Source organism: Croceibacterium salegens (assembly GCF_009827435.1).
Lineage (GTDB): Bacteria > Pseudomonadota > Alphaproteobacteria > Sphingomonadales > Sphingomonadaceae > Croceibacterium_B > Croceibacterium_B salegens.
Genome location: NZ_WTYM01000052.1, coordinates 57672 through 109929, shown reverse-complemented (window position 1 = coordinate 109929; position 52258 = coordinate 57672). Strand labels below are relative to the sequence as shown.

The 52258-nt window shown below is 66.7% G+C and carries 65 protein-coding genes (2 of these 65 only partly in view); 41 read left to right on the top strand and 24 right to left on the bottom strand.

Features of this window, described 5'->3' with window-relative positions; all coding sequences use genetic code 11:
• The 3 genes in view from GRI89_RS13210 to GRI89_RS13200 are tightly spaced (at most 41 nt apart) and all read left to right on the top strand, a layout consistent with a single transcriptional unit that may run on beyond the window.
• On the top strand, nt 1-620 hold the 3' portion of the coding sequence (locus tag GRI89_RS13210) for a dienelactone hydrolase family protein (RefSeq protein WP_159796445.1). It extends 82 nt beyond the left edge of the window; the window shows 620 of its 702 coding nt (coding positions 83-702); the start codon falls outside the window, past its left edge; it ends in the stop codon at nt 618-620.
• Entirely contained in the window at nt 617-2233 is a 1617-nt protein-coding gene (locus GRI89_RS13205) for an FMN-binding glutamate synthase family protein (RefSeq protein WP_159796442.1), read from the top strand. Before GRI89_RS13210 ends, GRI89_RS13205 begins: the two co-directional genes overlap by 4 nt.
• 41 nt (nt 2234-2274) lie before the next feature.
• Nucleotides 2275-2865, top strand: coding sequence for a hypothetical protein (locus tag GRI89_RS13200; RefSeq protein WP_159796439.1), 591 nt, complete (start codon nt 2275-2277; stop codon nt 2863-2865).
• Between the two features lie 12 nt (nt 2866-2877).
• On the opposite strand, the gene rho is transcribed toward GRI89_RS13200, so the two are convergent.
• The 3 genes from rho to hemE all read right to left on the bottom strand — a co-directional run bounded on the left by rho (nt 2878) and on the right by hemE (nt 5806).
• Nucleotides 2878-4134 carry a transcription termination factor Rho gene (gene rho / locus GRI89_RS13195; RefSeq protein ID WP_159796436.1) on the bottom strand — a complete coding sequence of 419 codons (1257 nt, stop codon included), beginning with the start codon at nt 4132-4134 and terminating at the stop codon, nt 2878-2880.
• A 173-nt stretch (nt 4135-4307) separates the two neighbouring features.
• Nucleotides 4308-4751, bottom strand: coding sequence for a CopD family protein (locus GRI89_RS13190; protein WP_159796433.1), 444 nt, complete (start codon nt 4749-4751; stop codon nt 4308-4310).
• Nucleotides 4752-4789: 38 nt separating this feature from the next.
• The gene (gene hemE / locus GRI89_RS13185; RefSeq protein ID WP_159796430.1) at nt 4790-5806 is read right to left on the bottom strand and encodes a uroporphyrinogen decarboxylase; all 1017 of its coding nucleotides are present in this window, start codon (nt 5804-5806) and stop codon (nt 4790-4792) included.
• Between the two features lie 306 nt (nt 5807-6112).
• On the opposite strand from hemE, the gene GRI89_RS13180 reads away from it, so the two are divergent.
• The 10 genes from GRI89_RS13180 to GRI89_RS13135 all read left to right on the top strand — a co-directional run bounded on the left by GRI89_RS13180 (nt 6113) and on the right by GRI89_RS13135 (nt 12560).
• Nucleotides 6113-6955, top strand: coding sequence for a pyruvate, water dikinase regulatory protein (locus GRI89_RS13180; protein WP_159796803.1), 843 nt, complete (start codon nt 6113-6115; stop codon nt 6953-6955).
• On the top strand, nt 6952-7530 hold the full coding sequence (locus tag GRI89_RS13175) for a Maf family protein (protein WP_159796427.1): 579 nt from the start codon (nt 6952-6954) through the stop codon (nt 7528-7530). The genes GRI89_RS13180 and GRI89_RS13175 overlap by 4 nt, the downstream gene beginning before the upstream one ends.
• On the top strand, nt 7527-8381 hold the full coding sequence (aroE, locus tag GRI89_RS13170; RefSeq protein ID WP_159796424.1) for a shikimate dehydrogenase: 855 nt from the start codon (nt 7527-7529) through the stop codon (nt 8379-8381). Before GRI89_RS13175 ends, aroE begins: the two co-directional genes overlap by 4 nt.
• Nucleotides 8378-8971: a dephospho-CoA kinase gene (gene coaE, locus GRI89_RS13165; RefSeq protein ID WP_159796421.1), complete on the top strand. Its 594-nt coding sequence runs from the start codon at nt 8378-8380 to the stop codon at nt 8969-8971. Before aroE ends, coaE begins: the two co-directional genes overlap by 4 nt.
• Nucleotides 8972-9016: 45 nt before the next feature.
• The gene (gene dnaQ, locus GRI89_RS13160) at nt 9017-9700 is read left to right on the top strand and encodes a DNA polymerase III subunit epsilon (protein ID WP_159796418.1); all 684 of its coding nucleotides are present in this window, start codon (nt 9017-9019) and stop codon (nt 9698-9700) included.
• A 42-nt stretch (nt 9701-9742) separates the two neighbouring features.
• Nucleotides 9743-10309, top strand: coding sequence for a ribosome hibernation-promoting factor, HPF/YfiA family (gene hpf / locus GRI89_RS13155; protein WP_159796415.1), 567 nt, complete (start codon nt 9743-9745; stop codon nt 10307-10309).
• Between the two features lie 106 nt (nt 10310-10415).
• Nucleotides 10416-10877: a PTS sugar transporter subunit IIA gene (locus tag GRI89_RS13150; RefSeq protein ID WP_159796412.1), complete on the top strand. Its 462-nt coding sequence runs from the start codon at nt 10416-10418 to the stop codon at nt 10875-10877.
• A 13-nt stretch (nt 10878-10890) separates the two neighbouring features.
• Nucleotides 10891-11343 (top strand): PaaI family thioesterase, encoded by a 453-nt coding sequence (locus tag GRI89_RS13145; RefSeq protein WP_235913356.1) that lies wholly within the window; start codon nt 10891-10893, stop codon nt 11341-11343.
• Nucleotides 11344-11688, top strand: a complete 345-nt coding sequence (locus GRI89_RS13140; RefSeq protein WP_159796406.1) for a DUF1491 family protein — start codon at nt 11344-11346, stop codon at nt 11686-11688.
• Nucleotides 11689-11897: 209 nt separating this feature from the next.
• Nucleotides 11898-12560: a cell wall hydrolase gene (locus GRI89_RS13135; protein ID WP_235913354.1), complete on the top strand. Its 663-nt coding sequence runs from the start codon at nt 11898-11900 to the stop codon at nt 12558-12560.
• Between the two features lie 131 nt (nt 12561-12691).
• Here GRI89_RS13135 and xth read toward each other — a convergent pair whose 3' ends face one another.
• Genes xth through GRI89_RS13120 form a run of 3 tightly spaced genes read right to left on the bottom strand, consistent with a single transcriptional unit; the run spans nt 12692 to nt 14265 of the window.
• The gene (gene xth, locus GRI89_RS13130; protein WP_159796403.1) at nt 12692-13465 is read right to left on the bottom strand and encodes an exodeoxyribonuclease III; all 774 of its coding nucleotides are present in this window, start codon (nt 13463-13465) and stop codon (nt 12692-12694) included.
• A 10-nt stretch (nt 13466-13475) separates the two neighbouring features.
• Nucleotides 13476-13802 (bottom strand): iron-sulfur cluster insertion protein ErpA, encoded by a 327-nt coding sequence (erpA, locus tag GRI89_RS13125; RefSeq protein ID WP_159796400.1) that lies wholly within the window; start codon nt 13800-13802, stop codon nt 13476-13478.
• Nucleotides 13803-13833: 31 nt separating this feature from the next.
• A complete protein-coding gene (locus GRI89_RS13120; protein WP_159796397.1) occupies nt 13834-14265 on the bottom strand; it encodes a CBS domain-containing protein in 432 nt (143 codons plus the stop codon).
• Between the two features lie 116 nt (nt 14266-14381).
• Here GRI89_RS13120 and GRI89_RS13115 point away from each other — a divergent pair, with 116 nt between their 5' ends.
• On the top strand, nt 14382-14663 hold the full coding sequence (locus GRI89_RS13115) for a hypothetical protein (protein ID WP_159796394.1): 282 nt from the start codon (nt 14382-14384) through the stop codon (nt 14661-14663).
• A 17-nt stretch (nt 14664-14680) separates the two neighbouring features.
• On the opposite strand, the gene GRI89_RS13110 is transcribed toward GRI89_RS13115, so the two are convergent.
• The 4 genes from GRI89_RS13110 to GRI89_RS13095 are packed head-to-tail and all read right to left on the bottom strand — an operon-like array spanning nt 14681 to nt 17601.
• Entirely contained in the window at nt 14681-15022 is a 342-nt protein-coding gene (locus GRI89_RS13110; protein WP_159796391.1) for a (2Fe-2S) ferredoxin domain-containing protein, read from the bottom strand.
• Between the two features lie 53 nt (nt 15023-15075).
• Nucleotides 15076-15537, bottom strand: coding sequence for a DUF2497 domain-containing protein (locus GRI89_RS13105; protein WP_159796388.1), 462 nt, complete (start codon nt 15535-15537; stop codon nt 15076-15078).
• Nucleotides 15537-17006, bottom strand: coding sequence for a TolC family outer membrane protein (locus GRI89_RS13100; protein WP_159796386.1), 1470 nt, complete (start codon nt 17004-17006; stop codon nt 15537-15539). Before GRI89_RS13100 ends, GRI89_RS13105 begins: the two co-directional genes overlap by 1 nt.
• Nucleotide 17007: 1 nt before the next feature.
• Nucleotides 17008-17601, bottom strand: a complete 594-nt coding sequence (locus GRI89_RS13095) for a protein-L-isoaspartate O-methyltransferase family protein (RefSeq protein WP_328598252.1) — start codon at nt 17599-17601, stop codon at nt 17008-17010.
• Between the two features lie 176 nt (nt 17602-17777).
• On the opposite strand from GRI89_RS13095, the gene GRI89_RS13090 reads away from it, so the two are divergent.
• The 3 genes from GRI89_RS13090 (at nt 17778) to GRI89_RS13080 (ending at nt 21338) form a co-directional block, all read left to right on the top strand.
• Nucleotides 17778-19304, top strand: coding sequence for a fumarate hydratase (locus tag GRI89_RS13090; protein WP_159796383.1), 1527 nt, complete (start codon nt 17778-17780; stop codon nt 19302-19304).
• 73 nt (nt 19305-19377) lie between these two features.
• Nucleotides 19378-20604 carry a sensor histidine kinase gene (locus tag GRI89_RS13085; protein WP_159796380.1) on the top strand — a complete coding sequence of 409 codons (1227 nt, stop codon included), beginning with the start codon at nt 19378-19380 and terminating at the stop codon, nt 20602-20604.
• Nucleotides 20601-21338, top strand: coding sequence for a LytR/AlgR family response regulator transcription factor (locus GRI89_RS13080; RefSeq protein ID WP_159796377.1), 738 nt, complete (start codon nt 20601-20603; stop codon nt 21336-21338). Before GRI89_RS13085 ends, GRI89_RS13080 begins: the two co-directional genes overlap by 4 nt.
• 88 nt (nt 21339-21426) lie before the next feature.
• Here GRI89_RS13080 and GRI89_RS13075 read toward each other — a convergent pair whose 3' ends face one another.
• On the bottom strand, nt 21427-21723 hold the full coding sequence (locus GRI89_RS13075) for a UrcA family protein (RefSeq protein WP_328598251.1): 297 nt from the start codon (nt 21721-21723) through the stop codon (nt 21427-21429).
• A gap of 174 nt (nt 21724-21897) precedes the next feature.
• Between GRI89_RS13075 and GRI89_RS13070 the strand changes: the two genes are divergently transcribed.
• The 6 genes from GRI89_RS13070 to GRI89_RS13045 all read left to right on the top strand — a co-directional run bounded on the left by GRI89_RS13070 (nt 21898) and on the right by GRI89_RS13045 (nt 27569).
• On the top strand, nt 21898-22209 hold the full coding sequence (locus tag GRI89_RS13070) for a hypothetical protein (protein WP_235913351.1): 312 nt from the start codon (nt 21898-21900) through the stop codon (nt 22207-22209).
• Between the two features lie 37 nt (nt 22210-22246).
• Nucleotides 22247-23095 carry a diacylglycerol kinase family protein gene (locus tag GRI89_RS13065; protein WP_159796374.1) on the top strand — a complete coding sequence of 283 codons (849 nt, stop codon included), beginning with the start codon at nt 22247-22249 and terminating at the stop codon, nt 23093-23095.
• Nucleotides 23088-23945, top strand: coding sequence for a metallophosphoesterase family protein (locus GRI89_RS13060; RefSeq protein ID WP_159796371.1), 858 nt, complete (start codon nt 23088-23090; stop codon nt 23943-23945). Before GRI89_RS13065 ends, GRI89_RS13060 begins: the two co-directional genes overlap by 8 nt.
• 67 nt (nt 23946-24012) lie before the next feature.
• Complete coding sequence (locus GRI89_RS13055; RefSeq protein ID WP_159796368.1) at nt 24013-25461, top strand: serine protease; 1449 nt, start codon at nt 24013-24015, stop codon at nt 25459-25461.
• Between the two features lie 174 nt (nt 25462-25635).
• A complete protein-coding gene (locus GRI89_RS13050; protein ID WP_235913349.1) occupies nt 25636-26223 on the top strand; it encodes a hypothetical protein in 588 nt (195 codons plus the stop codon).
• The gene (locus tag GRI89_RS13045; protein ID WP_159796362.1) at nt 26220-27569 is read left to right on the top strand and encodes a hypothetical protein; all 1350 of its coding nucleotides are present in this window, start codon (nt 26220-26222) and stop codon (nt 27567-27569) included. Before GRI89_RS13050 ends, GRI89_RS13045 begins: the two co-directional genes overlap by 4 nt.
• An 88-nt stretch (nt 27570-27657) precedes the next feature.
• Here the strand turns inward: GRI89_RS13045 and rpsI are convergent, their stop codons facing one another.
• The 5 genes from rpsI to GRI89_RS13020 form a co-directional block, all read right to left on the bottom strand.
• Nucleotides 27658-28182: a 30S ribosomal protein S9 gene (rpsI, locus tag GRI89_RS13040; protein WP_159796359.1), complete on the bottom strand. Its 525-nt coding sequence runs from the start codon at nt 28180-28182 to the stop codon at nt 27658-27660.
• A complete protein-coding gene (gene rplM / locus GRI89_RS13035) occupies nt 28182-28661 on the bottom strand; it encodes a 50S ribosomal protein L13 (protein WP_159796356.1) in 480 nt (159 codons plus the stop codon). The genes rpsI and rplM overlap by 1 nt, the downstream gene beginning before the upstream one ends.
• Before the next feature lie 141 nt (nt 28662-28802).
• Nucleotides 28803-29567 (bottom strand): hypothetical protein, encoded by a 765-nt coding sequence (locus tag GRI89_RS13030; protein WP_235913348.1) that lies wholly within the window; start codon nt 29565-29567, stop codon nt 28803-28805.
• Nucleotides 29531-29857, bottom strand: coding sequence for a divalent-cation tolerance protein CutA (cutA, locus tag GRI89_RS13025; protein ID WP_328598250.1), 327 nt, complete (start codon nt 29855-29857; stop codon nt 29531-29533). Before cutA ends, GRI89_RS13030 begins: the two co-directional genes overlap by 37 nt.
• Entirely contained in the window at nt 29854-30936 is a 1083-nt protein-coding gene (locus GRI89_RS13020; protein WP_159796350.1) for a COX15/CtaA family protein, read from the bottom strand. The genes cutA and GRI89_RS13020 overlap by 4 nt, the downstream gene beginning before the upstream one ends.
• 97 nt (nt 30937-31033) lie before the next feature.
• On the opposite strand from GRI89_RS13020, the gene GRI89_RS13015 reads away from it, so the two are divergent.
• The 4 genes from GRI89_RS13015 (at nt 31034) to GRI89_RS13000 (ending at nt 33362) form a co-directional block, all read left to right on the top strand.
• Nucleotides 31034-31420, top strand: coding sequence for a MerC domain-containing protein (locus GRI89_RS13015; protein ID WP_159796348.1), 387 nt, complete (start codon nt 31034-31036; stop codon nt 31418-31420).
• 19 nt (nt 31421-31439) lie between these two features.
• The gene (thiS, locus tag GRI89_RS13010; protein WP_159796345.1) at nt 31440-31649 is read left to right on the top strand and encodes a sulfur carrier protein ThiS; all 210 of its coding nucleotides are present in this window, start codon (nt 31440-31442) and stop codon (nt 31647-31649) included.
• Nucleotides 31650-31696: 47 nt separating this feature from the next.
• A complete protein-coding gene (locus GRI89_RS13005; protein ID WP_328598249.1) occupies nt 31697-32491 on the top strand; it encodes a bifunctional sulfur carrier protein/thiazole synthase protein in 795 nt (264 codons plus the stop codon).
• Nucleotides 32492-32837: 346 nt separating this feature from the next.
• On the top strand, nt 32838-33362 hold the full coding sequence (locus tag GRI89_RS13000; RefSeq protein ID WP_159796342.1) for a hypothetical protein: 525 nt from the start codon (nt 32838-32840) through the stop codon (nt 33360-33362).
• Here the strand turns inward: GRI89_RS13000 and GRI89_RS12995 are convergent.
• The 4 genes from GRI89_RS12995 to GRI89_RS12980 all read right to left on the bottom strand — a co-directional run bounded on the left by GRI89_RS12995 (nt 33359) and on the right by GRI89_RS12980 (nt 38531).
• A complete protein-coding gene (locus GRI89_RS12995) occupies nt 33359-33769 on the bottom strand; it encodes a hypothetical protein (RefSeq protein ID WP_159796339.1) in 411 nt (136 codons plus the stop codon). The genes GRI89_RS13000 and GRI89_RS12995 overlap by 4 nt on opposite strands.
• Before the next feature lie 106 nt (nt 33770-33875).
• Nucleotides 33876-35678 carry an AMP-dependent synthetase/ligase gene (locus GRI89_RS12990; protein ID WP_328598248.1) on the bottom strand — a complete coding sequence of 601 codons (1803 nt, stop codon included), beginning with the start codon at nt 35676-35678 and terminating at the stop codon, nt 33876-33878.
• 83 nt (nt 35679-35761) lie between these two features.
• Nucleotides 35762-37489 (bottom strand): gamma-glutamyltransferase, encoded by a 1728-nt coding sequence (gene ggt, locus GRI89_RS12985; RefSeq protein WP_159796336.1) that lies wholly within the window; start codon nt 37487-37489, stop codon nt 35762-35764.
• Nucleotides 37490-37499: 10 nt separating this feature from the next.
• Nucleotides 37500-38531, bottom strand: coding sequence for a quinone-dependent dihydroorotate dehydrogenase (locus GRI89_RS12980; protein WP_159796333.1), 1032 nt, complete (start codon nt 38529-38531; stop codon nt 37500-37502).
• Nucleotides 38532-38878: 347 nt separating this feature from the next.
• On the opposite strand from GRI89_RS12980, the gene GRI89_RS12975 reads away from it, so the two are divergent.
• From GRI89_RS12975 to GRI89_RS12930, 10 genes are all read left to right on the top strand, one after another.
• Nucleotides 38879-39337, top strand: coding sequence for an RrF2 family transcriptional regulator (locus tag GRI89_RS12975; protein WP_328598247.1), 459 nt, complete (start codon nt 38879-38881; stop codon nt 39335-39337).
• A 178-nt stretch (nt 39338-39515) separates the two neighbouring features.
• Entirely contained in the window at nt 39516-40997 is a 1482-nt protein-coding gene (gene sufB, locus GRI89_RS12970; RefSeq protein ID WP_159796330.1) for a Fe-S cluster assembly protein SufB, read from the top strand.
• Nucleotides 40998-41035: 38 nt separating this feature from the next.
• Entirely contained in the window at nt 41036-41245 is a 210-nt protein-coding gene (locus GRI89_RS12965) for a hypothetical protein (protein ID WP_159796327.1), read from the top strand.
• A complete protein-coding gene (locus GRI89_RS12960; protein ID WP_159796324.1) occupies nt 41245-41757 on the top strand; it encodes an endonuclease domain-containing protein in 513 nt (170 codons plus the stop codon). Before GRI89_RS12965 ends, GRI89_RS12960 begins: the two co-directional genes overlap by 1 nt.
• A 1-nt stretch (nt 41758) precedes the next feature.
• Nucleotides 41759-42514 carry a Fe-S cluster assembly ATPase SufC gene (gene sufC, locus GRI89_RS12955; RefSeq protein ID WP_159796321.1) on the top strand — a complete coding sequence of 252 codons (756 nt, stop codon included), beginning with the start codon at nt 41759-41761 and terminating at the stop codon, nt 42512-42514.
• Entirely contained in the window at nt 42511-43257 is a 747-nt protein-coding gene (locus tag GRI89_RS12950; protein WP_159796318.1) for a SufD family Fe-S cluster assembly protein, read from the top strand. Before sufC ends, GRI89_RS12950 begins: the two co-directional genes overlap by 4 nt.
• A gap of 170 nt (nt 43258-43427) precedes the next feature.
• Nucleotides 43428-44567 (top strand): aminotransferase class V-fold PLP-dependent enzyme, encoded by a 1140-nt coding sequence (locus GRI89_RS12945; protein WP_328598266.1) that lies wholly within the window; start codon nt 43428-43430, stop codon nt 44565-44567.
• Nucleotides 44567-45070, top strand: coding sequence for an SUF system Fe-S cluster assembly protein (locus tag GRI89_RS12940; protein ID WP_159796315.1), 504 nt, complete (start codon nt 44567-44569; stop codon nt 45068-45070). The genes GRI89_RS12945 and GRI89_RS12940 overlap by 1 nt, the downstream gene beginning before the upstream one ends.
• A 59-nt stretch (nt 45071-45129) precedes the next feature.
• Nucleotides 45130-45603 (top strand): GNAT family N-acetyltransferase, encoded by a 474-nt coding sequence (locus GRI89_RS12935; protein WP_328598246.1) that lies wholly within the window; start codon nt 45130-45132, stop codon nt 45601-45603.
• A 74-nt stretch (nt 45604-45677) separates the two neighbouring features.
• Nucleotides 45678-46073, top strand: a complete 396-nt coding sequence (locus GRI89_RS12930) for a HesB/IscA family protein (RefSeq protein ID WP_159796309.1) — start codon at nt 45678-45680, stop codon at nt 46071-46073.
• Between the two features lie 127 nt (nt 46074-46200).
• Here GRI89_RS12930 and GRI89_RS12925 read toward each other — a convergent pair whose 3' ends face one another.
• From GRI89_RS12925 to GRI89_RS12915, 3 genes are all read right to left on the bottom strand, one after another.
• Nucleotides 46201-47142 (bottom strand): hypothetical protein, encoded by a 942-nt coding sequence (locus GRI89_RS12925; RefSeq protein WP_159796306.1) that lies wholly within the window; start codon nt 47140-47142, stop codon nt 46201-46203.
• A 61-nt stretch (nt 47143-47203) separates the two neighbouring features.
• A complete protein-coding gene (locus tag GRI89_RS12920; RefSeq protein WP_159796303.1) occupies nt 47204-47629 on the bottom strand; it encodes a hypothetical protein in 426 nt (141 codons plus the stop codon).
• A complete protein-coding gene (locus GRI89_RS12915; protein WP_159796300.1) occupies nt 47619-48323 on the bottom strand; it encodes an EI24 domain-containing protein in 705 nt (234 codons plus the stop codon). The genes GRI89_RS12920 and GRI89_RS12915 overlap by 11 nt, the downstream gene beginning before the upstream one ends.
• 118 nt (nt 48324-48441) lie before the next feature.
• Here GRI89_RS12915 and GRI89_RS12910 point away from each other — a divergent pair, with 118 nt between their 5' ends.
• Entirely contained in the window at nt 48442-49434 is a 993-nt protein-coding gene (locus GRI89_RS12910) for an adenosine kinase (protein ID WP_159796297.1), read from the top strand.
• Here the strand turns inward: GRI89_RS12910 and GRI89_RS12905 are convergent.
• Nucleotides 49431-49943, bottom strand: coding sequence for a helix-turn-helix transcriptional regulator (locus GRI89_RS12905; RefSeq protein ID WP_159796294.1), 513 nt, complete (start codon nt 49941-49943; stop codon nt 49431-49433). The two genes, GRI89_RS12910 and GRI89_RS12905, sit on opposite strands and share 4 nt — an antisense overlap.
• 103 nt (nt 49944-50046) lie before the next feature.
• Between GRI89_RS12905 and GRI89_RS12900 the strand changes: the two genes are divergently transcribed.
• The 3 genes from GRI89_RS12900 to GRI89_RS12890 form a co-directional block, all read left to right on the top strand.
• The gene (locus tag GRI89_RS12900) at nt 50047-50811 is read left to right on the top strand and encodes a COG4705 family protein (RefSeq protein WP_235913346.1); all 765 of its coding nucleotides are present in this window, start codon (nt 50047-50049) and stop codon (nt 50809-50811) included.
• Between the two features lie 77 nt (nt 50812-50888).
• On the top strand, nt 50889-51377 hold the full coding sequence (locus GRI89_RS12895; protein WP_159796288.1) for a nuclear transport factor 2 family protein: 489 nt from the start codon (nt 50889-50891) through the stop codon (nt 51375-51377).
• Nucleotide 51378: 1 nt separating this feature from the next.
• On the top strand, nt 51379-52258 hold the 5' portion of the coding sequence (locus GRI89_RS12890) for an MFS transporter (RefSeq protein WP_159796285.1). It continues 344 nt past the right edge of the window; the window shows 880 of its 1224 coding nt (coding positions 1-880); it begins with the start codon at nt 51379-51381; its stop codon lies off the right edge, out of view.

The following is a 52258-nucleotide window of genomic DNA, read 5'->3' as shown; positions in this document are numbered from 1 at the left end:
AGGCCGCCATCATCGTGATCCAGGAAATCTTCGGCGTGAACGCCGGGATCCGTCGCAAGTGCGACAAGCTGGCAGAAGATGGCTACCTCGCCCTCGCCCCCGACTTGTTCTGGCGCATAGAGCCGGGCGTCGAACTCGATCCGGACATCGAGGCGGAGTTGCACCAGGCATTCGGCCTGATGGGCAAGTTCGACCAGAACGCCGGCATCCGCGATATCGAAGCGACGATCCGGTACGCGCGCAGCACCGGCGGATGCGAGAAAGTCGGCGCGGTCGGCTACTGCCTCGGCGGCCGTCTCGCGTTCATGACCGCGGCACGCACCGATGCCGACGCATGCGTCGGCTACTACGCGGTCGGCGTCGACGGGCTGCTGCGCGAGAAGCACGCCATCGCCAATCCGCTGATGCTGCATATCCCGACAGCCGACGGGTTCGTCCCGCCCGAGGTGCAACAGGCCATGCACGAAGGGCTCGACGACCATCCCAAGGTCACGCTGCACGACTACGACGGGCTCGATCACGGATTCGCCACCGAATTCGGCAAGCGACGCAACGAAGCGGCGGCGAATCTTGCCGACGAGCGCACCGCGGCGTTCTTCGCCCAGCACCTCGGCGCATGATCAACGTCAAGCGCTGGCACGCATCGGCGAACGTCGCTGCGCGCTTCGCGCTGCCGGTCGTGCTGTTTGTTTTCAGTGTCTTACTGGCCTGGGCCGGCGGGTTCTGGCGCTGGGGCCTGGTGCTCACCCTGCCCTTGCTGCTGACCGCGGTCTGGGACTTCTTCCAGCGCAAGCACACCCTGCGGCGCAACTACCCGCTGCTCTCCCGCGTGCGCTGGCTGATGGAGGACCTGCGGCCCTATGCGCGCGCCTATGTCGTCGAATCCGACCTCGAGGGGCGGCCCTTCAACCATGACGAGCGCGCGCTGGTCTATGCCCGCGCCAAGGGCGAACTCGACTCGCACCCCTTCGGCACCGAGCTCGACGTCTATTCGGACGAATACGAGTGGCTCGCCCACTCGATCGTGCCGAACGAGGAGGCGCCCAAGGAATGGCGCGTGAACGTGGGGACTTCGCAGTGTTCGAAGCCCTACGCCGCCGCCTTGCTCAACATCTCGGCGATGAGCTTCGGTTCGCTTTCGGCCAACGCGATTCGCGCGCTCAACAAGGGCGCGGCGCTCGGCAACTTCTACCACGACACCGGCGAAGGCGGGCTCTCGCGCCATCACCGCGAGTACGGCGGCGATCTCGTCTGGGAATTGGGCAGCGGTTACTTCGGCTGCTGCGACGAGAAGGGCGTGTTCGACGCGGGGAAGTTCGCTGACACCGCGCAGCTCGACCAGATCAGGATGGTCGAGATCAAGCTCAGCCAGGGCGCCAAGCCCGGCCACGGCGGCGTTCTGCCCGGCGCCAAGGTCAGCGCCGAGATCGCCGCGGCCCGCGGCGTCCCGCAAGGCAAGGACTGCGTCTCGCCCGCGGCGCATTCGACCTTTTCCACCCCGATCGAGATGCTCGAATGGGCGGCCAAACTGCGCGAAATGTCGGGCGGAAAGCCGGTCGGCATCAAGCTCTGCGTCGGCCAGCCACACGAGGTCTTCGCGGTGATGAAGGCCATGCTGAAGACGGGAATCCGGCTCGACTACATCGTCGTGGACGGGGCCGAGGGTGGCACCGGCGCGGCGCCGGTGGAACTTTCGAACCGGGTCGGGATGCCGCTGCGCGAAGGCCTGATTCTCGTCCGCAACGCGCTCGTCGGCTGCGGGCTGAAGGACGAGATCAAGCTCGGCGCCTCGGGCAAGGTCCATTCCGGCGCGGGCCTCGCAATGAACATCGGCCTCGGCGCCGACTGGTGCAATTCCGCGCGGGCGATGATGTTCGCGCTCGGCTGCGTGCAGTCGATGCGCTGCCACGAGGATACCTGCCCGACCGGTATCGCCACTCAGGACGCCACCCGCCAGCGCGGACTGGTGGTCCCCGACAAGGCCGAACGCGTCGCGCGGTTCCAGCGCCAGACCCTGCGCGCCCTGCGCGAGATCGTCGTCGCCATGGGACTCGAGACCCCGTGGCAGATCACGCCGGCCCACATCAACGAGCGCACCAACAGCGCACGTGCCGACCCGGTCGACCGTATCTACGGATTCCTGTCCGAGGGCATATTGCTTTCGGATCCGGGAGAGACGCACTACGCCCGCTACTGGGACGCCGCCAGCGCAGACAGCTTTCGCGCCAGCTGACCGTCTCGCCAGCGGGCCGACAGGACATTATGCTGCAAGCGATGCGCTTGTTCATCCTGCTCCTCCTGCCGGTGTTGCTGGCGTCCGGCGCGAGAGCTGCCGAACCCGTCCAGGCGGAGGACGAAACGCTCGACGCCCGGCTCGATGCCGACTTCGACGGCGACGGGATTGCCGACATCGCCTACATCGCCGGGAATGACGAAAAGCGCGCTCTCTACGTGAGCGTGACAGGCGCGGCGACCGAGTATCTCCCACTCGAAACCACGCCGCTCGGCCCCGGCACCCTCAGCTTCGCCAAGGGTGTCCTCATATTCGAAGACCTGACCGAGGGGACCACGGCCGTCGCCTCGACCCGGAGGTACCGCTACGATTCCGACAACCTGCGTATGGGCCTGATCGGGATCGACGCGACGCTTTACAGCAGGACCTACGCCCACGACGGCTTCGAGCTCAGTTGGAACCTGCTCACCGGGCGAATGATCACCCGCGAGCTGCACCTCAACGAGAGCGGCAGGGGCGACGCGGCCTACGACCCGATCGTCGAACGCAAACGGACGCGGAAATCCGCGCCCGTCTACCTGTTCGACACGCCCGACCCGGAGGAACTGATCGAGCGGGAAAGCGGGCATTAGGCCCGCCGACCCTTACTGGTTCATCGTCGCGAAGAAGTCTTCGTTGGTCTTGGAATCCTTCATCTTGTCGAGGAGGAATTCCATCGAATCGATGGTGCCCATCTGCATCAGGATGCGGCGCAGGACCCACATCTTGCTGAGCTGTTCCTTGGGGACCAGCAGCTCTTCCTTGCGAGTGCCGGACTTGCCGACGTCGAGCGCCGGGAAGATGCGCTTGTCGGCGACCTTGCGGTCGAGGACGATTTCCGAGTTACCGGTGCCCTTGAACTCTTCGAAGATGACCTCGTCCATGCGGCTGCCGGTATCGATCAGCGCGGTGGCGATGATCGACAGCGATCCGCCCTCCTCGATGTTGCGCGCGGCACCGAAGAACCGCTTGGGGCGCTGCAGGGCGTTGGCGTCGACACCGCCGGTCAGGACCTTGCCCGAGCTCGGCACCACGGTGTTGTAGGCGCGGCCGAGGCGGGTGATCGAGTCGAGCAGGATCACCACGTCCTTCTTGTGCTCGACGAGGCGCTTAGCCTTCTCGATGACCATTTCGGCGACCTGGACGTGGCGGCTGGCGGGTTCGTCGAAGGTCGAGGAGATGACCTCGCCCTTCACCGAACGCTGCATGTCGGTGACTTCCTCGGGCCGCTCGTCGACGAGCAGGACGATCAGGAAGACTTCCGGATGGTTGTCGGTGATCGCCTTGGCCATGTTCTGCAGCAGCACCGTCTTGCCAGTGCGCGGCGGGGCGACGATCAGGGCGCGCTGGCCCTTGCCCTGCGGGCTGATGAGATCGATGACGCGGGCCGACTTGTCCTTCACCGTCGGGTCGACGGTGTCGAGGACCAGCCTCTCGTCCGGATAGAGCGGCGTCAGGTTATCGAAGTTGGTCCGGTGGCGCACGGCCTCGGGATCGTCGTAATTGACGCTCAGGAGCTTCGTGAGGGCAAAATAGCGCTCTCCGTCCTTGGGAGCGCGGATCTCGCCTTCGACCGTGTCGCCGGTGCGCAGGCCCCATTTGCGGACCTGGTTGGGCGAAACGTAGATATCGTCGGGGCCGGCGAGGTAGTTCGCCTCGGGGCTGCGGAGGAAGCCGAAGCCGTCCTGCAGCACTTCGATCGTGCCCTGGCCGATGATTTCTTCGCCGTCTTCGGCCACTTCCTTGAGGATCGCGAACATGAGATCCTGCCGGCGCATGGTGCTGGCGCCCTCGACGTCGTATTCCTCGGCCATTGCGACGAGTTCCGCCGGCGCCCTTTTTTTCAGTTCTTTCAGATGCATGGGTAAAAATTCCAGATAATTCGATTGGGTGCCGGCAAGTCGTCATGGGCTTGGGGAAAGCTGACCTGGCCGCGCGGGACGGCGGCCTCTGCCGGTATCGGTGAAATAGGTTGCGCGGGCCAGCCCGTCAATTCGCAATCGGTGCGAGCGCAGGCACGGCTCGCCGCAAATCGTCAGAACGGCTTGACCACGACGAGCACGACGATGATCGCCGCGGCCACGCCCGGAACCTCGTTGAGCATGCGCAAGGTCCGGCCCTCGAGCGGGCGTTCGCCCCGCGCCAGCTTCTTCGCATAGCTCGCCAGCCAGCCGTGATATCCCGACAGCGCCAGCACCAGCAGCAGCTTGGCGTGCAGCCAGCCCTGGTCCCACGCGTGGAGCGAGGCGGCGAGCGCGAGGCCGAACACCCAGACCGCGATGATCGAGGGCGTGAGGATGATCTTGAGCAGCTTGCGCTCGCGATTGGCCCATTCGGCCGCCTCGGGCGATCCCTCGGGCGCTTCCTGGTGGTAGACGAAATAGCGCGGCAGCATGAACAGGCCGGCCATCCAGAAGATCACGAAGATGATATGACCGGCCTTGAGCCACAGGTAGGTCATCGCGAGAACATCCTGCATGGGCGCGATGTAGGCGGATGCGAGGCGCGCGTCACCCCTTAACCTCGTACGATTTCGAGCAAACGTTCGACATTTTCGATCGGCGTTTCCTTGTCGATGCCGTGGCCGAGGTTGAAGACGTGGGGGCGGCCGGCAAGGGCTTCGAGGATGTAGCGGACCCGCTGTTCGAGCGCGGCGCCGCCGGCGAGCAGCAGAAGCGGGTCGAGATTGCCCTGCACCGGGAGGCCTTCGGGCAGTTCGCGCGCCGCCCAGACCGGGTCGAGCGTCTCGTCGAGGCCGACCGCATCGACCGCGGTTTCGCGGGCATAACTCGCCAGCTTCGATCCGGCCCCCTTGGGAAAGCCGATGATCGGCACTTGTGGATGGCGCGAACGCACCGCGTCGGCGATTGCGGCGTTGGGCGCGACCACCCAGCGCTCGAACTGGTCGGGGGCGAGGCTGCCGGCCCAGGAATCGAACAGCTGCACCGCCTCGGCCCCGGCCTCGATCTGGCGGCACAGGTACTCGACCGTCACTGCGACGATAGCGTCGACGATCGCGCCAAACGCCACCGGGTCGCGATAGGCGAACAGGCGCGCCTCGTGATGGTCCTTCGAGCCCTGTCCCGCGACCATGTAGGTGGCGACCGTCCACGGGCTTCCGGCAAAACCCAGCAGCGTGACACCGGGATCGAGACGTTCGCGCACAAGGCGCACCGTCTCATACACCGGATCGAGCCGTTCCGGCACCGAACACAGCGTATCAAGCGCTTGATCGACAAGCGGCGGCGCCAGTCGCGGGCCCTCCCCCGGGCCGAACGACAGGTCCTGCCCCATGGCCCAGGGCACCATGAGGATGTCCGAAAACAGGATCGCCCCGTCCATCCCGAAGCGCCGCACCGGCTGCAGGGTCACCTCGGCGGCGAACTCCGGATCGGTCGCCAGTTCGAGGAACCCGCCCTTCTCCGCCCTCAGCGCGCGGTACTCGGGCAGATATCGCCCCGCCTGGCGCATGAGCCAGACCGGGCGCCGTTCGGACACCTTTCCGCGCAGGGTATCGAGGAGCAAGCCGGGCATCTCGGTAAGGTCCAATCCAAATAATTAGAGTCTTTAAGAAGGTTTGTTGGACTCTGTTGGTCCTGTGGATAGCGGGGATTGGCGCGCCCTGCCGGATTTCTTCCGGCTTGAACAGGGGGCGAATGGCCGTCCGACTCGCGGTCCTATCTGAGTCAACAAATCGTTTTCCCCGCTGTCAGACCGCTGTTCGAATCTCGCCTCTTGCCAAGGTACAGACCCGGTTCGAATCGACCGGTAGCGGTGAGCGATTGCCATGCCGAACTTGTCCGGCATTCCCTCCCGTGGTTTATGCCGGGAATTGTCCACATGACCCGGCTGCACCTCCACCTCCTTTCGGACTCGACCGGCGAGACGCTGGAGATGATCGCCAAGGCCGCGCTTGCCCAGTTCGACGATGCCGAAGTCATCCGCCATTTCTGGCCGATGGTCCGCAGCCGCCAGCACCTCGACCGTATCGTCGCCGAGCTGTCGAACAAGCCGGGACTCGTCCTTTATACCCTGGTCAACGAGGAGACCCGCCTGCGGCTCGAGGAGCGCTGCCGCGCCCTAGGCCTGCCGCATATTCCCGCGCTCGATGCGGTGACCGAGGCGCTCGAAAACCAGCTCGGCCAGGAAGCCAAGGGCCGGCCGGGCCGCCAGCACGCGATGGACGAGGCCTATTTCGCCCGCGTCGATGCGATCCAGTTCACCATCGCCCACGACGACGGGATCCTGTGGGAAGAATGGGAGGAGGCCGACATCGTGCTGGCCGGGGTCTCGCGAACCTCGAAGACGCCGACCAGCATCTACCTCGCCAACCGCGGCTACAAGGTCGCGAACATCCCGCTCGTGGTCGAGAGCCCGCCGCCGCCCGACCTTTTCAGCCTGCGCCACCCGCTCGTCGTCGGCCTGACCACCGCGCCGCGCCGGCTGATCGAGATCCGCCGCAACCGCCTGCTCTCGCTCAACGAGACGGTCGAGACGGCCTATGTCAGCGAGGACGAAGTGGCGCGCGAGCTGGCCTTTGCGCGGCGCATGTTTGCAGACAACGGCTGGCCGGTTATCGATGTTACCCGCCGTTCGATCGAAGAGACCGCAGCCGCGGTCATGCGCCTCAAGGCCGAACACGACGAGCGCGGCGGCAAGGACCAGGGGACCAAACCGATATGATCGTTCTCGCTTCGAAAAGCGCCTCGCGCCGGATGATGCTCGGGGCTGCCGGGGTCGAATTCGACGTCGTGCCTGCGGCGATCGACGAGCGCGCACTCGAGGCCTCGCTCGGCAATGTTCCGCCCGGATCGGTTGCCCTCGCTCTGGCCGAAGCCAAGGCGCTGTCGGTCGATGGCGAAGGCCGCCCGGTTCTGGGCAGCGATTCGGTCGTCTCGGTCGACGGGCGGCGCTTCGACAAGCCGGAAAGCCGCGCGCAGGCGGCCGAACACCTTCGGTTCTTCTCCGGCAAGACGATGGAACTCCACTCTGCCGCGGCCATCGCGATCGGCGGCCACCTGCGCTGGAGCAACGTGGCGGTGGCGAAGTTGCGCGTGCGTGAGCTGTCGGAGGATTTCATCACCCGCTACCTCGCCGCCGAATGGCCCGAAGTCAGCCAGTGCGTCGGCGTGTTCCGCATCGAGGCGCGCGGCGTGCAGCTGTTCGAGAGCATCGAAGGCGACATGTTCACCGTGCTCGGCATGCCCTTGCTGCCGGTCCTCGGCGCGCTGCGCGAACTGGAAGAGCTGCCGGCATGAGCAGGTACGCCGAGGTCATCGGCGACCCCATTGCGCAATCGAAGTCGCCGGCGATCCACGGCTACTGGCTGAGCAAGCTAGGCCTCGATGCGGCCTACCGCGCGGCCCATGTCACTGCGGAGGGCCTCGAGTCCTATCTCGTCTCGCGCCGCGCCGATCCCGAGTGGTGTGGGTGCAACGTGACGATGCCGCACAAGCAGGCGGTGATCCCCCTGCTCGACCGGCTCGATCCGCTCGCGGCGCGGATCGGCGCGGTCAACACCATCGTCCCCGAGGATGGCGGGCTGACAGGGTACAACACCGACGCAGCGGGCTTCATCGAACCGCTGAAGGGCCCGCTGGCGAAGCAGCACTACTTCCGCATGGCACGGATTCTCGGCACCGGCGGAGCGGCACGCGCTATCGTCGCCGCGCTGGCGGACCAAGGCTTCACGCTGGTCCTCGCCGGGCGCGATCCGGCCAAGGCGCGGGCCCTGATCGACGAGCTCGCGCCCAAGGGCGAACACCACGCCATCGACCTGGCGCACTTCGCCGATCCGACCGACTTCCCGTTCGACGACCGCGAGGGCTGTCTCGACCTGCTGGTCAACGCCAGCCCGCTCGGCATGGCCGGGCAACCGCCGCTGGCTTACGACTTTAGTCACACCCCGCCGGGCACGGTGGTCTACGACATCGTCACGCACCCTGCCTTCACTCCGCTGCTCGCCGAGGCGAAGCAGCGCGGCTTCGCCACGATCGACGGCCTGGCGATGCTGATCGGCCAGGCCGCCGAGGCGTTCGAGAAGTTCTTCGGCCGACCCGCCCCGCGCCGCGACGCCGACATGGGGCTGCGCGCGCTGCTGGCGCCATGAGCAGGCCCTTCATCCTCGGCCTCACCGGCTCGATCGGCATGGGCAAGAGCACTGTGGCGGCCATGTTCACCGCGCGCGGGGTGCCGGTGTTCGATGCCGATGCCGAAGTGCGCCGGATGCAGGGTCCGGGCGGCGCGCTGCTCGCGGCAATCGAACAAGAATTTCCGGGCACCACTGGCGCAGGAGGCGTCGACCGCGCGGCGCTCGGCGCACAGGTGTTCGGCGATCCTGCCGCCCTCGCCCGGCTCGAGGCGATCGTCCATCCCGCGGTGCGATCCTTACGCGAAGCATTCCTCATCGAGCACAGCGGTGCGCCGCTCGTGGTATTCGACATCCCGCTGCTGTTCGAAAAGGGCGGCGCCGGGGAGGTCGACGCGATTCTCGTCGTTTCCGCCCCGCCCGACTTCCAGCGCGCCCGCGTCCTCGCGCGCGAGGGCATGACCCCCGGACGCTTTGCCGAAATCCTGGCCCTGCAAATGCCCGACGCGGAAAAACGCGCCGAGGCGGATTACGTGATCGATACCGGGTGTTCGCTCGCGGAAACCGAAGCCGCGGTGGCGGCGCTCGTGGAGCAGCTGTCGCGGAACTGAAACACGCCCTTGCCAGCCGCGCCCGAGAGTCCGATAGGTAAGGCGATGCGGGAAGTCGTTTTCGATACCGAAACCACCGGCCTCGATCCCAAGACGGGCGACCGACTTGTAGAAATCGGTTGCATCGAAATGGTCAACCGCGTGCCCACCGGCCGCACTTTTCACGGATATTTCAATCCCGATCGGCCGATGCCGATCGAGGCCGAGCAGGTTCACGGCCTGTCCGAGGCCTTTCTTGCCGACAAACCGCGTTTTCACGAGAGCGCTGCAGACCTCCTTGAATTCCTCGGCGAGTCGCCGCTGGTTGCGCACAACGCGCAGTTCGACTTCGGCTTCCTCAACAGCGAACTCGCCGCCTGCGGGCTGGAGGAAATCTCGCTCGAACGGATGATTGATACGCTGGGCATCGCCCGCCGCCGCCATCCCGGGGCGAAGCACAGCCTCGATGCGCTGTGCACGCGTTACGGTATCGATCGCAGCCACCGCGTGAAGCACGGCGCGCTGCTCGACGCCGAATTGCTCGCTCAGGTCTATGTCGAACTCACCGGTGGGCGACAGATCGGGCTCGAGCTCGCGGCTGAGATTACCGAGTCGGTGGTCGAAACAGTCGTGATGCCGACGACGAAACACACCTTTCGTGAAGCGCGGCCACACGCCCCGAGCGCAGCGGAGCTGGCACGGCACAAAGCCTTCGTCGAAACGTTGGATTCACCGCTTTGGAGTAAATAGTTCGAGGCGGGAAGTCGGGGGAAAGACAGGAGAATCTACGCCATGGAAATTCGCGTGTCCGGCCACCAGATGGATACCGGTTCGGCCCTGCAGGAACATGCCGCCGATCGCCTCAACGGGATCATCGACAAGTACTTCAACCGCGCGCTCTCATCGCAGGTCACCTTTGGAAAGGCCCCAACCAGCGCTTTCGCCTGTGACATCGTGATGCACGTCAATCACGGCCTCATCCTCAAGTCCCACGGACAGGCGCACGACGCGCACCTCTCGCTCGACCAGGCCGCCGACAAGATCGAGAAGCAGCTCCGGCGCTACAAGCGCCGCCTCAAGGACCGGCACGAACAGGCGGACCACGTCGCGCGCGAGGAAGACGCCGCCTACACCATCTTCGCCGTCGACGAGGTGGAGTCGGAAGTCGAGCCTCCCGATGCGCCGCCGGTCATAGCCGAGACGCGAATCGACATCCCGCAGGTCTCGGTTTCGGACGCAGTCATGCTTCTCGACCTGCGCCATACGAATGCGCTGTTTTTCAAAAATGCTGGAACTGGGCGGCACAATATGGTTTACCGCCGCCCGGACGGCTCGATCGGCTGGGTCGAGCCCTCGTGAAGTGCAATTGGGAGCGCTTCTAGCCAATCGAATAGACGGCAACCGAGTTGCAGACGGGCGGCAATAACGCTCGCGCCCTCGGGCCGGGTACCATTCGGGTTGAATTATGAACGTGCACTTCTTTCTGGAACCCCAAGACGTGGCGATTGTCGCCGCGACCTCCAAGGACGCCATTCTCGAGATGCTCGCACGGCAATTTGCCGGCAGTTACGACCTCAACGCCGACGATGTGCTTGAGCGCCTGCAGGAGCGTGAGGCCCTCGGCAGCACCGGCTTCGGCCGCGGTGTCGCCATTCCCCACGCCCGTGTCACGGGTGTCAACAGGCCGGTGGCAGTCCTGCTCAAGCTCAAGGATCCGGTCGATTTCGGCGCTGCCGACGGCATGCCGGTCGACCTCGTTTTCGGACTTATTTCGCCCGAGCAGAGCGGCGCGGCTCATCTCCATGCCCTCGCTGCGATTTCGCGGCTGGTGCGCGACGAGCGGATTCACGAAGTGCTGAGCGAAGCGCCCGACGCCGAGGCGCTCTACAGCCTGATCAGCAATGCCGCGGACCGCGACGCCGCCTGACGCGTCCTCCGGCATGGTCGAAGGCGCCAGCCACCATTTTCGTGCGCTCGAGTCGCTCTACGCCTCGGCCCCGGTCAATGCGCTGTTCGAATCGCACCTGCACATCGTCTCCGAAGGGCATGCGCGGATCGAATTCGAGGTCGACGAGCGCGTCCATCATGCCGCCGGCGCGGCGCACGGGACGATCTACTTCAAGATGCTCGACGATGCGGCCTTCTACGCCGCCAACTCGCTCGTCACCGACCGCTTCCTGCTGACGACAGCCTTCAACCTGCATTTCACCGCCCCGATCCGGAGCGGCCCCGTCGTGGCCGAAGGCCGCTGGGTCAGCGGCCGGCGCCGGGTCTTCGTCGCCGAAGCGCACCTGCTCGATGCGGACGGCGAGGAAATCGGCCGCGGCACGGGCACCTTCATGCGCTCGAAGTTCGCCCTTTCCAGTCTTCCCGGATACCGACCAGGCGGTTGAATGACGGACGCGCGCCTGCCCGCCCACCTCGAAGTGGGAGCCCTGATCCGGGCAGTCGATGCCGCAGGAGGGTTCGGTACGGTTATCGCAAAAGGTGAACGCGACGCCGGGACTTTGCTCATAATCTGTGGCGAAAATGACACAAAGTTGCGGCTTTACGAACGAATGCCGCAGCTCGACGGCACCCGACAATGGACGCTCGTAAGGTCGCAAGACCCTGAAAATAAAATTGAATTCATGGAATATTGGCAGCGTCGCAAGAGCCAGGACAGCGACCTCTGGATCGTCGAACTGGACATCGCGAATGCTGAACGGTTCATCGGATTGCCCGGAACGATCGGTTGACCTTTGAAAAGAGGCCGCTATCTGGCCGCCATCTTCCAACAGCGTAGGCAGCCTCAAGGCGCCGGGTATCCGGTCGCCATGGCGAGCGCGCAGTCGGGTGACGGCCGGCAGGCCAATGAGAGCGAGATCACGTGCCTGCGGACTGTTCCGCATGGACAAGCGCGACCGCCAGCCTGCGCAGGACGTCAACCGCCCTGAGTTAGGGATCGATGAGCCGCAAGACTCACCGGGTCGCCGCAATCGCCGTGGCAGCCAGTATGATATTTACGCTTGCGAACACCGGTGGTTCCGGTGCCTTCGCGCAAGAAAGCAAAGCCGCCGTTTTCGAGGACGCTGTCCCGGCGGTAACCGAAACCGAAGATTCGACGAGTCCGCGCTTCGTGGCGAACGAAGTGGTGCAGCAGCTCCCCGAGGATGCTGTTCAGACCGTGACGGATGCCGACGGCGCCGCGCCGTTGACGCTCGGCGAACTCGTTGCCGACATGCCGATCGAGGGCGAATTGCCGCGCGACATGCGCTGCCTCGCCGAAGCGATCTACTTCGAAGCCCGCGGCGAGCCGCTCACCGGCCAGCTGGCTGTCGGCCGTGTGATCATCAACCGTGCCGAATCCGCCGCCTTCCCCGACGATTACTGCGGTGTCGTCACGCAGCGTGCGCAGTTCTCGTTCGTGAAGCACGGGGTCATCCCTGAGCCGCGCACGGGCACGATCGCCTGGAGGAACGCCGTCGCCGTGGCCAAGATCGCCCACCAGGAACTGTGGGACAGCGCGGCCGGCGATTCGCTCTATTTCCACGCCACGCGGGTCAAGCCGCGCTGGGCCAGCCACAAGATCGCCCGCGCTACGCTGGCGCGCCACGTATTCTACCGCTGACGGCTAGGCTCGCGCATCCGCGCGGGCATCCTCGCTGCTGTTCCCTACCCCCCGACCTGTCCGGGGTCCGGGGCAGCTGCAGGCGGCCGTTCGGCCTTGCGGACTGGCACGCCAGTCCGTCGGCTTGAGGGCTATTCCTTAAGCTCAACCCATACGGGCGCGTGATCGCTGGCTTTTTCCCGCCCCCGGTATTCCTTGTCGACGCCCGCCGAAACGAGCCGGTCGGCAGCCTCTGGTGAGAGCAGCAGGTGATCGATGCGGAAGCCATGGTCGCGCTGCCACGCGCCGGCCTGATAGTCCCAGAAGGTCCAGACTCCGCCGCGCGGGTTGAGCGTGGCGATGGCGTCGGTCCAGCCGTCGCCGAGGATCCGCGCATAGGCGGCGCGCGATTCGGGCTGCATCAGCGCGTCGCTGGCCATCGCCGCTACCGACCAGACGTCGCGGTCCTCCGGAATGACGTTGAAGTCGCCAACTACGACCGTGGGCACCTCGCGGGCAAGCAACTCCTTCATCCTGGTGCGCAGGCGCTCCATCCACGCCAGCTTGTAGTCGAACTTGGGGCCCGGCTGCGGATTGCCGTTGGGCAGGTAGAGATTGACGACGCGCACGCCCTTGACGTCGCATTCGATGAAGCGCGCCTGCTCGTCGTCGGGATCGCCGGGCAGGCCCTTCACTACTTCGGCGGGGTCTTCGCCGTCGGCGAGGATGGCGACGCCGTTGAAGCCCTTCTGGCCGTGCCAGATCGCGCGATAGCCGATCTTTTCGAATTCCTCGGCCGGGAAGCCTTCGTCCTGGCTCTTGATCTCCTGCAGGCAGGCGATCGCCGGGCGGGATTCCTCGAGCCACTCGAGCAGGCGCGGGAGCCGCGCCTTGACGCCGTTGATGTTGAAGGATGCGATGCGCATCCCGGCAGTCTTAGATGCCGAAGCTGGAACCGCAACCGCAACCGGCGGCGGCATTGGGGTTTTCGACCCGGAATGCCGCTCCGCCCAGCGATTCGACGAAATCGACTACGCTGCCGGCCACGAGGTCGAGGCTCACCGGATCGACCACCAGACGCACGCCTTCGGTCTCGCTGACAGCGTCGTCGCTCTCGGCGACTTCGGCGAGGTCGAACTTGTACTGGAAGCCGGAGCAACCGCCGCCTTCGACCGACAGGCGCAGGATGGCGGGCTTGCCCTGCCGTTCGGCGATCCATTCGACGCGTCGGGCAGCGGCGGGCGTAAGGGCGATGGTGCTCATGGACCCGATGTAGGGGGCGGTGGTCGCAGTCTCAAGCGGTCTGAATGTATTGGCGCATCTGCTCGGCTTCGGTGGTGATCTCGTCGAGTCGACTCTTGACGATGTCGCCGATCGAAATGAATCCGATCATCGCCGTCTCCTGCATCACCGGCAGGTGGCGGATGCGGCGCCGGGTCATCAGGCCCAGCGCCTCGTCCGCGGTGGCCGATGGTTCGATCGTCACTGGCGGCGCAGTCATTACCTCGCCAACTTCGCGATCGAGGCAGAACGCCCCTTCCTCGGCCAGCCGGTAGAGCACATCGCGCTCGGAAAAGATCCCTACGACCTGTCCGTTCTGAAGGACCGGAACCGCGCCGATGCGCCGTTCGGCAAGGAGTTTCACCGCATCGCGGACCCGATCGGTGGTCGAACAGCAGACGATATCGGACGGGTCGCGCCGAGCAATCAGGTTGGCAATGTCCATGGCAATGTTCCTCTTCCCCCGACTGCATTATGACACAGGATGTCGGAGCGCGCGAATCCCGCACCGGCTGGCGAAGGGACATTGATTGACGCGCGCGACAGGCGCATCAGGCGCCCATGGCAAAGCCCTCACCGCTCGACGCACCCGCAAACGCAACGCACGCCTGGGGACGCTATCGCCGGCTGATGCGCTGGATGGCGCTGTTCACGCTTTCTCTCGTGGCGATCGTGCTGGGCGTCTTGCGCTGGAAGTTCGGGCCTTCGCCGATCCACTTCTACATCGCCACCGGGCTCGGAATCGGCGCGGCAATCATGCTGATGGCGGCGCTGATGGGTCTCGTCTTCCTGTCGAGCGGTACGGGACATGACGAAGCCGTTTCCGACCTCGAGGACCATTAGCAATTAGCCTGGGAGGGCTAGACCTGGGCGGAGGCGTGCAGGCGATAGTCCTCGACCGGGATCCCGCCGATCAGGTGCTCCTTAATGATCCGTTCGAGCACCTCTTCGGTGCACGAATGGTACCAGACACCGTCCGGCCAGACGACGGCGACCGGTCCCGCCGCGCAGATCTGCAGGCAATCCGCCTTGGTCCGCTGCACCCCGCCCCCGCCGTCACGCCTGGGTCCGGCAATGCCGAGCTCCTTGAGCCGCCGCTTGAGATACTTCCATGCCCGTTCGCCAGTTTCCCGGCTGCAGCATTCCTGCTTTTCCGACATGGCGCAGAGGAAGATGTGCCGGGTGAGGGTTTCGCCGCCCATTTTCGCCAGCGCCGCTTCGGCACGGGCGAGGTCGGATGGCGCGGCGGGCTTGTTCAGCGCTTCTTGCCCGCGATCCGGGCGATTTCGGCCTGCACCATGCGGTCGACGATGGCCGGCAGGTTTTGTTCGAGCCACTGGGCGAGCATCGGCCGCAGCATTTCGCGGACCATGCCTTCGAGCGAAGTCTCGCCCGAACGCACGATTTGCGGCTGGGCCGGGGGTTCGGCCAGCATGGCAAGAGCGGCAAGCGATTCCCGCATCGCACCGGCGGTTTCGCGGGTGGTCAGCGCTTCTTCGGGGCTGTCGTCGTCCTCGTCATCGTCGACCAGTTCTGCGTCGGCACCCAGATCGAGCACTTCGATGGCATCAACGGAAACTTCGGGAATAGGGCGGGACATGCCGGCATTCTCGCGCCGCTGGCGTTCGGCCAGGGCGGATTCGCGGTTGTCGCGCGCAATCACCTTCTTGATCGACGCGAGGATCTCCTCGACCGAAGGTTCGCCGTCCTGACGCATCAATTTGCCAGCCCTGCCTGTTGATCGGCGGGAATCTCCGCATCTTGTGCAGGAATGTCAACGGTACGCGAACTCCGGGTCACCGGGTCGGGATCGAACGTCCAGTCGAAGACCTTGCCCTTCACGCGGTCGTAGTTCTCGACCGGGTCGTAGAGCGCGCCATTGTCGTCGATGCCGAGATCGCGCGCTTCGGCGCGGCCCATTGCGGCGAGCAGGTTGAAGCCGGCCACGTAGGCGTTGCGCCGAGCGGTCACGAGTTGGACCTGCGCGCGTAGCAGTTCCTGCTGGGCGTCGAGGATGTTGAGGATCGTCCGGTTGCCGACGCTGTTCTCCGCCCGCACGCCTTCGAGGCTCAGCGCCGCCGCATCGACCGCCGACTGGCTCGAGGTGATGATCGCGGTTGCCGCCTGCCAGTTCGAATAGGCCGAGCGAACCTGTGCGATGATGCTCCGCTCGGTCGCGACGACCTGTTCGAGAGCGGCCGAGGCATTGGCCTGCGCCTGTCGCTCCTGCGCCGCGACGCGGCCGCCCTGGAACAGCGGCAGCGTGACGCGTACGCCAGCCTGCGCAGCAGTTGAAACCTGCTGCGCGGTTCCCGCGCCTATTCCGGTACCGAGCGTTCCGAGATAGTCCTGCCGACTGCCCGATCCGAAAAGATCCACCTTGGGCAGGCGCCCCGCGCCGGCGGACTCGATATCGTAGCCGCTCGCCTTGGCCCGCTCGCGTGCGGCGAGCAGGTCGGGATTGTTCATCAGCGCCGCCGAAACCGCGTCATCGACGCTCGACGGCATGCCGGGCAGCGGGGGTGGCGGCTGGAGGTCGTTCGGTGCCAGGCCGACCAGCGCGATGTAGTTTTCGCGCGCAGCGACGAGACTCGCCTGCGAGGTCCGCAATTCGCCCTCGGCGAGCGCCAGTCGGCTTTCTGACTGCGCAACGTCAGTCCGCGTCAGGTCGCCGATCTCGAAACGGTCGCTGGTCGCCTGCAAGTTGACCTTGAGCACGTCGACGTTGTTCGCCGAAAGGCTGGTCACCGCTTCGTTGCGGATCACGTCCATGTAGGCGGCGACGACCTGGGCGAAGAGCGAGCTTTCCGTGCCGCGCAGGCCCGCCCGTCCGGCCTCGACCCGCGTCTTGGCGGCCTTGATCCCGTTCCTGACGGCACCGCCCGAATAGATCGGGATGGTCAGGTCTCCGCTGGCGCTGAACAGGCGGTCGGGGGAGATGAAGCTCGACGAACTTTTCTTGAGGTACTCGGTGTAGTTCGCCGAGGCGCTGAGCGACGGCAGGCCCGCGGCCTGCTGGATCACCACGGTCTCGTCGGTCGCGCGCTGCTGGGCGCGCGCGGCTTCGAGCGAGGGGTTGTCGGAATAGGCCGCGGTTAGCGCGTCCTTCAAGGTATCGGCCTGCGCCGGCACTGCGGCGAGGCAAGCGCCGGTAAGCATTAAAATGCGCAGCGAACGGCCGGTCATGTCAGAAGCTCCAGCCCCTGGCCTTGGCGAATTCGGGCAGGACGGGCATGCCGACTTCGGCGAGCGCGCGCAGCGCCACGTCGTCCCCGGCCATGCGGCCGATAGCGAGCCGGGTGAGCCCGTTCCGAACGAGGCCGCAGACGACCCGTCCATCGCTTGCCAGCCGCTTGGTCAGAGTCTCGGGCAGTTGTTCGACCGCCCCGTCGATCAGGATCAGCGTATAGTCCTTCTTGCGCGAGGCCTTGAGCGCCTCGTCGGGCGTGACGACGTCGAGCGAACCCGCGAGCGGCGCGACGAGCGCTGCCAGGTAGCCGCTGCCGCCGTCGACCACGAGGGCCTTGTCGTCGAGCGTCGGCACCGCTTCCTGCAGCATCATGCCCTGCACCACCGGCGCGGCGAGCCAGCGCCCGTCGCCGAGCGCGATCGCACGGTCCATGTAAGCGACGCCTTTCGCTGCGGCAGGCACGAAGTCCTCGCGCGCCACGGCGGACATGCGGCGCAGCACGAATTCGGCGTTCACGCCGCTGGTGCGCAACTGGCTGTCGATCATGGCCTTGCGAGCGGCGGTTATCGGGCGGTCTTCAACGACAGTCACGGGACCTCGAATATTCGTCGTTTGGGCGTTCGGGGGAGCCTTAGGGCCTGCATCCGGCGCGGGCAATGCCGTGCTTTGTCGCAAGTTGTCTTTTGAAACCCGTGCGAAGCGCTTTGACCACACCCGCCCGGCGCGACTATGGCGCGCGCAAATCGCCGGACAGGAGTCACCACCCGATGAGCGACATGGTCACGATCCGCGAGGACGACCTGATCGAGAGCGTCGCCGACGCGCTCCAATACATCAGCTACTATCACCCGATGGACTACATCCGCGCGCTCGGCGCGGCCTACGAGGCCGAGCAGGGCTCGGCGGCGAAGGACGCCATCGCGCAGATCCTGACCAACAGCCGCATGTGCGCCGAGGGCCATCGCCCGATCTGCCAGGACACCGGCATCGTCAACGTCTTCGTCGAGTGGGGCCAGGACTGCCGGCTGGAATCGAAGCGCAGCCTGCAGGACGTGATCGACGAGGGCGTGCGCCGGGCTTACGGCAATCCCGAGAACAGGCTGCGCGCATCGGTGCTCGCCGATCCCGCCTTCACCCGCCGCAACACCCGCGACAACACGCCCTGCGTGCTCTCGGTCGAGATGGTGCCTGGCGCGAAGGTGTCTATCGACGTTGCCGCCAAGGGCGGTGGCAGCGAGGCCAAGTCGAAGTTCAAGATGATGAACCCGAGCGACAACATCGTCGACTGGGTGCTCGAAATGGTGCCGCAGATGGGCGCTGGCTGGTGCCCGCCGGGCATGCTGGGAATCGGCATCGGCGGTACCGCCGAACACTGCGTCAAGCTCGCCAAGCAAAGCCTGATGGAACCGATCGACATGGGCCAGCTCAAGCAACGCGGGCCGCAGAACGATCTCGAGGCCCTGCGGATCGAGATTTTCGACAAGGTCAACGCGCTCGGTATCGGTGCGCAGGGCCTTGGCGGGCTGGCAACAGTGCTCGACGTCAAGATTCTCGACGCTCCCTGCCATGCGGCAAACAAGCCGATCGCAATGATCCCGAACTGTGCCGCCACCCGCCATGCGCACTTCACGCTCGACGGTTCGGGACCGGCCTACCTCGAAACGCCCAGGCTCTCGGACTGGCCCGAAGTGCACTGGAAGCCCGATGCCGCGGCGCGAAGGGTCGATCTCGACGCGCTCACGCCGGAGGAAGTGCAAAGCTGGAAGGCCGGCGACCGGCTCCTGCTCAACGGCGCCATGCTCACCGGGCGTGACGCCGCGCACAAGCGCATCAAGGACATGCTCGACCGGGAGGAAGAGCTGCCGGTCAGCTTCAAGGGCCGGGTCATCTACTACGTCGGCCCGGTCGACCCGGTGCGGGACGAGGTCGTCGGTCCGGCCGGCCCGACCACCGCGACGCGGATGGACAAGTTCATGGACACCATGCTCGAACAGGGCCTGCTCGCCTGCGTCGGCAAGGCCGAGCGCGGTCCGGGTGCGACCGAAGCGATCGCCCGGCACAAGTCGGCCTACCTCATGGCGGTCGGCGGGGCGGCCTACCTCGTCTCGCGGGCGATCAAGGCCTCGCGGGTTGTCGCCTTCGAGGATCTCGGCATGGAAGCAATCTACGAATTCGCCGTCGAAGACATGCCGGTGACCGTAGCGGTCGATTCTGCGGGCAACAACGTCCACACGCTCGCCCCTGCCGAGTGGAAAGCGCGAATCTCCGCCGAAAAACTCCTCGAGGGGGCTTGAGGTTCGACCAAGCGCCGATTCCGCTCGACATCGGCGCTGGCCGAATATCGCCATCCGCGTATATGTCGGCCGGATGGACATTGAATTTGAAGAGAAAGCGCCCGTGCGGGTGCCTTTCCCCACGGTGCTGGCGTCGATCGTCGGTCTGTGGGTTTGTTATTTCGTACTGATCACGCTGCGCTCGCTGTCGCTCGAATTCAATTTCGAGGACGAGATGGTCTGGCGCCGGGCGCTGGTCTGCCTCGCGGGCGCGGTCACGATGCTCGGGTTCTGGCTGATCCTGCGCCTGTTCGACGACCGGCCGCTCTGGACCAAGATTGCCGCCGCGCTGGTCCTGTCGCTGCCGGTTTCGCTGATACTGGCGCAGACCAATGTGCTGGTTTTCGCCTCGGTCGAGGAAAAGGCCTACCGTGCGATGGCCGAACAGCAGGGCTTCGAGGTGCGGCGCGATTCCTCGGGCGACCTGCTGGTCGAGGTCTCGGTTCCCGACGCAAGCGGCGATGCCAGCAAGGCGCGGGCGGTGACTATCGGCCGCAAGTCGACCGACATGAACGTTTGGCAGAGCCTCGCGGAGATCGGTTTCGGGCGCTATTTCATGCTGCTCGCCTGGTGTGCGCTCTACCTCGCCTTCCTGACCGGCGAGAAGGCCCGCACCGCCGAGCGCCGCGAGGGCGAATTCCGCCGCGCCGCCAAGGCGGCCGAGCTGCGATCGCTGCGCTACCAGGTCAATCCGCACTTCCTGTTCAACACGCTCAACTCGCTGTCCTCGCTGGTGCTCACCGGCAAGACCGCCGCGGCCGAGCGGATGATCCAGACGATGTCGACTTTCTACCGTCGTAGTCTGGCGGACGATCCGACGGTCGATGTGTCGCTCGACGAGGAATTCGCCCTGCAGCGGCTCTACCTCGACATCGAAACCGCGCGATTCCCGGAACGACTCGAAGCGAAATTCGACCTGCCCGAGGCGCTCGGTGACGCGCACATTCCCGGCATGATCCTCCAGCCGCTGGTCGAAAATTCGGTGAAGCACGCCGTCGCGCCGAGCCACGGCAAGGTGACGATCTCGATTTCGGCGCGCGAGGAATACGGCCGCCTGGTGGTGACCGTGGCCGACAACGGCGGCGGCCTTGGCAAGAACCACGAACCGCGTCCGGGCTATGGCATCGGCTTGCGAAATGTCGAGCAGCGGCTTGCCGCGCGCTTCGGGGATGAAGCGACCATCGTCTCCGGCCCCTCTTCAGGAGGGTACGCCACCCACTTGCGCCTGCCGCTGGTCGGTGTAGCCAAGGCTGCAGCATGACCGAGGAAATTGCCCAACCGCTGCGCGCCCTGATCGTCGACGACGAACCGCTGGCGATCGAGCGCATGCAGGTGCTCTGCGCCGAGCTGGACGACCTCTCGGTGGTGGGCACGGCGAGCGACGGCAGGTCGGCGCTGCGCCTCGCCGAAACGCTCAAGCCCGATCTCCTGCTACTCGACATGACCATGCCAGGCATGGACGGCCTCGCTGTGGCCAAGGCCGTTGCCGAGGGCGACGCGCCGCCGGCGGTGATCTTCGTCACCGCGCACGAGGATTTCGCCGTCGAGGCGTTCGATCTCGATGCGGTCGATTACGTGCTCAAGCCGGTTGCCACCGACCGGCTTGAGCGCGCCGTGTCCCGGGCCCTGTCGCGGCGCGGCGCGCGCAAGACCGGCGATGGTCGCTGGCTGCGCGAATTCTGGGTGCCGCACCGCTCCGAATTGCTGCGCATCGAGGCCGACCAGGTCGACCGCATCGACGCCGAGCGCGACTACGTCCGCCTACACGTCGGTGAGCGCAGCTACCTGCTGTTGCAGACCATTGCCGGGCTCGAAGCGAAGCTCGATCCTGAGGAATTCATCCGCATCCACCGCTCGACTATCCTGCGCCGAGAGGCGATCCGCGGGCTGCGGCACGAAGGCCTTGGCGTCTGGGCGGCCGAAATGGCCGATGGCGAGGTGCTGCGGATCGGACGCACCTACCTGCGCCGGGTCAAGGAAATGGCCGGCCGCTGAGTGCGGCAATCAGGCTTCAATATACCGTCCGCAAAATGAAAGGGCGCCCTCTTGCGAAGGCGCCCTCCAGCGTGGTGGATGGGGACGGTCAACCGCCGCGCTGGAAATCCGAAGTCAGGTAGGCAACCTGCACGTCGACCTTCTGGCGGGTCGCGCGGTAGCAGGCGTTCTCGTCGGCCGGGGTCGAAACCTGGCCATTGTCTTCGAAACGGCAGACCTTGCGGGCCGCCTTGTCGAGCCGGGCCTGCAGTTCTGCCTGGCCGTCTGCGCTGCTCAGGTCGAGGTCGTTGTAGGCGACATGGGCGGCGCGGTCAGCGGCCAGGGTCGGGGTGGCGGACAGCGCAGCGGCAAGCGCGCAGCCGATGATGAGAGTGCGGGTCGTCACGGGTTTATCTCCTCCTTCAGTGCGCGCCACGGTCCTAGGGGACTGGGGGAGGACCGTGGCGCAGTTGTACTAATAGGCCTCCTGACGGACCGTTTCGCGCAACCTTCGACCAGCATGCTCGCCCCGCCGACCAGCGGCCGCTCGGTCCGACCAACGACAATCGCGGTCCGCCGAATGGCTGATTGCATTCGGCCATGGAGCGCCCAGATTGGAACCATGCTCCCGGTCCTGATCGTCTTTGCCCTCGGCGTGGCGAACTTCGCCCTGCACAAGGCGGTGCTCGAAAGCGGCCACCCGATGCTCAAGCAGATGCCGTGGACCGGTCGCGGGATGGGCGGGCGCGCGACTTTGGTGATGGAATTCATCGTCCTGCTCGGAGCACTGCTGCTGGCGGCGACCGGGTTCACCGGGTGGGGCTGGGTCTATGCCGGCTACACGGCGATGAACGCCTTCGGCGCCTGGCTCGTCCTGACAAAGCGCATATGAGGCGGGAACCGCCGCGCCGGACAGGCGCTGTGGCGCTATGGGCGCCGCGCCGGACATCTGGCTGATCTGCAACCCGGCCAGCGGCAGCAACGACGCCGCTGGCCTTGCCGCGCTCGAGGACCGTTGCGGCGACCTCGGATTCAGGATCGCCGGCAAGACCGTCTTTCCCGAAGAGGACCTGCCCGACGGCGCGGCGCTTGACGCTGCGGGCGTGGGGCTGGTCGCGATCTTCACCGGCGACGGCACGATAAACGCCGTCATCGGCCGCCTCGACGGCTGGGGCGGGCAAGTGCTGATCCTGCCCGGCGGGACGATGAACCTTCTCTACCACCGCCTGCACGGCGACCGGCCGTTCGAAGAGGTCCTGCGCCTGGTTGCCGCGGGCGAGGCCGATGTTCGGCGGCCGGGCGTAATCGGCTGCAACCGAGGCGTGGCGCTCGCGGGCCTCCTCGCCGGTCCGGGAACGAGCTGGTTCGACGTGCGCGAGACGATGCGTGACGGCGATGTGCTTGGCGTGGTCGAAAGCGCCGCGCAGGCCATCGGCGAAACGCTCGCCGAACCGGGCATCGCCTGCCGCGAGGCGGGCAGTACCGAGGGTTACCCGCTGATCATGCTGACCCCGCACGACGAGGGCATCGAGGTCGCCGCCTACCATGCCGAAACCACGGCCGAGTTCCTCAGCCAGGGCTGGGCACTTCTGCGACGCAGCTTTCGCGAAGGACCGCACGACGTGCTCGGCACGTTCGACCGGCTCATCCTCGCAAGCACCGATGGCGCGCCCTTCGGCATCATGATCGACGGCGAAAAGCGTGAAGCGGAGGCGGTGGAGGAATTCAGGCTGGTCGCCTGCGGGGTGGACCTGCTAGCCACCGCCACCGATGACTGACCGCAAAGTCCTGTTCCACCTCAGCGATATTCACTTCGGCCTTGCCGACGAGCGCGCCCTCGCCTGGGTGAAGCAGGAAATCGCCGAGAGGCGCCCCGATGCGGTCGCCATTACCGGCGACCTGACGATGCGCGCCCGCCACCGCGAGTTCGCCGCGGCGACGGCATGGATCAACGACCTCGACGTGCCGGTCACCGTCGAGGTCGGCAATCATGACATGCCGTACTTCAACCTGGTCGAGCGCTTCGCAACGCCTTATCGTCGGTTCCGCGGCATGCAGGACAAGGTCGAGCGCGAGATCGACCTGCCGGGCCTCGCCATCGTCCCGCTCAAAACCGTGCGCCGCTGGCAGCCGCGCTGGCCCTGGTCGCACGGCTGGATCACCGAGCAGGCGCTCGAACGCACGCTCGCTGCCATCGATGCCGTGCCGCCGGGCACGAGGGTTGTTGTCGCCTGCCACCATCCGCTCGTCGAGGCTGGAACGCGCGGCAAGGCCTGGACCCACGGCGGCGACCACGCCCTCGCCGAACTTGCACGGCGCAACGTGCTTGCGACGCTCAGCGGTCACGTGCACGATGCCTTTGATATCGTTCGCGAAACTCCCGAAGGCCCGATGCGGATGATCGGTGCGGGCACGCTCTCGCAACGCATCCGCTCGACCCCGCCGAGCTTCAACGAGCTGACATGGGACGGCGAGAGGATCGCAGTGAAAGTCCGCAACCTCTACGATCTCCCGACCAGCGCGATGCAGGTCGATGCCGTCCCCGAAGATGCGATGCCCCCGCGCAAGCCGGGCGAGCCCGTAGCGCCCGTCGGCGCCGTCCCCCCGGTCGACCCGCCGGTGCACTGAGGCTATCCGGCTCGCGCCTTGCGTCTGTGCTCGCATGGGTGCAGATCGCACGCGGAGGTGTCGTGGCATGAGCCGCACGAAAGTCCTTCGACGGATCTGCGCCGCGCTGGCCTTCGCGGGAATTGCGCTGCTGTCCCGCCCGGCAGCGGCGCAGGAGACCGACGGCACGGCCTACAACGCCATGATGATCGAACTGGCGCCCGAGGAGCGTGACGGTTTTTCGCGCTTGATCTCCGCGCAGCCGCAGCCCGCGCGTCAGGCGATTTACGACGTCAGCGACGCGCTGCAGCCCTACGAACACGGCATTTGGGCGGCGCTGCTGGTCGAATATGCAGACGGGCAGGGCGGGCCGTCGCTGGTCGATTTCATCCTCGCCCTCGACAAGCCGGAACGCGCGCGCCTGGCCGGCCTGCTTTCAGAGCGCCAATCATGGTCCTGGGCCGCACTGCCCGTATTCCTGCGCCAGCGTCCGATCGAAGAGGCGCGTTTCGCCACACTCCAGCTCCCCGACCTCCAGCAGGATGCCGCGTTCGATGCCGATGCGCAGATCGACCTATTCTGCCGACCAACCGGAGAAGCAGGTGAGCGGCCGGTACGCATCATGTCCGGCGACGAATGCCTCAAGGCCTGGGACGATTTCCTGGTCCGATGGGAGCCGCCCCGATCCGTCAGGGTCGTGAGAGGAGACATGGCCGGCCGGAACGGGACCGAGAACGCCTGGTGGCAGCTCCAGCTCCACCAGAAGGGCCGGCCGGTCGACTGGGCGAAGAGCCACATCTGCGGCGCGGTCTACATCGGCGAGAAGTGGGCGCTGACCGCGGCCCATTGCGTCGCCGATTTCTGGCCAACGGACTTCGGCCGGGTCGATATCCGCTACGCCTTGCACGACCTCACGATTGCAGGGTCGAGTGTCGAGATTGCCGCCATCGTAAAGCATGCCGGGCACACGAGGAGCGGCGACAGCGGCGATATTGCCCTGCTCAAGCTCGCAGCGGTCCCGGCTTCGCGCGAGCTTAAGGCTGCCGGGGTTCCCGACAGAGAGGCGGCTAGGGCCGGCTATCCTCCGAATGCGGCCTTGCTCGTTTCGGGATGGGGGTACACCGGCGAAACCGATCGGACGTCCAACCCGAAGGACAAGTTCGGAAAGCCCCAGCAAACCTCGCGAAACCTGCTTGTCGGTGAGGTGAATTACCTGCCCGCCGCCGAGTGCGGTCCGCTGCTCAGGGCCGGCGCAGTCAAGCCGGGCCAGATGTGCGCCTACTCCGCCGGCCAGGTCGATTCCTGCCGGGGAGACAGCGGCGGCCCGTTGGTGCGCAAAGCTGGCTCACAGCCGCCGGTCCTTGTCGGGCTGGTATCGTTCGGCGAAGGCTGCGGTCAGGCCGGCAAGCCCGGCGTCTATGCCGATGTCGGGTTCTACGAAAGGAACGGCTGGATCGACAGCGCCAAGAGGAAGGCCCTGGGTATCGATCGGCAAATCGTCGACCTTGGCGATCCTGTGCCAGCCGCGCGCCGATAACCTCCGCGGAATCTTGCCTGATTGCTCGCCGGACGTACCGATCCGGAATGACGAAACTCGAGTCTTGATGTATGAGGGACTTCGTCTTCACGAAGTGACCGGAGCATCCGGATGGACGAGCAAACAGCCCTTGTCCGCTGGCAATATCGACTGTTGCCCTGGGCAATAGGGATGTTGATCGGGCTCACAGTGTTCTTTTTCATATCCTCGTGGATTCAGTTCGATCGGCTTTCGGCTTCGATCAACGCCGCGCAAGACGACCCCATCGCAACGGTCTTCTCCGACTACGAAGCGAAGAACCCGACCCCCGATATCGACTATCTCAAGTGGAAGACGCGCACCCTGCTCGAGAGGGACGTGATCGGTCACCGCTACCGGCAGGTCAACGCCACTCTCCTGTTGCGCGCATGGACTTGCCACCTCGGTTTCCTCACCGGGATGATTCTCTCGTTCATCGGCGGAATATTCATCCTGACGAAGCTGAGCGAGGATGTGACCCAGATCGGCGCCGAGGGCGGGGGGCTGAAGGGCAGTCTGGCAACCAGTTCGCCGGGTATAGTCCTGACAGTCGTGGGAGGGGTGCTCATGGGCATCACGCTCGTCGCCGACTACCAGTTCACCACGCGCGACATACCCGCCTATATCGGGCCTGAAGGCCACGGCGGCGCTGCCTTGCCGCAGGACCTGCCGGACCTGAGCGACGAGACCTCTCGCAAGGAGGAAGAAGCCGATCTCTTCAAATCCCAAGGGGAAGCAAAGTGAGACGGACTGTCGCGCTTGCTGCGAGTTCATGCCTGCTGGTCGTGCCGACTGCGCCCGCGGTTGCGCAGAGCGACTACGAGATCGGCCGCACCGAATGGCAGGAAGCGCATTTTCCTCAGGCGCGCCCGCCACTTCTCTCACACCGGAGCATGCGCGGCGGACGCACGGCCGAGGTCGACTACATGCTAGAAACCAGCGGCTGCCGGATCTCGGGCAAGCGCGAATGGGGCTCCCGCGTGCTCAACTACATACTCTATTCCTATCCACTCAGTCGGGCCGGCCGGCAGATTGTGGAGCACGAGCTTGGCCGGTGCCGTGACAGCAGCGAATTGACGCAGCCCGAAACCGAGCTGGCCATGCTGGCTCCTGGCGCCACGGCCTCGGGAAAGCTCTGGTATTCGGGTGAAGCCAATCCGCTTCCCGCTTACCCGGCCCGCGCCGTCAGGCCGGTCGATGATGTTCTCTCCGGTGTTCACCGGGTGCAGCTCGACGATCCGGATGCCTACAGGACCGTACTCGACCGGACGGCCATGCCCGGCGCCAAGGTCAGGGTCGCGGGTCGTTTCGGGGTGGTCAGCACGGGCGGGCAATCCGAACAGCAATTGCAGGAGATCGGAGCGAGGCTCGAAAGCTACGTCGACTTCCTCCATGACTCTTATGGCCTCGAACTCCCCCCGACATTCATTTCGATCTACCTAAGCCCGACCAATGCAGAACTGACCAAAGCGGCGCTCGAACTGCATGGACTGCAAATTAGTCCTTCGACGCTCGGGTATGCGTACCCTGAGGATTCGTCCGTTTCGGCAATGGTCGGCGGCACCGGCATCGGCACGATACTGCACGAACTCTTCCACCTCATACTTCGTGACCAGTACGGCGACATGCCGCAGTGGCTCGATGAAGGAATTGCCTCGCTTTACGAGGTCTCGCGCGAAGAGAACGGGGCTTACTTGGGTGTGCCCAACTGGCGCGGAGCATTGCTGGCCAACGCGGGCGACAAACGTCCTTCGCTGCGTGAAGTCATCACCAGCCCGTGGTTCGATTTCGATGGCGTGTCCGGGGGTGATGAAGTTGGCGAGAAGGGCGCGCGCCAACTGGCGCTTGCGCGCTACTTCGCGCTCTACCTCCAGCCGCGCGGCAAACTGGCAGAAGTCTTCGGGGCGTTCCGCGATCGCGACCCCGGTGCGGCCGACGATCCTGCCGAGGAAGCGGTGGCGATTGTCGAACGCGTCGCGGGTCCGCTTGCGCGGCTCGAGCCCGACTTCTGGGAGTGGTTCGACACGATCGGTGCGCGCGACGACAACAACCTGCCCGGAGTCATCTCGAAGCAGCTGCCCCCGCACTGATCGTGGGGCCCTGTCATGCAAAAAGGGCGGCCCTTCGTGGGGGCCGCCCTTCGCATTTTCCCCCGTCGGGGAAACTGGTCGAAAACGATTAGCGCTTCGAGAACTGGAAGCTGCGGCGTGCCTTGGCGCGGCCGTACTTCTTGCGCTCGACCACGCGGCTGTCGCGGGTGAGGAAGCCGGCGGCCTTCACCGCGGCGCGCAGTTCGGGTTCGAACTTGGCCAGCGCCTGGCTGATGCCATGCTTGACCGCACCGGCCTGGCCCGAAAGCCCGCCGCCCTTGACGGTGGCGACGACGTCGTAGGAGCCTTCGCGGTCGGCGACCTGGAACGGCTGGTTGATGACGAGACGCAGCGACGGACGCGCGAAATAGACTTCCTGCTCGCGGCCGTTGACGGTGACCTTGCCGCTGCCCGGCTTGATCCACACGCGGGCGACGGCGTCCTTGCGGCGGCCGGTGGCGTAGGCGCGGCCGTGCGCATCGACTTCCTTCTCGCGCAGCGGGGCGCTCGAGACCGGAGCGAAGGTCGCTTCGGTGCCGGTGGCGACCGGAGCTTCGCCGGTGATGTCCTTGAGGTCGGCGAGATCCGACACGGTGTTGTTTTCGTCAGCCATTACTTGGCCACCTTGTTCTTGCGATTGAGCGAAGCGACGTCGAGCACCGCGGGCTGCTGCCCGTCGTGCGGATGCTCGGTGCCGGCGTAGAGGTGCAGGGCGCGCATCTGGTCGCGGCCGAGCGGGCCGCGCGGGATCATGCGCTCGACAGCCTTCTCGAGCACGCGCTCGGGAAAACGGCCGGCGAGGACCTTGTCCGCGGTCACTTCCTTGAGGCCGCCGGCGTAGCCGGTGTGCTTGTAGTAGGTCTGGCTCTTGAGCTTGTTGCCGGTGAAGCGGACCTTGTCGGCGTTGATCACGACGACGTGATCGCCGCAGTCGACGTGCGGGGTGAAGCTCGGCTTGTGCTTGCCGCGCAGGAGGTTGGCGACGATCACCGCAAGGCGGCCGACGACGAGGCCGTCGGCATCGATCAGGTGCCAATTCTTTTCGACCTCGGCCGGCTTGATCGACCGGGTCTGCTTGCTGAGCGCCTTCATGGCTGGGTTACTCTCGTTGACGAAACACATTCGCGTGGGCGATTCGTTCGGCCCGTTGCGGAAGGGCGCATTTGTGCGGGGAGGGGCGCGAAGTCAAGGGATTCCGCGGGATTGCGGAGAGGTAAAATAATACCTCCAGCTTCAGAACGGACCCAGCGTCCAGTCCTCGCGGGTCGTGCGGCTGTCGCCCTCGACCGTGGTGACGATGTCGCGCTGGGCGCGGCGCATCAGGCGGGTGAAGGGGTCGCTTTCGGCAGAGAAGGTCACGGTGACCTCGCCGCTCTCGTCGTTGGGCAGGGCGATCGCCTGCCGGTCGACGCGCTCGCCCTCGGCCGGGGCGAAGAGATCGCGCGGCAACTGCGCGCCGAGCCCGATGCCGACGCGGTGGACCATTTGCACGAACTGCTCGGCTGCGGCCTGTTCGCCTTCGTCGCGTTCCTTGTCGGCAAGGAGCCTGCGCGCCTCGGCCACGGCCCGGTCGAGCTCCGCCGAAAGGCGCTGTTCTGGACCGCCCGCGATCATGCCCCCGGCGTCGAGGACGATCGGGAACAGCCCTGTCTCGATCCGCTGCCGCTCGATCTCGGCCAGCGCCGCGATCCTTTCGGGAGCGGAGACGTCGACCGCAATCTGGCTGCCGTCGAGAACAAAGCCAGAGCCCCGCGACGCGAATGTCACCGCAAAGCTGCGCGTCGCCGCAAAACTGTAGCCACCGGCCAGTTCGCGCACGATCCGCCGGGTGTAGCGCAGTGGGGTGACCGGCGGGCGAAACCCACCGGGGCTCGCGGCGCGCACACCGAAGCTCGCGGAAACGCACGAACCAAGCGCGGCAACGCCCGCCAGCCGCAAAAGAGACCGGCGATCCGCCAGGTTCACAATCCCGGCCCCCCGGCCAGTTCGCCGAGCCATGCGGCGGTCGGCGCGGCCGTAGCGTCGGCAAGCCAACCACTTACCGCCGGCGTCTCGTAGGGATGCAGTTCGGCCAGCCGCGCGCAAGCCCTGTCGAGCAGGCTGGCGTCGGTCTTGAACAACACCGCGCATTCCTGCGCCTCCCCGCGTTCGCCCCGCCATGTGAACAGCGAGCGCACCCCCGGCACGATATTGGCGCAGGCGATCAGCCCTTCGTCGAGCAGCGCGGCTGCCGTGGCCGTCGCGCTGTCCTCGTCGGCAAACGCACTCCACAACAAGGCGGCGCTCACTTCCGCCTCCCGGCGCTATGCGCGGCCCAGACGGTCGCGGCGACAAGCAGAGCCCCGGTCAACTGGTGCAGCACCGCCAGCCACAGCGCCACGCCGCTCCACACGGTGGCGATGCCGAGCAGGATCTGCGTGCCGAAGGCGCTGTGCACCGCGATCGAGGCGCCGCGGCTGCGCGCGCGCACCTTGCGGGCGAGCACGATCAGCAGCGCCACGACCACCCAGGCCCACCAGCGGTGGACGAAGTGGACGAGGAAGGGATCGTTGGCCAGCGCGTGCAGCGCGCCCGCCGCCCAGTCGACGCCGTCGGGAAAGAACTCGCCCTGCATCAGCGGCCATGCGTCCCAGCTGAACCAGCCCCCACCGGCAACCACGCCCGCGCGCAGGCCGGCGAGCCACGCCCCGAACAGCAATTGCAAGGTCAGCGCGCCGAGCACCAGCCCCGAGAAACCCGTCATCCGAGCCGGACGCGCGGAGGGGTTCATCGCCAGCCGCAACAGGTCGAGCGCGGTCCACACCAGCCCGCCGAGGAAGAACAGCGCGGTCAGCAGGTGCACGGCGAGCCGGAAATGGCTCACCTTGACGTCGTTGACGATGCCGGATTCGACCATCCACCAGCCGATCGCGCCCTGCAGGCCGATCAGCGCGATCAGCGCCAGCAGGCGAGGCTTGTAGCCCGCCGGAATCTGCCGCTTGACCCAGAACCATGCCGTGGCGGCGATCAGCACCAGTCCGACGCCGCGCGCCAGCAGGCGGTGGACCCACTCCCAGAAGTAGATGAACTTGTAGGTCGCCAGCGTCATCCCGGAGGGGCCGTTGACCTCGATGAACTGCGGGGTCTGGCGATAGGCGTCGAATTCGGCCTGCCACTGCGCCTCGCTCAGCGGGGGCAGGGCACCGGTAACCGGCTTCCATTCGGTGATCGAGACCCCGGATTCGGTCAGCCGGGTGATCCCGCCGACCGCGACGATCGCCACGACCAGAGTGGCGAGGACAAGCAGCCATATCCCCAACGCGCGAGGACGCGGCTGCGCCGTCCGGGAGACCGATTTCCCGCCCAAGGTGCCTGTGGTTGCGACCATAGCGCGCCCGTTTGCGCGTGAAGCGTGCGAAGCGCAAGACCGGTTGCACAATGCCACCTTGCGAAATGTTACACCGTCACATACATGGGCCGCGCAGATGGGCTCGTCGCTTCAATCGATTCGCCACCGGCTCGACCGGGTGGGACTAACGCTCTCGTGCTTGTGCGCGGTGCATTGCGTCGCCAGCCTCGTCGTCATCGCCGGCCTCGGCCTTGGTGGCACCTTCCTGCTCGACCCGGCGATCCATCGTTACGGCCTCGTCGTTGCCACCGTTGTCGCGGCGGTCGCCATCGGCCTCGGCGCGCTGCGCCACCGCCGCCCGGCACCCTTCGTCACCGCGATGACCGGCCTGTCCTTCATGGGCGGCGGCCTCGCCGTGCCGCATGGGGTGGAAGAAGCGGTCCTGACGGTGATCGGCGTCAGCCTCGTCGCCGCGGGCCACGTGCTGAACTTGCGCCAGACCCGGTTGCAAGAGGCTCGATAGCCGCTATCTCGCTGGGCGCATGTCCGCCCAGCTCTCTCTAACCGTCAACGGCGAATTGCGCCGGACCTCGGCCGCCACGATTGCCGCGCTGGTGACCGATCTGGGGCTGAAACCCGAAAAGGTCGCGGTGGAACGCAACGGCGTGATCGTCCCGCGCTCAACGCTGGCCGAGGCCGCGCTGGCCGACGGCGACGTGCTGGAGATCGTCCACTTCGTAGGCGGGGGCTGACGCTCCCCCGCTTGCACCAAGGGGACACGGGGCCTACCTCGCCCCGCATGGACATGCAGGCTACCAATCCCGATTCCGACACCTGGTCCGTCGCCGGGCACACCTTCCGCAGCCGCCTGATCGTCGGCACCGGCAAGTACAAGGATTTCGCCCAGAACGCCGCTGCGCTCGAGGCGAGCGGAGCGGAGATCGTCACCGTGGCGGTGCGCCGGGTCAACATCTCCGACCCGAGCCAGCCGGTGCTGATGGACTACATCGATCCGAAGAAGGTCACCTACCTGCCCAACACCGCCGGGTGCTTCACCGCCGACGAGGCGATCCGCACGCTGCGGCTGGCGCGCGAGGCGGGCGGCTGGGAACTGGTCAAGCTCGAGGTGCTGGGCGAGGCGCGCACGCTCTATCCCGACATGCGCGAGACGCTGAAGGCGACCGAGGTGCTGGCCAACGAGGGCTTCAAGCCGATGGTCTACTGCGTCGACGACCCGATCGCCGCGCAGCAGCTCGAAAGCGCCGGCGCGGTGGCGGTCATGCCGCTGGGCGCGCCGATCGGCTCGGGCCTCGGCATCCAGAACCGCGTGACCATCCGCCTCATCGTTGAAGGGGCCAAGGTGCCGGTGCTGGTCGATGCCGGGGTCGGCACGGCGAGCGATGCCGCGGTGGCGATGGAGCTCGGCTGCGACGGCGTGCTGATGAACACCGCCATCGCCGAGGCCAAGGACCCGATCCGTATGGCCCGGGCAATGAAGCTGGCGGTCGAGGCGGGGCGCGATGCCTATCTTTCGGGTCGCATGGGCACGCGGAAATACGCGGATCCGAGCTCGCCCTTGGCCGGGCTCATTTGATTTGCGAGCGCCCATCCGGGCGCTCGTCCTCGGTTCTGTACCCTCCGTCCTTCGGACTGCGGGGCACCTGCGGGCGGCCGTTCGGCCTTGCGGCTCCCTTGTCGGGAGCCGGACCAGCGCGCACCATTCAGGACAGTCCCTGTTCCGGATCGCGGCAGCCATAGCGCGACTGCGCACCCGCAGCGGCCCCGAAGTGGACCCCGGACTTGTTCCGGGGGCAACGTAGGGAATAGCCGCGAGGATGCCCGCAAGGATACGCGGGCGTAACCACAAAACCCCATCCCTTCCTTACGACTCCTTAACCAAGTTCGGTGACATTCGCTCCTATCACCACTGGGGGCGTACGATGGCCAAGACCGGTACTGCATCGCTGACAATCGCCGAGCTGCGCGAGTTCGCCAGTTTCTCCGAAGGCGAGCAGCTGTTCATCGAGCGCAGCCTCGATATCGCCATGGGCCGTGGCGATGCCTTCAAGACCTGGGGCGAGTGCGGCGACAGCGCGGCGATCCGCGGACAGTACCTTGCCTACCGCGAGCTCAAGACCTTGCGCGATGCCGTTCCCTGCGAAGCGACGATGGACGGGCTCGAGGCCTTCATGGGCCCGCTGATGCGGATCACCGCGCTCGACCTCGCACAGGAGAAAATCGAAAGCTTCTCGGCCTACCGTTTCCTCTACGAACGCCTGCTCGGCGCCCGCTCGCGCCCGTGGCTGCCGGCCGCCTTCTGCTCAGCTGCCGCACTGCCGCAGATCCGCCCGGCACGCCGCAAGATGCTGCTCCAGAGCCTCAGCGAAGCCGCCGCCACCGCACCCGGCTGGTCCGAGCGCGAGCCACTGTTCTATCCGGAACGGGTGGAAGCCGAAGCGGCCTAGGGCCCGTCTTGCGGGGGTTGAGCGCAATCCGACTGCGGGAGTTCATTTGCTAACGCATCGCGCATTTCTTGCAGATGATCGAGTAGTGCAAAGTCAGCTTTCGCTGCGTCACCTCCTGCCGCTAGTGCGTTATGCCAAGTCGCTTCGAGTTCGTCCGCCTGCTCGTTGGTGCAGACAAAGTTGCGCGCTGGATTGCCCACCACTTCAATCCGTTCGACGACACATGCCTCCTCACCGATTTGCGGGAAACAAGTGATTTCCGAACTGAGTGGGTCGCTCGCCGTTCCGTAGCCCTCTACCGTCAGGCCGGCAGTTAATTCTTCAAAACGGCGCGTTACCGCGCTCGCGTCGCGCCCTGCCATCTGACAAAGGCACGCACGTTCGGCGAGGGCGTTGAGCGTCTCCATGGATGGCAGGTCAACCGGCGCATCGGGCGAGGCATCACCTGATCCGCAAGCGCCAAGAATTGCAAGAAAGGCAGCGACACAAGACAACCTCGCCCTCACGGAGCCATCATCCCTTGTAAAGCGCATCGATACGCGACTGGTACTTTTCGCGGATCGGGCCTCGCCGGATCTTCATGCTCGGCGTCAGCATGTGATTGTCGATGGTGAAGCCTTCGTCGGCGAAGGTGAACTGGCGGATCTTTTCGATCACCGAGAGATCGAGGTTCACGCGGTCGATGGCCTGGCGCATCGCCGCGCGGAAGGCGGGCAGGTCCTGCAAGGCGGCCATGTCGAAATGTTCGCCGTTGGCCTGCGCCCAGGCGATCGCCCAGTCGGTTTCGGGAACGATCAGCGCGACGATATAGGGCCGCTTGTCGCCGCTCACCATCGCCTGGGCGATCTCGGGCTGCAGGGTCAGCATCGATTCGAGCCGCTGCGGGGCGATGTTGTCGCCCTTGTCGTTGACGATGATGTCCTTCTTGCGGTCGGTGATGACGATGCGGCCCTTGTCGTCGAAGTGACCGATGTCGCCGGTGTGCAGCCAGCCGTCGACCACGGTCTTGGCGGTCGCCTCCGGGTCGCGCCAGTAGCCGAGCATGACCAGTTCGCCCTTGATGAGGATCTCTCCGTCCTTGGCGATCCTGATCTCGACACCGCGCAAGGGCGGCCCGACGGTCGACAGCTTGATGCCCGCGCTGGGGTAGTTGCAGCACGCCACCGGGGCGCTCTCGGTCTGGCCATAGCCCTGCAGCGTCACCAGCCCCATCGACTGGAAGAAGGTGCCGATCTCCGGGTTGAGCGGCGCACCGCCCGAGACGAGCGCCTTGATCTCGCCGCCGAAGCGCTCCACCACCTTGGGGGCCAGCGTGCGGTTGAGCAGCGCCTGGACCGGCAGGTCGGACAGCCTGCGACGGCCCTCGGCGCGGTTTTCGGCCAGGCTGAGCGCGCGGTCGAGCAGCCAATTGGCGAGCTTGCCCTGCTTTTCGACCTGCTTGACCAGCCGTCCGCGCAGCATCTCGAACAGCCGCGGGACGACGACCATGAAGGTCGGCCTGGCCTCCTCGAGGTTGGAGGCGAGCTTGTCGAGGCCCTCGGCGTACCAGATCTGCGCGCCGAGCCCGATCGGCAGGTGCAGTCCGGCGGTGTGCTCGAGTGCGTGGGACAGCGGCAGGAACGAGAGGAAACGCTCGTCCTCCCAGCCGAATTCGGAGGCGAGGATGCGGGCGGCGGCGTCGACGTTGTGCAGGATCGCCCCGTGGTGGAGCATGACCCCGCGCGGTGCCCCGCTGGTGCCGCTGGTGTAGATGATGCAGGCCATGTCGCGGCGGCCGATATCGGCGATGCGCGCATCGACCGCGGCGCGCGCCGCCGCGGCGTCTCCGGTGGTGAGGTCGCTCCACTGGTGGGTGTCGAAAGCGCCGTGCTGGCCGGTGCTCAGGGCGTCGATCCCGACGATATGCTCGCCGAGCCCGGTCTGGATCATCGCCTTGATCAGCGGTGCGCCGAGCTTCTGGGTCGAGACGATCGCCGCGCGCGCGCCCGAGTTTTCGAGGATGTGCTCGTGGTCGCGCTGGGTGTTGGTGGTGTAGGCCGGGGTGGTGACGCAGCCGGCGGCCATGATCGCGAGGTCGGCGATGGCCCATTCGGGGCAGTTCTCGGCCACCAGCATGACCCGGTCGCCGGCGTTGAGGCCCATGCCGCGCAGCGCCTCGGCGAGCAGGCAGACCTGGTCAGCCGCCTCGCGCCAGCTGACCGGCTGCCACTTGCGGTTGTGCTTGGCGAACAGGAACGGCTTGTCACCAAGCTCGTCGGCGCGCTGCAGGAACAGCGCGACGAGGTTTTGTGCAGCATCGAAATCGTCCAGTTGCACGGCTCGTGCATCTCCATCCCGGTCGCCGGTTTGCCCGGCCTGTCCCCGCCTCTCGCTTAGGGCCGTGGCCGATTCCCGGCAAGCTACTCGCTGACGGCAACCCCGTCGCTACGCGGGTCGGCTGCGCCGATCCAGCCACTCGCGGTACGAATCGCCCCGTTGGCCTTGAGCGGCAACCCGCGCGCCGAAACCTGCGCATGGCCGAGCGCCTGAAGCTGCGGGATCATGTCTTCGAGCCAGGTTCCCTGCTCAACCGCGACGGCATCGCCCGGACTGAACAGCACCGGCAGCGCGATGGCCTGGTCGAGTGGCAGGCCGAAGTCGATCACCCCGATCAGCACGCGCGCGACCTGCGCCGGGATGGTCGAACCTCCCGCCGCGCCGACCGTCAAGTAGAGCGAGCCGACGGGCGCGTAGACCAGCGTCGGCGCCATCGACGAGCGCGGTCGCTTGCCGCCCTCGACCCGGTTGGCGACCGCCTTGCCGCCGTTTTCGGGCACGAAGCTGAAGTCGGTCAGTTCGTTGTTGAGGTAATACCCGCCTACCATGATGCCCGACCCGAACGAGCCTTCCACGGTCGAGGTCCAGCTGACCGCATCGCCCCACTTGTCGACAGTGACGAAGTGCGATGTGCCGTGCTCCTCGGGCTCGTCCCCGTCGGCCATTGCCAGCGAGGCGCCGGGCGGCGTCCCGGCCTGTGCGGACGGCAGGGTGCTGTCGACCGAGATCAGCGCACCGCGCGCCGCGAGGTATGCGGGATCGAGCAGCCCGGCGACCGGCACCGAAACGTAGTCGGTATCGCCGAGGTAGAGCTCGCGGTCGGCATAGGCGAGGCGCTGCGATTCGGCGAAAAGGTGCCAGAACGTCGGCGACTTCGGCCCGAGCGCGTGCAGGTCGAAGCGCTCGAGCTGCTTGAGGATGGCGAACACGGTCGTCGCCCCCGAAGACGGCGGTCCCATCCCGCAGACCCGGTAGCCGCGATAGGTGCCGCACAGCTCTGGCCGCGGCTTGGCGCGGTAGGCGGCGAGGTCCTGCACGGTCATCGCGCCCGCCCGCGGCGTCTCGGCATCGACTTCGGCAGCGATCGCCCCCGCATTGGCGCCCGAATAGAACCAGTCGGCGCCGTGTTCGGCGATCTGGGTCAGGGTATTGGCCAGCTCGGGATTGCTCAGCATGGTACCGACCGGCTGAGCCTCGCCCGCCGCGTCGTAGTAGAGCGCGAGCCCCTCCGGCTGGTGCCCCGCGCGGTTCTTCGCCCTCAACAGGAACTCACGGCCCCGCTCGGTCAGCGTCCAGCCGCCACGCGCCAGCGCGATGGCCGGCTGGAACAGCTCGGACCACGCCAACTTGCCGTATTTGCGATGCGCTTCCTCGGCGAGGCGCAGGTTGCCCGGCACGCCGACGCTGCGGCCCGAAACCACCGCCTCCATGAAGCCGAGCGGCTTGCCGTCGGGCCCGAGGAACCATTCCCCGTCCGCCCCGCCGGGCGCCGTCTCGCGTCCGTCGAGCGTCTCGACCGTGCCGCCGGGCGTGCCGTGGAGAAAGAACCCGCCCCCGCCGATCCCCGAACTTTGCGGCTCGACCACGGTGAGCGCGAGCATCGTGGCAATCGCAGCATCGGTTGCGCTGCCGCCGCGGCGGAGCATTTCCGCCCCGGCCTCGGCGGCGCGGGGGTCGGCGGCGGAGACCACGCCATGCGCGGTTTCGGTTGCCGCAGCGGCAACCGGGACTTCGGCCTTGGTGGGAACGGAAGCGCAGCCCTGCAGCAGCAGCAGCGACGCGGCGATATGCGACAAGCGGAATTGGACCATCGCCATGCGGCTATTCGCTTCCGACCGCCTCCGCAAGCGATGCAAAGCCGTCGCGCCGCATCAATCGTTCAAGCCCGCGCACGATTCGCCTGGCGATGCCCGGCCCTTCATAGACCATCGCGCTGTAGAGCTGGACGAGGCTCGCCCCGGCGCGAATCCGCGCCCAGGCATCCTCCGCCGTTTCGATGCCGCCGACCCCGACCAGCGGAAGGGCGCCGCCGGTGGCGCTGCGGAAATCGCGCAGCCGGGCGAGCGCGAGGTCGCGCAGCGGTGCGCCCGACAGGCCGCCGGCCTCCCCGGCATGGCGCGATTCGAGCGGCGGGCGGGTAATCGTGGTGTTCGAGACGATCAGCGCGGCGAGCTTGCGGTCCATGGCGATGCGCGCGATCGCGGTGATGTCCGGCGGTTCGAGGTCGGGCGCGACCTTGAGGAACACCGGTGGGCCCTGCTCGCCGCGCGCTTCGAGCACCGCGTCGAGCAGCCCGGTCAGCGCACTTTCGTCTTGCAGCGCGCGCAGGCCCGGGGTGTTGGGGCTGGAGATGTTGACCGCGAGGTAGCTCGCCAGCGGCGCCATCATCCGGGCCATGTGGGCATAATCGGCGATTCGGTCGGGCGAATCCTTGTTCGCGCCGATGTTGATGCCGACGATACCCGGACGGCCCCTGCGCGCCGCGAGCCGTACGGCCGCCGCTTCGCCGCCGCGGTTGTTGAAGCCCATGCGGTTGATGACCGCGCGATCCTCGACCAGCCGGAACAGCCGCGGTTTCGGGTTGCCGGGTTGCGGCAGCGGGGTGATCGAGCCGACTTCGGCGAATCCGAACGCGAGGCCGAGCAGGGCATCGGGCACTTCGCCGTCCTTGTCGAAACCTGCGGCCATGCCGAGCGGATTCGGGAAGTGGAGACCGGCAACCGTGCTGGCGAGCGGCCCGGCGCGGGGTGGGGATACGGGAAGAGGATTGGCCTTGAGCGCGGCAAGCGCCAGCCCGTGCGCCCGTTCGGCGTCGAGCGAAAACAGGGCGGGGCGGATCAACGGGTAGAGCATCGGACCGCGCTATGGCAGCGCGCCGTAGCGGTGTCGATTGGCAACACTTTGTTAGCAATCGAACCGAATGTGAACGAAAACATCCGTAATTCCGCCGATCCTGTCGCATTTCTACAAGCCGGAATCACTCGACCGCGCCTATCCGGGCCCTGCGACCCGAAGGGCTCGGTCCAGTTTCGACTAACCGGGTTCTCGACTTCGAAGGGGCGGCTCCTAAGTGGGCCGCCCCCTTTTTTCGCCGATTGATTGAGAACGACTCGCAACAATCGGTTTTTCATTGCAACGCGCGCATGGATTCCTAGGTGAACCGGAGCGATTCGTTCCGATTTAACCGAAGGACCCCAGGCGTGCGCCTTTCGAGCATGGCCGATTATGCCGTCGTCACGATGAGCGCGCTCGCGCGTCATTGCGGCTCGGCATCGCTTGCCGATGCCGCTACTGGAAAGCGCGCGCGCACGTCGGCGACCGAACTGGCGGCCGAGACCGGCCTGCCGCTGCCCACGGTGCAGAAGGTCGTCAGCCTGCTGTCGAAGGCCCACCTGCTGCGCTCGGTGCGCGGTGCCGGCGGCGGCCTGCAACTGGCGCGCCCGGCGGCGGCGATCACGCTGGCCGACATCGTCGAGGCGGTGGAGGGTCCGATCGCGCTGACCTCGTGCGTCGAGGCCGGGCGGCACGACTGCGCGCTCGAAGGCAATTGCAACGTCCAGCCGCATTGGGGGCTGGTCAACGAAACGATGCGCGGCGCGCTGGCGGGAATCCCGCTGACGCAACTGGCCGAACGCCAACCGGTGGAGGCGGCGCAGTGATTCGTATCGCGCAAAGGCGCATCCTTCGAGACGAGCCTTCGACTGCGGGCCCAAGGCCCTTCGCTCAGTCTCTCCTCAGGATGAGCGGCCACCTTTTCCTTTCCGCCCAACCTGAGGAGCGGCTGAGGAGCCGCGTAGCGGCGTCTCGAAGCCGCGTCTCGAAGGACCGGAGTTTCGCATGACCGACGAAGTCGAAATCCAGGACCGCGCAGCGCGCGAGGCTGCCGCCAAGGCGGCCGACTACGAATTCGGCTGGTCGAGCGAGATCGAGACCGATTTCGCGCCCAAGGGCCTGAACGAGGACACCGTCCGCTTCATCTCGGCCAAGAAGGGCGAGCCCGAGTGGATGCTCGAATGGCGGCTCAAGGCCTTCCGCATGTGGCAGGACATGGTCGAGCCGGAATGGGCCAAGCTCGGCTATCCGGAAATCGACTACCAGGACGCCTATTACTACGCCGCGCCGAAGAAGAAGGAGGCGCTCGGCTCGCTCGACGAGCTCGATCCCGAAATCAAGGCGGTTTACGACAAGCTCGGCATCCCGATCGCGGAGCAGGAAGTGCTCGCCGGGGTCGAGGGCGCGCGCAAGGTCGCGGTCGATGCCGTGTTCGACTCGGTTTCGGTCGCCACGACCTTCCGCGAGGAGCTGAAGAAGGCCGGGGTCATCTTCCTCTCGATCAGCGAGGCGATTCGCGAACATCCCGAGCTGGTCAGGAAGTGGCTCGGCAAGGTCGTGCCGGTGCGCGACAACTTCTTCGCGACGCTCAATAGCGCGGTCTTCTCCGACGGGACCTTCGTCTACATCCCAGAAGGGGTGCGCTGCCCGATGGAGCTCAGCACCTATTTCCGCATCAACGCCGAGAACACCGGCCAGTTCGAACGCACGCTGATCGTCGCCGAAAAAGGCAGCTACGTCAGCTACCTAGAAGGCTGCACCGCGCCGATGCGCGACGAGAACCAGCTCCACGCCGCGGTGGTCGAGCTGGTCGCGCTCGAGGATGCCGAGATCAAGTATTCGACGGTGCAGAACTGGTACCCGGGCAACGCTGAGGGCAAGGGCGGGATCTACAACTTCGTCACCAAGCGCGGGCTGTGCCAGGGTGCGCGCAGCAAGATTTCGTGGACCCAGGTCGAGACCGGCTCGGCCGTCACCTGGAAGTACCCGAGCTGCGTGCTCAACGGCGAGGACAGCGTGGGCGAGTTCTACTCGGTCGCGGTGACCAACAACTTCCAGCAGGCCGACACCGGCACCAAGATGATCCACAACGGCAAGGGCAGCCGCAGCACGATCATCTCGAAGGGCATCTCGGCCGGCAAGTCGAACAACACCTACCGCGGGCTCGTCCGCGTCGCGGCCAACGCCGACGGGGTGCGCAACTTCACCCAATGCGATTCGCTGCTGCTCGGCGACAGGTGCGGGGCGCACACCGTGCCCTACATCGAGGTCAAGAACCCGACCGCGCAGATCGAGCACGAGGCGACCACCAGCAAGATCAGCGACGACCAGCTGTTCTACGCCATGCAGCGCGGGCTGGGCGAGGAAGAGGCCGTGGCGCTGATCGTCAACGGCTTCGCCAAGGAGGTGCTCAAGGAGCTGCCGATGGAATTCGCCGTCGAGGCGCAGAAGCTGCTGGCGATCTCGCTTGAGGGGAGCGTGGGGTGAGCATCGCAGTTAGCACTTCTTGGAGGCAGACAGCTCTCATGCTCGCACCGACAGCATTTTTGATCCCGCTCACGATGTGGGATCGAGACGTGATCTTCTTGATCCCCCTTACGTTTATCGCATCGGTGTTTGTCGGCGGGCTGTCAGCAGCAGGTGATTCAAGTCGCCAATGGGGCCTTCATGGCTTGATCGCCGGAGTTGTCGCTCTGGCGGCTTCGATTTTCGCTATTTTCAGGATGGTCGACTGATGACCGACCGCAAAAAACTCTCCCTCGGCAATGTCGCTGCGCGTTCGGAAGAGCGCGAGGCGGCGGACGCAACCAAGGCGTGGAACATCTCGCCGGCGCGGGCCGGGCAGCTCAAGGAGCGCGCGCGCGACATGCGGCGGCATCCGTCCGAGGCCGAGCAGGCGTTGTGGGCGCGGATCGGCGACAAGCAGCTCGGCTACAGCTTCAACCGCCAGGTGGTGATGGGCAGCGCTATCGTCGATTTCGCCTGCAAGACCCGCTGGCTGGTGGTCGAGACCGGCGGAACCGGCGACGACCCCGAAGCCGCCATCGCCGCTTTGAGCGACCGCAAGCTGACCGACGTCGGCGTGCGCGTCCTGCGCTTCGCTGAAGAGGCGATCCTTACCGACACCGACACGGTGGTTGAAGCCATCAAGGCCGAGCTGGACAAGCCGTTCGAGCGGCCCCGCATCGGGGGCTCGGCCCCGCGCAAGCCCGAAGGCGAAAAGCGCTTTCACCGGAGCAAATACTGAAATGCTGAAAATCACCGACCTCCACGCCACCGTCGGCGAGACCGAAATCCTTCGCGGCCTCACGCTCGAAGTGAACGCGGGCGAGGTCCATGCGATCATGGGCCCGAACGGCGCGGGCAAGTCGACGCTGGCCTATGTCCTCGGCGGGCGGCCGGGGTACGAGGTGACCTCCGGCTCGGTCGAGTTCATGGGGCAGGACCTGCTCGCCATGGACCCGCACGAGCGCGCCGCGGCCGGCCTGTTCCTCGGCTTCCAGTACCCGGTCGAGATTCCCGGCGTTTCGAACGTCCAGTTCCTGCGCGAGGCCCTGAACGCCCAGCGTTCCGCGCGCGGTGAAGCGCTTCTTTCGGGGGGCGATTTCCTCAAGCTGGCGAAAGAAAAGGCCGCGCTGCTCAAGCTCGACATGGACATGCTCAAGCGCAACGTGAACGTCGGCTTCTCGGGCGGCGAGAAGAAGCGCAACGAGATGGTCCAGATGGGCATCCTCGACCCGGCGCTGGCGGTGCTCGACGAGACCGATTCGGGCCTCGACATCGACGCGCTGCGCGTGGTCGGCGAGGGCATCAACGCGATCATGCGCCAAAGAGAGGGTGGGCCCGGCAAGGGCGTGCTTCTGATCACCCACTACCAGCGCCTGCTCGACTATGTGCAGCCCGATTTCGTCCACGTGCTGTCGAAGGGCCGCATCGTGAAGAGCGGCGGCGCGGACCTCGCGCTCGAACTCGAACGCGAGGGCTACGAGGCTGTCGCCGCATGACCCACATGCCCACCATCCGCGACGAGGACTGGCGCTATGCCGACGGCGACGCGCTGGCGTCGCTGACGCCGTCGGACCTCGACGTCTGGCATGACGTCGTGCTGGAGCCCGGCGAGACGCGTGCGAAGGACCTGGTCCTCGACGACTCGCACCCCGGCATCCACCGCGCCCGCCTGACCGTGGGAGAGGGCGCGCGGGCGGAGATTTTCGCCATCGCTTCGGCGGCGGCCTATACCCGGCTAGAACTCGAGGTCCGGCTGGCGAGGGGCGCGCACTTCCAGTTCGGCGGCGTCACCATCGGCGGGGGCGAGGCGACGCGCGAGTTCGTCACCCGCGTCACCCATGCCGAGCCCGAGGCGACCAGCGAGCAAGTCGTGCGCAGCGTCCACTGGGGCCAGGCGACCGGCAACTTCCTCGGCCGCATCGAAGTCGCGCGCGATGCGCAGAAGACCGACGCAGTGCAGGATTTCAAGGGCCTGATCCTCGAGAAGGGCGCCAGCACCAACGCCAAGCCCGAGCTCGAGATCTTCGCCGACGACGTGAAGTGCGCCCACGGCGCCGCGATCGGCCAGATGGACGAGACCGCGCGCTTCTACATGGCTGCGCGCGGGCTTCCGCCCGAGGCCGCGAGGAAACTGCTGGTCCGCGCCTTCATCGCCGATGCCTTCGCCGCGCATTCCGACGCCGAGGCGCAGGAGAGCCTGCTCGACAACGCGCTGGCGACGCTGGGGGACGCGGTGTGAACGAAGCGGCAAAGGTTCCTCCCCGGGACGGGGAGGTGGCAGCGCGAAGCGCTGACGGAAGGGAGTTTCCTCCCGAAGCGGCGGTGCGTGCGGCGAATCCCCTCCACCATCCTGCGGATGGTCCCCCTCCCCGTGTCGGGGAGGAACTCAAGCGCGACTTCCCCGGCCTCGTGACGTCGTCGGGCAAGCCCTGGCACTACCTCGATTCCGCCGCCACGGCGCAGAAGCCGCGCGCGGTGATCGATGCCGTCACGAAGGCGCTCGGCACCGACTACGCAACCGTCCACCGCGGCGTCTATTCGCGCTCGGCGGAGATGACGCTGGCCTACGAGGCGGCGCGCCGCCGGGTCGCGGAATTCATCGGCGGGAGCGAGGACGAAATCGTCTTCACCCGCGGCGCGACCGAGGCAATCAACCTCCTCGCCTACTCGTATCCGGACAAGCGGCGGGTCCTGCTCAGCCAGCTCGAGCACCATTCGAACATCGTCCCCTGGCAACTCGCCGGGTGGCAGGTCGACGTCTGCCCGCTGACCGATGACGGCAGGATCGACCTCGATGCCGCCGCCGACATTCTGACGCCGGACCATGCCATGGTCGCCTTCGCCCATGTCTCGAACGTGCTCGGCTCGGTGGTCGACGCCAGGCAGGCGGCCGAGCTGGCGCACAATGTCGGCGCCAAGCTGCTGCTCGACGGCTGCCAGGCCGTGCCGCGCCTGCCGGTCGATGTCGCCGCGCTCGGTTGCGATTTCTACGCCTTTTCAGCGCACAAGCTCTACGGCCCGACCGGGATCGGCGCGCTCTGGGGCCGCCGCGAGCTGCTCGCCGCGATGCCCCCGTGGCAGGGCGGCGGCTCGATGATCGACCGCGTGACCTTCGAAAAGACGACGTTCGCCCCCGCGCCGCAGCGCTTCGAGGCGGGCACTCCCGCGATCGTCGAGGCGATCGGCTTCGCCGCCGCCTGCGACTACGTGGCGAATATCGGTCTCGACGTCATTCATGCCCACGAGGCCAGGCTCGTCGCCATGACCCGCGAGGCGCTCGGGCGAATGAACGACGTCACACTCTACGGGCCCGACGACAGCGCCGGGATCGTCAGCTTCACCATCGACGGCGTCCACCCGCACGACCTCGGCACGATCCTCGATGAGGAGGACGTGGCGATCCGCGCCGGGCACCACTGCGCGCAGCCGCTGATGGACGTGCTCGGCGTGCCCGCTACCGCGCGCGCCAGCTTCGGCGTGTATTCCGACGAGGATGATGTCGCCGCGCTGCTGCGCGGAATTGAAAGGACCAAGAGGATTTTCGGCTGATGGACGAACAGCACGATAACAAGGACTACGTGGCCGCGTCGCCGCCCAACGAGGTGGTGACCGGCGTCGACAAGCCGCCGCGTGCGCGCGTCGATGATGCCGTCGAAGAGACTCCGGCGGAAAAGCTTGAGAGGAAGAAAGACTACCTCGAAGGTTTCCTCGCCCAGAAGCCCGTCGCCGCATCGTCCGGCGCGCCGGGTGGCGAGCTCTACGAGGCGGTCGTCGACGCGCTCAAGGAAATCTACGACCCGGAAATCCCGGTGAACATCTACGACCTCGGACTGATCTACGGCGTCGAGGTGGACGACGAAGGCTCCGCGCAGGTCATCATGACGCTGACCACCCCGCATTGCCCGGTGGCCGAATCGATGCCCGGCGAGGTCGAACTGCGCGTCGGCGCGGTGCCCGGAATCCGCGATGCCGAGGTCAGCCTGGTGTGGGACCCGCCGTGGGGCCCCGACAAGATGACCGACGAGGCCCGCCTCGAACTGGGCATGCTATAAGCGTTCCCATGCACACTGTTATCGACCCCCGCCCGGCTCCGTCCGCCCAGCATCTTAGCGTGCAACTGGCCAACTATGCCGACCCGCTGCACGCCGCCGACGTCGTGCTGCTGACCGACACCTACGCCCGCGACCCGATGGGCGGCGGCGAGGCGCTTTCGGCCGATGTCTGCATGCGGCTCGTCGATGGCCTCGCCGCGACGCCCGGCGCCTTTTCGTTGATCGCCCGCGTCGACGGGCGGCCCGCCGGGATTGCCAACTGCATGACCGGGTTCTCCACCTTCGCGGCCAGGCCGCTGGTCAACGTCCACGACCTTGGCGTGCTGTCCGACTATCGCGGCCGCGGCGTCGGCAAGGCGCTGCTCGCGGCGGTCGAGGAGGAGGCGGTCAGGCGCGGCGCGTGCAAGGTCACGCTCGAGGTGCTGGCCGGCAACCGGCCCGCGATTGCGCTCTATGCCGCGACCGGTTTTGGCCAGTATACCCTTGATCCTGCGTCCGGCACTGCCCAGTTCTGGGAGAAGAAACTGCCATGATCCTTCGAGACGCGCTTTCGACTTTGCCCTCCGGGCGCCGCTCAATCGCTCCTCAGGATGAGCGGGAGTAGATTATGACCGATACCAAATCCGCTCATGCTGAGGAGCCGCTGAGTTCATCGAAGCGGCGTCTCGAAGCGCCGGCCGCCGTCATCCTGACGCCCGCGGCCGAGGAGCGCATCGCCGAGCTGATGGCCAAGGCGCCCGAAGGCACGATCGGAGTCAAGCTCTCGACCCCGCGCCGCGGCTGCTCGGGCCTCGCCTATTCGGTCGACTACGTCAGCGAGGAAGTGCCTTTCGACGAGAAGATCGTCACGCCCGGCGGCACGTTCTACATCGACGGCGCTTCGGTGCTTTACCTCGTCGGCAGCACGATGGACTGGGTAGTGGACGATTTCGCCGCCGGGTTCGTGTTCACCAACCCCAACGCCAAGGGCGCGTGCGGGTGCGGCGAAAGCTTCATGGTCTGAATTCCGCCCGGGCGGGCTGCGAACGGCACCGCCCTGCGCTTCCGGTGCTCACGGACCTTTGGTCCGCTGCGCGCCGGTTCTCGTGCGGCACCATTCTCGCTCCACCCAAGCGAACTTCGGCGTGAAATCAGGCGTGCGAAATCTCTTCGCTCACGAAGGCGAGTAGCGCCTGCTCCAGTTCGTCGACACGGTCGTCGGCGATGATCCGGTCCTCGAGCCACTGCTGCTCGTCGGGGGTCACCGCCTCGGCTTCGATCGCCAGCTGGTCGCGGCTGGGTTCGGCGCCCTTCTTGCCGAAGACCACGCCGAACGCGTTGGGCGCGCCCTTGGCCATGCGGCCGATGAAGCGGCCGACGTTGCTCTCGCTGTCGTTCATGAAGGCTTCGAGTTCGGCGGCGCGTTCGCGCGAAAGCTGCGCCGAGAGCGCGACGTAGCCCTGCAGGTAATTGCCGACGCCCTGGACAAAAAGCTGCTTCCATTCGGGAGCGTTCGGCTTGTCGAGCGTCGCGTCCTTGATGCGGAAGAGCATTTCCGCCTCTTCGCGGCTCACCGCCGCCGGGCGATCGCCGCCAGGGGCGAAGATCGTGCGGCGCAGCGTGCGGCAATCGGCTTCGGTGACCACGTGCGGCTTCAGCTCGCCGCCCTTGCGGGTTGGGCCCTGGCCGGACATCACCGCGCGCTCGACCTCGTCGAGCACCAGGTGCTTGAGCTGGTCGGGAACGTTCTTTGCCCGCTCGACCACGCGCACCAGCAGCTCGAGCTCGGTCATCGAATCGATCCTGCCGTCGGCGGTGACCTTGGCCGCGAGCCATTCGCCCTGCTCGTCGGTGACGTAGCCCCTGGGTTCCCAGGTGTTGAGCACGTATTCGCCGATCGCCTTGACGAGGAAATCGCACCAGGCGGCCGGACGTTCGGCCAGCGCGGCGTCGATGGCGAAGATCGCCTCGGCTTCCTCGTGGATCATCTGCCCGTCGCCCCAGCCTTCGCGGCGCAGGGCAAGGATTTCATCGGGCGTGATCACGCCGTCGGCAGCCGCCTGTGCGGCAATCTCGGTAAAATGAATGCTCATGGGCGCAATCGTCCCCCCGGTTAGTCGCCGGGAGGTATGCCGCGATAAGCTTAAATCCGGGTTACTTCTGCAGTGCCCGTGCGCAGGCCGCGCGGTCGACGTCGAGCCCGTCGCTCGCCCGCCGGGCATCGACGTAGGTGGCGACCGGCTCGGCCCCGGGGCGTAGCGGGTAGAGAAACACGTCGAGCACGCAGGCATCGCCGGCGAACTGCAGCTTGCGCATGTCGCCCTCGCGGACGTCGAGGCGCGGCTTGCCGAACAACCGGGTGAGCCGGTCGGCATCCTGCTCGATCACGTTCTCGAGCCCGGCCATGCGCAGGACCTGCGGCGCGATGAAGCCCTGCGGCTCCGGTTGCTGCGGGGTCGTCGGCGGCACTTCGCGGGCTTCGGGCGGCGGGGGCGAAACGTCGCGCGGCTGCTGGGCCACCGGTATGGTGGTGCAGCCGGCGAGCAGGACGGCGAGGCCAAGGCTGGCACTAAATCTCATTCGATACTCTCATGCGTCCGTGGACGAGGTGTGTGGCCGCCGCCGCGCCGAGCACCGGGGCGACGAGGTTGGCGAACGGCACGAACATCAGCGCCGCCACGGCTCCGCCGAACAGGAAGCGTTCGAGGCGGCCGACCGGGGCGGGCGTTTCGGGCGTGGGGCGGTGGCGCAGCCAGACCATGTCGGTCAGTTCGCGCCCGAGCAGCCAGGCGTTGACCGCCCAGAACACCGCCGCGGTGCCGATGCCGGTGAACAGCAGCGCCAGCGCGAAGGGTACCGCGAGCCCATTGGCGAGGAGCGTGCGTCCGGCGCTGCCCAGCGCGAGGCGCGCTTCCTCGGCCAGGCCGAGCTTGCGCGCCCGCTCCGCCGCCAGCGGGTAGGAGCGCCGCTCGACCGCCACGACCACCTCGTCGCCGTAGAACTGCAGGATGAACAGCGCGACGACGCGGAACAGCAGCCAGCCGGCGAAGACGATCAGGATCGCCGAAATCAGCACGCTCGCGCCCCGTTCGTGATCGAGGCCTAGCGCCGAGAGCCCGTCGGCAATGAACTTCGAGGCCACCCAGCCGAGCAGCAGGAAAACCGCAGCGGTCAGTGCCACGACCTTGCCCAGAAGGCGCAGAACCGCACCTTCGGCGAGCGCACCGGCGCCGCGCATCAGCGCTGTCGGGAGGCCAAGGGGCGCTTGCTTCATGCGGGCGCCCAAGTGCCGCCCGGCCCGGGCCAAGTCAATCGCCAGCAATGTCTGCACCTTGGCCTTGCGGTCATCCGCCGCTAAGGCGCGGCGGCTTGCACCAACGACAGGACCCTCGATGACCCAGCCCCGCTACGACGTAATCGCCATCGGCAACGCCATCGTCGACGTGATGGCCCCGTGCGACGATACGCTGATCGACGAGCTCGGGCTCAACAAGGGAGGCATGACGCTGGTCGATACCGAGCGTGCCAACGAGCTCTACGACGCGATGGGCCCGGCGCGCGAGATTTCGGGCGGTTCGGCGGCCAACACGCTCGCCGGGCTTTCCGCCATGGGCGCGCAGTGCGCCTTCATCGGCCAGGTCGCCAAGGACCAGCTCGGGGAAGTCTTCGCGCACGACATCCATGCGGTCGGGATCGATTTCGACACCCCGGCCCGCGCCGGAGACCCGCCGACCGCGCGCTGCCTGATCTTCGTCACTCCCGACGCCCAGCGCACGATGAACACCTTCCTCGGCGCCTCGCAGTTCCTGCCCGCGGCGGCCATCGACGAGGAGGCGATCGGCGGAGCGAGGGTGCTCTACCTCGAAGGCTATCTGTGGGATCCGGAAGAGCCGCGCGCCGCCATGCGGCGGGCCATCGAGACCGCCCGCGCCGCGGGGCGCGAGGTCGCCTTCACGCTCAGCGACGCCTTCGTCATCAGCCGCCACGGCGACGATTTCCGCCAGCTGATCGACGAGGGGCTGATCGACATCCTCTTTGCCAACCACGTCGAGCTTGCCGCGCTGACCGGTGAGGATGACTTCGAGGACGGCATCGCCGCGCTGCGCGACAAGGTCCCGGTGCTCGTTGTGACTCGCAGCGAGAAGGGCGCCGTCGCGGTGTCCGGGGGCGAGCGCGCTGAAGTCGCCGCCGAACCGACCGAGGTGGTCGACACGACCGGCGCGGGCGACCTCTTCGCCGCCGGTTTCCTCTACGGCCACGTCAACGGCGAGCCGCTCGAACGGTCCCTGCGCCGCGGGGCCATCGCCGCGGCCGAGATCATCAGCCACTACGGCGCCCGCTCCGAAGCCAACCTCGCCGCGCTGATGGCCGAAAAGCTAGGTTAGGCCGTCGCGGCTTCGCCCAGCAGGTCTTCGAGGAACAGCGACATCAGCATCGGCTGGCCGGCAACGCCGGCCTTGGCGTAGACCTGGCTGAGCTGCGAGCGCACCGTTCCGCTTGCAGCCCCGCGCATCTCGGCGATTTCCGCGACGGTGCATCCCTTGAGCGCGAACAGCGCGACATCGGCTTCGCTCGGCGACAGGCGCCATTCTCCGAAACGTTCGCGGATGAGCTCTCCCAGCGCCCCGCGGGCTGCGTCGAGCGCGCGCTCGTGCCGACGCGCGTCGGCGAGCAACCGCCGGACAGCCAATGCGCCGAAACCGATCCCCGCCAGCAGGGCGAGCGCGACGAGGCCGTCGAGCAGCCCCAGCGGGTTCGAACCGTCGTGGCTCTCGCCCACGGCATCGACCAGGAAATAGATCGCCGCCAGCGCCTGCAACCCGGCGACCGAGGCGGCGATGGCCAGTCTCCGGGCGTGGTGATCGGGCCGTCCGCGCGCGCTCAATCCGGTCATTTCAACTCCTGCTTATGGTCCGGCGACGCCATTCGCGCGTAGCGGCCAAGTGTGATGCAAGCATGCGGTGCGGCCAATGAATACGAGCGATGCCGAAACGGCAATGACAAAGGTCCCCGCGGTCACGCTGGGCTTCTGGATCACCAAGATCCTTGCGACGACCTTCGGCGAGACGATGGGCGACACGGTCAGCATGAGCTGGCTGGGCGAGACCACCGCGAGCGCCGGGCAGTCCGGCCTAAACGGCTACCTTGTCGGTACGGCGATATTCGGGGGCCTGCTGGCCCTGCTCGTCTGGCTCCAGGTCAGGGCGGCGAAGTTCCATCCCTATCTCTACTGGGCGACTATCATCGCCTCGACCACGGCCGGCACGACGCTGGCGGATTTTGCCACGCGCTCGCTCGGTATCGGCTATCCCGGCGGTTCGATGCTGCTTCTTGCCCTCGTGCTCGCCTCGCTGGCCACGTGGCATCGCGCGCTCGGGACGATCTCGGTGCAATCGGTGCACGAGCCGAAGGCAGAGCTATACTACTGGCTGACCATCACCTTCTCGCAGACGCTCGGCACCGCGCTGGGCGACTGGGTGGCGGACGGTCCGCTCGGCTATCTCGGCGCGGCGGAAATATTCGGCGGGGCGCTGGCCTTGCTGGCCTTTGCGTACTTCCTCACCAGGGCCAATCGCGTCGCATTGTTCTGGGCCGCCTTCATCCTTACCCGGCCGCTGGGCGCTGTCGTAGGCGATTTCCTCGACAAACCGGTCACCCATGGCGGGCTCGAGCTGAGCCGGCTGGCCGCCTCGCTCGTGCTCGGCGGTGCGATCCTCGCGCTCGTCTGGCTGGTTCCGCAACGTGCACAGGCTCGACAATGAGCTTTGCGCGAGGCCCGGCGGTGCCCCTTGCCGCCGGGCCGCTTGCGGTCCATCCTCTCCGCTGAAGGGAGAGCGGCATGACAGGCAAGGTTTCGCTCGAGGATCGCGTCGCAATCGACGAACTCATGGCGCGCTATTGCTGGGCGCTCGATACCGGCGATTTTGAAGGCTACGCGGCGACCTTCGCCGAGGACGGCTGGCTGCGCCACTGGCCGCAGGGGCAATGCGTCGGTCGCGAGGGGTTGAAGCGGGCGACCGATTCGCTGTGGTATGACAAGCCCAACCACTACCTCGGCCGCCAGCATCGGTTCTCCGCCGTCCTGATGAGCCCCAAGGGCGAGAACGGCGTGCGCATCAAGGCCTTCTGGTCGATCCTGCAGCACGACGTCGAGACGTTCGAGAACCGGGTGTTCGGGATGGGCACGTGGGATACGCTCGCGGTGAAGGGCGGCGATGGCGAATGGCGCTTCGCCAGCGTCGACGTCGACCTGTGGATCAACGGCCAGGTGCCGTGGGTCGGAGAAGAACGGGCGTGGAAGAATCCTCCCGCAAAGGCAGCCGAATAACTTGACCGGCGAGAGCCGCGAGGCGGTGCGGGCGTTCGGGCTCGTCACGCTGGCGCTGTGCCTCGCAGCGCTGGTGATCGACGGGCTCGACTACCAGCTGCTCGCCCTGACCGCGCCGCTGATCCTTGCCGAGTGGGGCGTCGCACGGGCCGACTTCGGCACGGCGATGGCCGCGGCGCTGTTCGGGATGGCGCTGGGCGCGGCCGCCGGCGGCTGGCTCGGCGACAAGGTCGGCCGGGTGCGCGCATTGGCGCTGGCGGTGGTCCTGTTCGGCTGCGCGACCCTTGCCGTCAGCCGCACCCACGATGTCGCCGCGCTGGCCGCGCTGAGGGTGCTTGGCGGAGTGGGCTTCGGGGCGGCTGGGCCGAACGCGCTGGCGCTGGGCAGCGAGTGGCTGCCGGTCCGCTTCAGGACTTACGTTGTCGCGCTGCTCGCGGTCGGGACCCCGGCGGGCGGGATGATCGGCGCGGCGGCGCTTCCGGCCATGCTGCCCTCGCTCGGCTGGCGCGGGGTGTTCGTGGCGCTTGGCGCCTTGGCCGTGGTGCTCGGGATCGTGCTCCTCGCCGTGTTGCGCGAGCCGCCGCACCCGGCGGCCGGACCGGCGGCGCAGCGCGGACGGCTGCTGTCGTCGCAATTTGCCCGCCTCAACGCCGGGGTGGGCCTGAGCTTCGCGGCCCTGACCGCGATCGTCTATGGCCTCGGCGCGTGGATGCCCTCGTTCCTCACCGCCGCCGGGTTCACGCTCGACCAGGCGCTGACGGCGAGCCTGACGTTCAACGCCTGCTCGATTCTCGGCGCTTTCGCCGCCGGCTGGCTCGCCCGGGCGCAGGGATCGCGCCGGGTCATGTGGGCGAGCGCCCTGGCAACGGCAGCCCTGCTCG

Excerpts from the sequence above, each read along its gene's own strand:
- GRI89_RS13205 (WP_159796442.1), top strand. The coding sequence starts at position 617 with ATGATCAACGTCAAGCGCTGGCACGCATCGGCGAACGTCGCTGCGCGC.
- GRI89_RS13200 (WP_159796439.1), top strand. The coding sequence starts at position 2,275 with ATGCGCTTGTTCATCCTGCTCCTCCTGCCGGTGTTGCTGGCGTCCGGC.
- rho (WP_159796436.1), bottom strand. The coding sequence starts at position 4,134 with ATGCATCTGAAAGAACTGAAAAAAAGGGCGCCGGCGGAACTCGTCGCA.
- GRI89_RS13190 (WP_159796433.1), bottom strand. The coding sequence starts at position 4,751 with ATGCAGGATGTTCTCGCGATGACCTACCTGTGGCTCAAGGCCGGTCAT.
- hemE (WP_159796430.1), bottom strand. The coding sequence starts at position 5,806 with ATGCCCGGCTTGCTCCTCGATACCCTGCGCGGAAAGGTGTCCGAACGG.
- GRI89_RS13180 (WP_159796803.1), top strand. The coding sequence starts at position 6,113 with ATGACCCGGCTGCACCTCCACCTCCTTTCGGACTCGACCGGCGAGACG.
- GRI89_RS13175 (WP_159796427.1), top strand. The coding sequence starts at position 6,952 with ATGATCGTTCTCGCTTCGAAAAGCGCCTCGCGCCGGATGATGCTCGGG.
- aroE (WP_159796424.1), top strand. The coding sequence starts at position 7,527 with ATGAGCAGGTACGCCGAGGTCATCGGCGACCCCATTGCGCAATCGAAG.
- coaE (WP_159796421.1), top strand. The coding sequence starts at position 8,378 with ATGAGCAGGCCCTTCATCCTCGGCCTCACCGGCTCGATCGGCATGGGC.
- dnaQ (WP_159796418.1), top strand. The coding sequence starts at position 9,017 with ATGCGGGAAGTCGTTTTCGATACCGAAACCACCGGCCTCGATCCCAAG.
- hpf (WP_159796415.1), top strand. The coding sequence starts at position 9,743 with ATGGAAATTCGCGTGTCCGGCCACCAGATGGATACCGGTTCGGCCCTG.
- GRI89_RS13150 (WP_159796412.1), top strand. The coding sequence starts at position 10,416 with ATGAACGTGCACTTCTTTCTGGAACCCCAAGACGTGGCGATTGTCGCC.
- GRI89_RS13145 (WP_235913356.1), top strand. The coding sequence starts at position 10,891 with ATGGTCGAAGGCGCCAGCCACCATTTTCGTGCGCTCGAGTCGCTCTAC.
- GRI89_RS13140 (WP_159796406.1), top strand. The coding sequence starts at position 11,344 with ATGACGGACGCGCGCCTGCCCGCCCACCTCGAAGTGGGAGCCCTGATC.
- GRI89_RS13135 (WP_235913354.1), top strand. The coding sequence starts at position 11,898 with ATGAGCCGCAAGACTCACCGGGTCGCCGCAATCGCCGTGGCAGCCAGT.
- xth (WP_159796403.1), bottom strand. The coding sequence starts at position 13,465 with ATGCGCATCGCATCCTTCAACATCAACGGCGTCAAGGCGCGGCTCCCG.
- erpA (WP_159796400.1), bottom strand. The coding sequence starts at position 13,802 with ATGAGCACCATCGCCCTTACGCCCGCCGCTGCCCGACGCGTCGAATGG.
- GRI89_RS13120 (WP_159796397.1), bottom strand. The coding sequence starts at position 14,265 with ATGGACATTGCCAACCTGATTGCTCGGCGCGACCCGTCCGATATCGTC.
- GRI89_RS13115 (WP_159796394.1), top strand. The coding sequence starts at position 14,382 with ATGGCAAAGCCCTCACCGCTCGACGCACCCGCAAACGCAACGCACGCC.
- GRI89_RS13110 (WP_159796391.1), bottom strand. The coding sequence starts at position 15,022 with ATGGGCGGCGAAACCCTCACCCGGCACATCTTCCTCTGCGCCATGTCG.
- GRI89_RS13105 (WP_159796388.1), bottom strand. The coding sequence starts at position 15,537 with ATGCGTCAGGACGGCGAACCTTCGGTCGAGGAGATCCTCGCGTCGATC.
- GRI89_RS13100 (WP_159796386.1), bottom strand. The coding sequence starts at position 17,006 with ATGACCGGCCGTTCGCTGCGCATTTTAATGCTTACCGGCGCTTGCCTC.
- GRI89_RS13090 (WP_159796383.1), top strand. The coding sequence starts at position 17,778 with ATGAGCGACATGGTCACGATCCGCGAGGACGACCTGATCGAGAGCGTC.
- GRI89_RS13085 (WP_159796380.1), top strand. The coding sequence starts at position 19,378 with ATGGACATTGAATTTGAAGAGAAAGCGCCCGTGCGGGTGCCTTTCCCC.
- GRI89_RS13080 (WP_159796377.1), top strand. The coding sequence starts at position 20,601 with ATGACCGAGGAAATTGCCCAACCGCTGCGCGCCCTGATCGTCGACGAC.
- GRI89_RS13070 (WP_235913351.1), top strand. The coding sequence starts at position 21,898 with ATGGCTGATTGCATTCGGCCATGGAGCGCCCAGATTGGAACCATGCTC.
- GRI89_RS13065 (WP_159796374.1), top strand. The coding sequence starts at position 22,247 with ATGGGCGCCGCGCCGGACATCTGGCTGATCTGCAACCCGGCCAGCGGC.
- GRI89_RS13060 (WP_159796371.1), top strand. The coding sequence starts at position 23,088 with ATGACTGACCGCAAAGTCCTGTTCCACCTCAGCGATATTCACTTCGGC.
- GRI89_RS13055 (WP_159796368.1), top strand. The coding sequence starts at position 24,013 with ATGAGCCGCACGAAAGTCCTTCGACGGATCTGCGCCGCGCTGGCCTTC.
- rpsI (WP_159796359.1), bottom strand. The coding sequence starts at position 28,182 with ATGGCTGACGAAAACAACACCGTGTCGGATCTCGCCGACCTCAAGGAC.
- rplM (WP_159796356.1), bottom strand. The coding sequence starts at position 28,661 with ATGAAGGCGCTCAGCAAGCAGACCCGGTCGATCAAGCCGGCCGAGGTC.
- GRI89_RS13030 (WP_235913348.1), bottom strand. The coding sequence starts at position 29,567 with ATGGCTCGGCGAACTGGCCGGGGGGCCGGGATTGTGAACCTGGCGGAT.
- GRI89_RS13020 (WP_159796350.1), bottom strand. The coding sequence starts at position 30,936 with ATGGTCGCAACCACAGGCACCTTGGGCGGGAAATCGGTCTCCCGGACG.
- GRI89_RS13015 (WP_159796348.1), top strand. The coding sequence starts at position 31,034 with ATGGGCTCGTCGCTTCAATCGATTCGCCACCGGCTCGACCGGGTGGGA.
- thiS (WP_159796345.1), top strand. The coding sequence starts at position 31,440 with ATGTCCGCCCAGCTCTCTCTAACCGTCAACGGCGAATTGCGCCGGACC.
- GRI89_RS13005 (WP_328598249.1), top strand. The coding sequence starts at position 31,697 with ATGGACATGCAGGCTACCAATCCCGATTCCGACACCTGGTCCGTCGCC.
- GRI89_RS13000 (WP_159796342.1), top strand. The coding sequence starts at position 32,838 with ATGGCCAAGACCGGTACTGCATCGCTGACAATCGCCGAGCTGCGCGAG.
- GRI89_RS12995 (WP_159796339.1), bottom strand. The coding sequence starts at position 33,769 with ATGGAGACGCTCAACGCCCTCGCCGAACGTGCGTGCCTTTGTCAGATG.
- ggt (WP_159796336.1), bottom strand. The coding sequence starts at position 37,489 with ATGGTCCAATTCCGCTTGTCGCATATCGCCGCGTCGCTGCTGCTGCTG.
- GRI89_RS12980 (WP_159796333.1), bottom strand. The coding sequence starts at position 38,531 with ATGCTCTACCCGTTGATCCGCCCCGCCCTGTTTTCGCTCGACGCCGAA.
- sufB (WP_159796330.1), top strand. The coding sequence starts at position 39,516 with ATGACCGACGAAGTCGAAATCCAGGACCGCGCAGCGCGCGAGGCTGCC.
- GRI89_RS12965 (WP_159796327.1), top strand. The coding sequence starts at position 41,036 with ATGCTCGCACCGACAGCATTTTTGATCCCGCTCACGATGTGGGATCGA.
- GRI89_RS12960 (WP_159796324.1), top strand. The coding sequence starts at position 41,245 with ATGACCGACCGCAAAAAACTCTCCCTCGGCAATGTCGCTGCGCGTTCG.
- sufC (WP_159796321.1), top strand. The coding sequence starts at position 41,759 with ATGCTGAAAATCACCGACCTCCACGCCACCGTCGGCGAGACCGAAATC.
- GRI89_RS12950 (WP_159796318.1), top strand. The coding sequence starts at position 42,511 with ATGACCCACATGCCCACCATCCGCGACGAGGACTGGCGCTATGCCGAC.
- GRI89_RS12940 (WP_159796315.1), top strand. The coding sequence starts at position 44,567 with ATGGACGAACAGCACGATAACAAGGACTACGTGGCCGCGTCGCCGCCC.
- GRI89_RS12930 (WP_159796309.1), top strand. The coding sequence starts at position 45,678 with ATGACCGATACCAAATCCGCTCATGCTGAGGAGCCGCTGAGTTCATCG.
- GRI89_RS12925 (WP_159796306.1), bottom strand. The coding sequence starts at position 47,142 with ATGAGCATTCATTTTACCGAGATTGCCGCACAGGCGGCTGCCGACGGC.
- GRI89_RS12920 (WP_159796303.1), bottom strand. The coding sequence starts at position 47,629 with ATGAGATTTAGTGCCAGCCTTGGCCTCGCCGTCCTGCTCGCCGGCTGC.
- GRI89_RS12915 (WP_159796300.1), bottom strand. The coding sequence starts at position 48,323 with ATGAAGCAAGCGCCCCTTGGCCTCCCGACAGCGCTGATGCGCGGCGCC.
- GRI89_RS12910 (WP_159796297.1), top strand. The coding sequence starts at position 48,442 with ATGACCCAGCCCCGCTACGACGTAATCGCCATCGGCAACGCCATCGTC.
- GRI89_RS12905 (WP_159796294.1), bottom strand. The coding sequence starts at position 49,943 with ATGACCGGATTGAGCGCGCGCGGACGGCCCGATCACCACGCCCGGAGA.
- GRI89_RS12900 (WP_235913346.1), top strand. The coding sequence starts at position 50,047 with ATGACAAAGGTCCCCGCGGTCACGCTGGGCTTCTGGATCACCAAGATC.
- GRI89_RS12895 (WP_159796288.1), top strand. The coding sequence starts at position 50,889 with ATGACAGGCAAGGTTTCGCTCGAGGATCGCGTCGCAATCGACGAACTC.